The sequence below is a fragment of the Streptococcus sp. CL5.50 genome, from assembly GCF_049738015.1.
In the GTDB taxonomy this organism is placed as follows: Bacteria; Bacillota; Bacilli; order Lactobacillales; family Streptococcaceae; genus Streptococcus; species Streptococcus mitis_CA.
Genome location: NZ_JBKOTR010000001.1, coordinates 1 through 57,671, shown reverse-complemented (window position 1 = coordinate 57,671; position 57,671 = coordinate 1). Strand labels below are relative to the sequence as shown.

Genomic DNA, 57,671 nt, shown 5'->3' with positions numbered 1-57,671 from the left:
GTTATTTTTAAGAGAAGAGAAAGGGGAACAATGGAGAAAATCAGTTTAGAATCTCCTAAGACGGGGTCGGACCTAGTTTTGGAAACACTTCGTGATTTAGGAATTGATACCATCTTTGGTTATCCTGGTGGTGCGGTCTTGCCTTTTTATGATGCGATATATAATTTTAAAGGCATTCGCCACATTCTAGGACGCCATGAGCAAGGCTGTCTGCATGAAGCTGAAGGTTATGCTAAATCAACTGGAAAGTTGGGTGTTGCCGTCGTCACTAGCGGACCGGGAGCAACAAATGCCATTACAGGAATTGCAGATGCCATGAGCGATAGTGTTCCCCTTTTGGTCTTTACAGGTCAAGTGGCGCGAGCGGGGATTGGGAAGGATGCCTTTCAGGAGGCAGACATCGTGGGAATTACCATGCCAATCACTAAGTACAATTATCAAGTTCGTGAGACAGCTGATATTCCGCGTATCATTACGGAAGCTGTCCATATCGCAACTACAGGTCGACCAGGGCCAGTTGTAATTGACCTACCTAAAGACGTATCTGCTTTAGAAACGGACTTCATCTATTCACCAGAAGTGAACCTACCAAGTTATCAACCGACTCTTGAGCCAAATGATATGCAAATCAAGAAAATCTTGAAGCAATTATCCAAGGCTAAAAAGCCAGTCTTGCTAGCTGGCGGTGGGATTAGTTATGCTGAAGCAGCTGCAGAATTAAATGAATTTGCAGAACGCTATCAAATTCCAGTGGTAACCAGTCTTTTGGGACAAGGAACGATTGCAACGAGTCATCCACTCTTCCTTGGAATGGGAGGCATGCACGGGTCATTCGCAGCTAATATTGCCATGACGGAAGCGGACTTTATGATTAGTATTGGTTGCCGTTTCGATGACCGCTTGACGGGGAATCCTAAGACCTTCGCTAAGAATGCCAAGGTTGCCCACATTGATATTGACCCAGCCGAGATTGGCAAGATTATCAGTGCAGATATTCCTGTAGTTGGAGATGCTAAGAAAGCCTTGCAAATGTTGCTGGCCGAACCAACAGTTCATAACAATACTGAAAAATGGATTGAAAAAGTCACTAAAGACAAGAACCGCGTTCGTTCTTATGATAAGAAAGAGCGTGTAGTTCAACCGCAAGCTGTTATTGAACGAATTGGTGAATTAACTAACGGAGATGCCATTGTGGTAACAGACGTTGGTCAACACCAAATGTGGACAGCTCAGTATTATCCCTACCAAAATGAACGTCAGTTAGTGACTTCAGGTGGTTTGGGAACCATGGGATTTGGAATTCCAGCAGCAATTGGAGCTAAAATTGCTAACCCATATAAGGAAGTAGTCTTGTTTGTTGGGGATGGCGGTTTCCAAATGACTAACCAGGAATTGGCTATTTTGAACATTTACAAGGTGCCAATCAAGGTGGTTATGCTGAACAACCACTCACTTGGAATGGTTCGCCAATGGCAGGAATCCTTCTATGAAGGTAGAACGTCAGAGTCAGTCTTTGATACCCTTCCTGATTTCCAATTGATGGCACAAGCTTATGGCATTAAAAACTATAAGTTTGACAATCCTGAGACCTTGGCTCAAGACCTTGAAGTCATCACTGAGAATGTTCCTATGCTAATCGAGGTAGATATTTCTCGTAAGGAACAGGTGTTACCAATGGTACCAGCTGGTAAGAGTAATCATGAGATGTTGGGGGTGAAGTTCCATGCGTAGAATGTTAACAGCAAAACTACAAAATCGTTCAGGAGTCCTCAATCGCTTTACTGGCGTTCTGTCTCGTCGTCAGGTTAATATCGAAAGTATCTCTGTTGGAGCAACAGAAGATCCGAATGTATCGCGGATCACCATTATTATTGATGTTGCTTCACATGATGAGGTGGAGCAAATTATCAAACAGCTCAATCGTCAGATTGATGTGATTCGCATTCGTGATATTACAGACAAGCCTCATTTGGAGCGCGAGGTGATTTTGGTTAAGATGTCAGCGCCAGCTGAGAAGCGCGCTGAGATTCTAGCGATTATTCAACCTTTCCGTGCAACGGTGGTAGACGTAGCGCCAAGCTCGATTACCATTCAGATGACAGGAAATGCTGAAAAGAGTGAAGCTCTGTTGCGAGTCATTCGACCATACGGTATTCGCAATATTGCTCGAACTGGTGCAACTGGATTTACCCGCGATTAATACTCTTCGAAAATCAAATTCAAATCACGTCAGCTTTGCCTTGCCGTACTCAAGTACAGCCTGCGGCTAGCTTCCTAATTTGCTCTTTGATTTTCATTGAGTATAAAAATATTTTAAATTTGTTAAACCAGCCTAAAAGGCAATAAATAATAGAAAAGAGAGAAAAAATTATGGCAGTTCAAATGGAATACGAAAAAGATGTTAAAGTAGCAGCACTTGACGGTAAAAAAATTGCCGTTATCGGTTATGGTTCACAAGGACATGCGCATGCACAAAACTTGCGTGATTCAGGTCGCGATGTCATCATCGGTGTACGTCCAGGTAAATCTTTTGATAAAGCAAAAGAAGATGGATTTGACACTTATACAGTAGCAGAAGCTACTAAATTGGCTGATGTTATCATGATTTTGGCACCAGACGAAATCCAACAAGAATTGTACGAAGCAGAAATCGCTCCAAACTTGGAAGCTGGAAACGCAGTTGGATTTGCTCACGGTTTCAACATCCACTTTGAATTTATCAAAGTTCCTGCGGATGTAGATGTTTTCATGTGTGCACCTAAAGGACCAGGACACTTAGTACGTCGTACTTATGAAGAAGGATTTGGTGTTCCAGCTCTTTACGCAGTATATCAAGATGCAACAGGAAATGCTAAAAACATTGCTATGGACTGGTGTAAAGGTGTTGGAGCGGCTCGTGTAGGTCTTCTTGAAACAACATACAAAGAAGAAACTGAAGAAGATTTGTTTGGTGAACAAGCTGTACTTTGTGGTGGTTTGACTGCCCTTATCGAAGCAGGTTTCGAAGTCTTGACAGAAGCAGGTTACGCTCCAGAATTGGCTTACTTTGAAGTTCTTCACGAAATGAAATTGATCGTTGACTTGATCTACGAAGGTGGATTCAAGAAAATGCGTCAATCAATTTCAAACACTGCTGAGTACGGTGACTATGTATCAGGTCCACGTGTGATTACTGAGCAAGTTAAAGAAAATATGAAAGCTGTCTTGGCAGACATCCAAAATGGTAAATTTGCAAATGACTTTGTAAATGACTATAAAGCTGGACGTCCCAAATTGACTGCTTACCGTGAACAAGCAGCTAACCTTGAAATTGAAAAAGTTGGTGCAGAATTGCGTAAAGCAATGCCTTTCGTTGGTAAAAATGACGACGATGCATTCAAAATCTATAACTAATTGATAGAAATTAAGGTGAAGGCGAGTTGGGGGACTAACTCGCTTTTATAATCAATTCATCTCTTTTTAAAAGATGGATTACGATAAGTTTGAAATAGTCTAGGAGAAAATGATGTTAAGTTCAAAAGATATAATCAAGGCTCATAAAGTCTTGAACGGTGTGGTTGTGAATACCCCACTGGATTACGACCATTATTTATCGGAGAAGTATGGTGCTAAGATTTATTTGAAAAAGGAAAATGCTCAACGTGTTCGTTCTTTTAAAATTCGTGGTGCCTATTATGCCATTTCGCAGCTCAGCAAGGAAGAGCGTGAGCGTGGGGTAGTCTGTGCCTCTGCGGGGAATCATGCACAGGGAGTTGCCTATACTTGTAATGAAATGAAGATTCCTGCTACTATCTTTATGCCCATTACTACTCCGCAACAAAAAATTGGTCAAGTTCGCTTTTTTGGTGGGGACTTCGTAACTATTAAACTAGTTGGAGATACTTTTGATGCTTCTGCTAAAGCAGCTCAAGAATTTACAGTTTCTGAAAATCGTACCTTTATTGATCCCTTTGATGATGCCCATGTTCAAGCTGGTCAAGGGACAGTTGCTTATGAGATTTTAGAAGAAGCTCGAAAAGAATCGATTTATTTTGATGCTGTCTTGGTTCCTGTTGGTGGTGGCGGTCTCATTGCTGGGGTTTCTACCTATATCAAGGAAACAAGTCCAGAAATTGAAGTCATTGGGGTAGAGGCTAATGGAGCGCGTTCCATGAAGGCTGCTTTTGAAGCTGGTGGACCTGTTAAACTCAAAGAAATTGACAAATTTGCGGATGGGATTGCTGTGCAAAAGGTAGGTCAGTTGACCTATGAAGCAACTCGTCAACATGTTCAAACTTTGGTAGGTGTCGATGAGGGATTGATTTCTGAAACCTTGATTGACCTTTACTCTAAGCAAGGGATTGTCGCAGAACCTGCTGGAGCGGCTAGTATCGCCTCTTTAGAGGTTTTGGCTGAATATATCAAGGGGAAAACCATTTGTTGTATCATTTCTGGAGGAAATAATGATATCAACCGTATGCCTGAAATGGAAGAACGTGCCTTGATTTATGATGGAATCAAGCATTACTTTGTGGTTAATTTTCCACAGCGTCCGGGGGCTTTGCGTGAATTTGTAAATGATATCTTGGGGCCAGATGATGATATCACACGTTTTGAGTATATCAAACGAGCTAGCAAGGGGACAGGCCCAGTATTGATTGGGATTGCCTTGGCAGATAAGCATGATTATGCAGGCTTGATTCGTCGAATGGAAGGTTTTGATCCAGCTTATATTAACTTAAATGGTAACGAAACGCTCTATAATATGCTTGTCTGAGGACTAATAAAAAAATATCATATTATTTGCACAATTGATGTATAGGTGCTATAATGAAGATGAAGAAAGGGGGCGATTCCTATGGACTTAGGAAATCGGTTACGCTATTTCTATCATAACTCATTATAGTACCTATGTTTTTTGATTCAGTTTATAGTAAGGGAGTAAAATTACTTGTTATATGTAAGGAGTTTTTTGAAATCTACTATTTTATATATAGCTAATCTGAATTTTGGCTAAATATAATAGGAATTAGAAAAAATAATCAATACTAATGAGAAGCCTTATACTGAGGTTACTGAGAAGAGTGACGGGATACTCGGAAGATGAAGACCGTAGAAAAATGAAACATAGAATACTACGGTTTCCTAGCTACTCGCTTTTTAATGGGTAGGAGAAATAAAAAGTAAACTTGATAAAGTAAATAAATAGTACAAGTTGACCAAATGATTGAATGCTGGTGCAGACATGAAAAAGTCTAAAAGGAGAAAAATACTCGTTAGAAATGGTTTAGAGCAGAAGATTATTTTGTCAAATTTTTTTGTTTTACAGTGGAATAAATAATATGAAATAAGATTAGAATATGTCTAGATTATCGAGAATCAGCATCTGTCAAATATGAATATTATTACATAAATAAGATTTAATAATACAATTGTTTTAAAGAACTATAAAAATTGTTTTCGACAGTGAAAAACCTATATATTATAAGCTTTAATAAGATAGCAAGTAAAAATAAGGGCGTTTATTTTATTGAATATATGTTTTTTTATTGACAAAAAGCATAAAAGCGTATACAATTAAATATCGTAAATAAGAAAATAGGAGAAAGACATGGCTAAGTCAAACTTTGAAAAAGTAGAATCAGTTGTTGGCTGGGTTCGTGATAAGAAAATCACAGGCTACCGTATCTCTAAAGAAACGAATGCTCGTGAAATGTCTATCATTGCTCTAGCGCAGGGGCGTGCAAAAGTTAAAAATATTTCGTTTGAAACGGCTCTAGGTTTAATTGATTTCTATGATAAAAATCATGAAAAATTTGAAGATTAATCTTTGGATAATGGTGGATTCTTGAATAGGGTCTGCCTTTTCATTTATAGGATAACAAAAAGACTGCACAAGGATGCAGCCTTTTCTTTTTATTTGAGATAGCGTTGAAGGAACTCTTTTGTACGATCTTCTTTAGGATTGGTAAAGAGGTCTTCTGGTTTGCCTTCTTCAGCAATCACACCCTTATCCATAAAGATAACACGGTGAGAGACGTCACGGGCGAATTCCATTTCGTGGGTTACGACAATCATAGTCAAGCCTTCCTGAGCCAGATCTTGCATGATTTTGAGGACTTCTCCAACCATTTCTGGATCGAGAGCTGATGTTGGTTCATCAAAGAGAATGGCGTCAGGATTCATTGAAAGGGCACGAGCGATGGCCACACGTTGTTTTTGACCACCTGAGAGTTGTTTTGGTTTGGCTTGCCAGTAGCGTTCCCCCATGCCGACCTTTTCTAGGTTTTCTTTGGCAATCTTTTCAGCTTCTGTACGTTCGCGTTTAAGGACAGTTGTCTGAGCGACAATTGTGTTTTCAAGCACGTTGAGATTTTCAAAGAGGTTAAAGGATTGGAAAACCATTCCCAACTTTTCACGGTATTGCGTGAGGTCATAGCCTTTTTCGAGGACGTTTTGTCCATGATAAAGGATTTGTCCATCAGTTGGCGTTTCAAGGAGGTTAATGGAGCGTAGGAAGGTTGATTTTCCGCTTCCAGAGCTTCCGATGATAGAGATGACCTCTCCCTTGTGGACAGTCAGAGAAATGTCTTTTAGCACTTCGTTTTGTCCATAGGATTTTTTGAGGTGTTTAATTTCAAGGATTGCTTGTGTCATTATTTCAAATCCTCCGTTTGCATTTGGTTAGCACCTGTAGTATAGGTATCCATGTCCATGCGGCGTTCGATGAAGCGTAGGATACGTGTTACGGTAAAGGTGAGGACAAAGTAAATCACGGCGATGATTGTAAATGTCTGGAAGTATTGATAGGTTTGCGTTGCCACGGTATTTCCTGAGAAATAAAGTTCGACAACAGAGATAACGTTCAATACAGATGTATCTTTGATATTGATGACAAATTCATTACCAGTTGCTGGTAGGATATTGCGGACAACCTGAGGTAGGACAATCTTACGCATGGTTTGGTTATGAGTCATACCGAGTGCAGTTGCGGCTTCAAATTGTCCCTTGTCAACTGCTAGGATACCACCACGAACGATTTCGGTCATGTAGGCACCGGTGTTGATCGAAACGATGAAGATAGCAGCTAGTGTGCGGTCAAGGTTGATCCCGAAAGCTTGGGCAGTTCCATAGTAGATAACCATCGATTGAACGATCATAGGTGTACCACGGAAAATTTCAATGTAGACATTGAGAATCCAGCCGACTAGTTTTTGTAGGCCGTAAATGGCTTTGTTTTCAGAGAGAGGAGCAGTACGGAAGACACCAATGGCAAGTCCAATAATGAGACCTATGATGGTTCCGACGATAGAGATTAAAAGAGTGATACCAGCACCACGCAAGAGTTGTTGCCAGTTTTCAGAAAGAATTTTAGCGACTTGGCTAAAGAAACTACTGCTAGTCTCTTCAGTTGTTGTAGCTTCGGCAGGTTGCTCTTTGATCATACGATCCATCAAGGCAACTTGGTCGTCTTTTGAAATGGTTTCAATGCTGGTATTGATTTGACTAATACGATTGTCATCTTTACGAAGTCCAATGGCAATAGCCGTATCTTCTTCCCCAGTTTTGAAACCTGGTTCTACTTGAACCATCTTGAACTTAGAGTTAGCAGCTTCAGCAGTCAGAGCTTCTGGTCGTTCAGAAACATAAGCATCGATAACACCAGCTTCAAGTGCTTGGCGCATTTGAGCGAAGTCTCCCATGGCAGTTTCTTTTTTAGCGCCTGGGATTTGACCAATCAAGTCATAAAGGTAGACACCTTGTTGAGAAGTGATTTTCGCACCGTTAAAGTCATCCAAAGATTTAGCACTTGCGTAGGCAGAATCTTTTTTGACAAGCAAAACTGGTTCGCTAGTGTAGTAGCTGCTTGAAAAGGCAATTTCTTGTTTGCGTTCGGCAGTTGGACTCATACCTGCGATAATCATGTCAATCTTACCAGAAGTAAGGGCAGGGACTAGACCTTCCCACTTGGTTTTAACAACTAAAGGTTCTTTACCTAAGTCCTTAGCGATTTTCTTGGCGATTTGAACATCGTATCCGTTAGCATACTGGTTAGTCCCATCGATTTTGACAGCTCCATTGCTATCATCGTCCTGAGTCCAGTTAAAGGGAGCATATGCTGCTTCCATCCCGATGCGTAAATATTCATCGGCTTGGGCAACATTGACAAGTCCCAGCATCAGCAAGAGACTTGTGAAAATAGATAAGTATATTTTTCTCATGATTTCTCCTATTTCTAATCTATTAAAAAATAACTGTCTCCTATTTTATCGAAAAAAAATCTATTTTTCAATATAGGTAAGCCCTTACTTGTGAAAAAATGATATAATGATAGCAAAGATAAAAAGGGGGCTTAGTTGATGAAAAAAACTTTTTTCTTACTGGTGTTAGGCTTGTTTTGTCTTCTGCCATTCTCTGTTTTTGCCATTGATTTCAAGATAAACTCTTATCAAGGTGATTTGTATATTCATGCAGACAATACAGCAGAATTTAGACAGAAGATAGTTTACCAGTTTGAGGAGGACTTTAAGGGTCAAATCGTGGGACTTGGACGTGCAGGCAAGATGCCTAGTGGATTTGAGATAGATCCTCAACCAAAGGTTCAGGCTGCGAAAAATGGTGCTGAACTAGCAGACGTTACTAGCGAAGTGATAGAAGGAGCAGATGGTTATACTGTTAAAGTCTATAATCCAGGCCAGGAAGGCGACACAGTTGAAATTGACCTTATCTGGAACTTAAAGAATTTGCTTTTCCTTTATGATGATATCGCTGAATTAAATTGGCAACCTCTGACAGATAGTTCAGGGGCTATTGGGAAGTTTGAATTTCATGTAAGGGGAGACAAGGGGGCTGAAAAACTCTTTTTCCATACAGGGAAACTTTTTAGAGAGGGAACGGTTGAAAAGAGTAACCTTGATTATACTATCCGTTTAGACAATCTTCCGGCTAAACGTGGAGTTGAGTTACATGCCTATTGGCCTCGGACCGATTTTGCTAGCGCTAGGGATCAGGGATTGAAAGGGAATCGTTTAGAAGAGTTTAATAAGATAGAAGACTCGATTTTTAAAGAAAAAGAGCAAAGTAAACAACTCGTTAATTGGGTCTTCCCTTCGATACTTTCTATCTCCTTGTTATTGAGTATTTGCTTTTATTTTATTTATAGAAGAAAGACCACTCCTTCGGTCAAATATGCCAAAAATCATCGTATCTATGAACCACCAATGGAATTAGAGCCTATGGTTTTATCAGAGGCAGTCTACTCGACCTCCTTGGAGGAAGTGAGTCCCTTGGTCAAGGGAGCTGGAAAATTCACCTTTGACCAACTTATTCAAGCTACCTTGCTAGATGTGATAGACCGTGGGAATGTCTCTATCATTTCAGAAGGAGATGCAGTTGGTTTGAGGCTAGTAAAAGAAGATGGTTTGTCAAGTTTTGAGAAAGACTGTCTAAATCTGGCTTTTTCAGGCAAAAAAGAAGAAACTCTTTCCAATTTGTTTGCGGATTACAAGGTATCTGATAGTCTTTATCGTAGAGCCAAAGCTTCTGATGAAAAACGGATTCAAGCAAAGGGGCGTCAGCTCAAATCTTCTTTTGAAGAAGTATTGAACCAGATGCAAGAAGGAGTGAGAAAACGAATTTCCTTCTGGGGGCTCCCAGATTATTATCGTCCTTTAACTGGTGGGGAAAAGGCCTTGCAAGTGGGTATGGGGGTCTTGACTATCTTGCCCCTATTTATCGGATTTGGTTTGTTCTTGTACAGTTTGGATGTTTATGGATATCTTTACATCCCCTTGCCAATACTTGGTTTTTTAGGTTTGGTGTTGGCTGTTTTCTATTATTGGAAGCTTCGATTAGATAATCGTGATGGTGTCCTAAATGAAGCAGGAGCAGAAGTATACTATCTCTGGACCAGTTTTGAAAATATGTTGCGTGAGATTGCAAGATTGGATCAGGCTGAATTGGAAAGTATTGTGGTCTGGAATCGCCTCTTGGTCTATGCGACCTTATTTGGCTATGCGGACAAGGTCAGCCATTTGATGAAGGTTCATCAGATTAAAGTGGAAAATCCAGATATCAATCTATATGTAGCTTATGGTTGGAATAGTATGTTTTATCATTCAAGCGCGCAAATGAGCCATTATGCCAGTGTCGCAAATACAGCAAGTACCTACTCCGTATCTTCTGGAAGTGGAAGTTCTGGCGGAGGCTTCTCTGGAGGCGGAGGCGGAGGCAGTATCGGCGCCTTTTAAAGAGAGCTATCACTGGCTGAAAAAATATGCTATAATGGAAGATAGAAAAAGGAGTAATCTATGTATCTTATTGAAATTTTAAAATCTATCTTCTTCGGGATTGTTGAAGGAATTACGGAATGGTTGCCGATTTCCAGTACAGGTCACTTGATTTTAGCAGAGGAATTTATCCAATACCAAAATCAGAATGAAGCTTTTATGTCCATGTTTAATGTTGTGATTCAGCTTGGCGCTATTTTAGCGGTTATGGTCATTTACTTTAACAAGCTCAATCCTTTCAAATCGACTAAGGATAAGCAGGAAGTTCGTAAGACTTGGAGACTGTGGTTGAAGGTCTTGGTTGCCACTTTGCCTTTACTTGCCGTCTTTAAATTTGATGATTGGTTTGATACCCACTTCCATAACATGGTTTCTGTTGCTCTCATGTTGATTATCTATGGGATTGCCTTTATCTATTTGGAAAAGCGCAATGAAGCGCGTGCTATAGAGCCAAGTGTAACAGAGTTGGACAAACTTCCTTATACGACAGCATTCTATATCGGACTCTTCCAAGTTCTTGCCCTTTTACCAGGAACTAGCCGTTCAGGAGCGACTATTGTCGGTGGTTTGTTAAATGGAACCAGTCGTTCTGTTGTGACGGAATTTACCTTCTATCTTGGAATTCCTGTTATGTTTGGAGCCAGTGCCTTAAAGATTTTCAAATTTATAAAAGTAGGACAGTTCTTGAGTTTTGGGCAATTGTTCTTGCTCTTGGTTGCGATGGGAGTCGCTTTTGCAGTCAGCATGGTCGCTATTCGCTTTTTGACCAGCTATGTGAAAAAACACGACTTTACCCTTTTCGGTAAATACCGCATCGTGCTTGGTAGTGTTTTGCTACTTTACAGTTTTGTCCGTTTATTTGTATAAGAAAAACCTTGAAGGGTTCAGACTCTTCAAGGTTTTAAAATCCAGTCACGGTAACTCCTAGCAAGCGGACACCTCTTTCTTTCTCGCTTAATTCTTCATAGAGTTGCAGGGCTATTTGGCTTATATGACTAGCATCTTGTGTTTTTTGAGCCAGACTTTTTCGTTTGGTAAGAGTTGAAAAGTCCTCGTAGCGGATTTTCAAAATGACAATTTTACCAGCTTTTTCTTGCTGATTGAGATTGAGAGCGACTCTTTCTGATAGGAGAGCCAGCTCTTTTTTGATATCTTCCTCGGCACGGAGAATCTTCCCATAGGTTTTCTCCTTCCCGATTGATTTACGGATGCGATTGGATTTGACGGGGGAATTGTGGATACCACGAGCCTTTCGATAAAGATCATAGCCTAGTCTGCCAAAACGGTCTATGAGGGTTACTTCAGGAACTTCAAGTAGATCAGCGCCGGTAAAAACGCCCATTTGATGAAGTCTTTCCACCGTCTTTTTTCCTACTCCATGAAACTTGGAAATATCCATTTGTTTGAGGAAATCCTCAGCCTGGTCAGGCAGAATCACCGTCAGACCATGTGGCTTTTGATAATCACTAGCCATTTTAGCTAAGAATTTGTTGTAAGAAACGCCAGCGGAAGCAGTTAGATGGAGTTCTTGCCAGATATCTTTTTGAATAAGGCGGGCAATTTTGACCGCTGACTTGATGCCGAGTTTATTTTCTGTTACATCCAAATAGGCTTCGTCAATGCTCATTGGTTCAATCAAATCTGTATAACGCTTAAAGATAGCTCGAATCTGGAGTCCCACAGCTTTGTATTTTTCATAATTCCCTGAGATAAAGACGGCTTGGGGACAACGTTCATAGGCTTCCTTGGAACTCATAGCAGAATGAACACCAAAAGCTCGCGCCTCATAGCTACAAGTGGAAACGACACCACGCCCACCTGTTTGCCGAGGGTCGCTTCCGATAATGACAGGTTTTCCTCTGAGTTTAGGATTATCTCTGATTTCGACCGCAGCAAAAAAGGCATCCATGTCAATATGGATGATTTTTCTTGACAAATCATTTAATAAAGGGAAAATCAACATGCCTAGCACCTTTTTACTGCTTATTTTCTTTCATTATACCCTTTTTTCTGAAAAAAAGGAAAAAGGACTTCGTTTTTTCAAAAATATAATACAGTTTAGAACAAAATATAGACTGTTTTAGAAAAGAAAGTGTAAAAATAGGGATTTTCCACTTGCTGAAATCGGTTACTGTGTGGTATACTTGTCTCATGAATGTAACAGATGGTTGTTACTAGAAAGAAAAAAGAGGACATTAACATGGTTGTTAAGACAGTTGTTGAAGCACAAGATATTTTTGATAAAGCTTGGGAAGGCTTCAAAGGCGTAGATTGGAAAGAAAAAGCAAGTGTATCACGCTTCGTACAAGCTAACTACACACCTTACGATGGAGACGAAAGCTTCCTTGCAGGACCAACAGAACGTTCACTTCACATCAAAAAAATTGTAGAAGAAACTAAAGCACACTACGAAGAAACTCGTTTCCCAATGGACACTCGTCCAACATCTATCGCTGATATCCCAGCAGGATTTATCGATAAAGAAAACGAAGTTATCTTCGGTATCCAAAACGATGAACTCTTCAAATTGAACTTCATGCCAAAAGGTGGTATCCGTATGGCTGAAACTACTTTGAAAGAAAATGGATACGAACCAGATCCAGCTGTTCACGAAATCTTTACTAAATATGTAACAACAGTTAACGACGGTATCTTCCGTGCTTACACTTCAAACATCCGTCGCGCTCGTCACGCTCACACTGTAACTGGTCTTCCAGATGCATACTCACGCGGACGTATCATCGGTGTTTACGCACGTCTTGCTCTTTACGGTGCAGACTACTTGATGCAAGAAAAAGTAAACGACTGGAATGCAATTGAAGAAATCGATGAAGAAACAATCCGTCTTCGTGAAGAAATCAATCTTCAATACCAAGCATTGCAACAAGTTGTTCGCTTGGGTGACCTTTACGGAGTTGATGTTCGCAAACCAGCGATGAACGTTAAAGAAGCTATCCAATGGGTTAACATCGCCTTCATGTCTGTCTGCCGTGTTATCAACGGTGCTGCTACATCTCTAGGACGTGTGCCAATCGTATTGGACATCTTTGCAGAACGTGACCTTGCTCGTGGTACATTTACTGAATCAGAAATCCAAGAATTCGTTGATGATTTCGTTATGAAACTTCGTACAGTTAAATTTGCTCGTACAAAAGCTTATGACCAATTGTACTCAGGTGACCCAACTTTCATCACAACTTCTATGGCTGGTATGGGTAACGACGGTCGTCACCGTGTTACTAAGATGGACTACCGTTTCTTGAACACTCTTGACAATATCGGTAACTCTCCAGAACCAAACTTGACAGTTCTTTGGACTGACAAATTGCCATACAACTTCCGTCGCTACTGTATGCACATGAGCCACAAACACTCTTCTATCCAATACGAAGGTGTTACAACAATGGCCAAAGACGGATACGGTGAAATGAGCTGTATCTCATGTTGTGTGTCTCCACTTGACCCAGAAAATGAAGAACAACGTCACAACATCCAGTACTTCGGTGCACGTGTAAACGTATTGAAAGCTCTTCTTACTGGTTTGAACGGTGGTTACGACGATGTTCACAAAGACTACAAAGTATTTGACATCGAACCAATTCGTGACGAAGTTCTTGAATTCGAATCAGTTAAAGAAAACTTTGAAAAATCTCTTGACTGGTTGACTGACACTTACGTAGATGCTTTGAACATCATCCACTACATGACTGATAAGTACAACTACGAAGCTGTTCAAATGGCATTCTTGCCAACTAAACAACGTGCAAACATGGGATTCGGTATCTGTGGATTTGCTAACACTGTTGATACATTGTCAGCTATCAAATACGCTACAGTTAAACCAATCCGTGACGAAAATGGCTATATCTACGATTACGAAACAATCGGTGAATACCCACGTTGGGGTGAAGATGATCCTCGTTCAAACGAATTGGCAGAATGGTTGATCGAAGCTTACACAACTCGTCTACGTAGCCACAAACTTTACAAAGACGCTGAAGCTACAGTATCACTTTTGACAATCACATCTAACGTTGCTTACTCTAAACAAACTGGTAACTCACCAGTTCACAAAGGTGTATACCTCAACGAAGATGGTTCTGTGAACTTGTCTAAACTTGAATTCTTCTCACCAGGTGCTAACCCATCTAACAAAGCTAAAGGTGGATGGTTGCAAAACTTGAACTCACTTTCTAGCCTTGACTTTAGTTATGCAGCTGATGGTATCTCATTGACTACACAAGTATCACCTCGCGCTCTTGGTAAGACTCGTGACGAACAAGTTGATAACTTGGTAACAATCCTTGATGGTTACTTTGAAAACGGTGGACAACACGTTAACTTGAACGTTATGGACTTGAACGATGTTTACGAAAAGATCATGTCAGGTGAAGACGTTATCGTACGTATCTCTGGATACTGTGTAAACACTAAATACCTCACTCCAGAACAAAAAACTGAATTGACACAACGTGTCTTCCACGAAGTTCTTTCAATGGATGATGCATTGAGCTAATCAATTAACTTGAATAATGAAAAGGAACCCTCGGTCAAACGACTGAGGGTTATTTTTTGGACTATTAAATTCCTTAAGTCAGGTATTGAAATGTCTGACCGGGATTCAAAGATACTTGTTGAGTTGCGGGAGGTATTTGATACTCAATGAAAATCAAAGAGCAAACTAGGAAGCTAGCCGCAGACTGTACTTGAGTACGGCAAGGCGAAGCTGACGTGGTATTTTTATTTTCGAAGAGTATGAAAATAAAAATACCACACTTTGTAGGTTTACAAGGTGTGGTTGTATTTTATCTCTTAGACCAAGTTCTCTTCATAAAGAGAAGTAGGATTGGATAAATCTCCAAGCGCCCTGCAATCATTGCAAAGGAGAGGAGAATTTTTGAGATAGGACTAAAGATTGAGAAACTAGAAGTGGTTCCTAGAATAGGTCCGATATTATTGAAACAGCTAAAGACAGCACTGGTAACGACTAGAAAATCATTGCTATCTAGGCTGACAATAAAGATAAGGGATAGCAAAATCATAGAATAGATGACAAAGTACTTGAGAATCTTATGCTGGGTATCTTTGTCAATCACCGTTTTATTAACATGGAGGGTCAAAACACGGTGGGGCGATAGAATTGACAAAATTTGGTTTTTGGCAATTTTTGAAAGGATGAGGCCTCGAATAACCTTGAGTCCACCTGCGGTTGAACCAGCAGAACCACCGATTCCCATGAGGAAGAGAAGGATAAACTGGGAGAAGAGGGGCCAGTTGGTAATATCCCCGTAACCAAAACCAGTCGTCGTAATGATATTGGAAACTTGGAAGAAGGCCATTTCAAAACTCTTTGAAAATCCTGGATAGAGATAGAGAGTATTGAGGCTAATCAAGCCTGTAGAAAGCAGAACAATTACCAAGTAAGCTCGGAGTTCTTCATCTCCAAAGAAGGCCTTGACCCGACGGAGCATGAGGTAGTAGTAGAGATTGAAATTTATCCCAAAAACCAAAACTCCGATACTAACTAGATAGGTAATCAGTGAGCTACCATAGTGGGCGATTCCATCGTTATAGACTGTAAAACCTCCTGTACCTGCTGTTCCCATGGCAATGACAAAACTATCAAATAGGGGCATGCCAGCCAGATAATAGATGATGACAAAGAGGGAGAAGAGAGCTAGATAAAGGAGATAGAGAATCTGGGCAGTATTTTTGAGTTTGGATACAACCTTGCCAAAAACAGGGCCAGGAACCTCAGCTTTCATCACTTCTAGGTGGCTATTCTTAGCATTGTCCATAATAGCAAGTGCAAAAACAAGCACTCCCATCCCTCCAATCAAGTGGGTAAAACTTCGCCAGAAGAGGAGGGAACGACTGAGAACCGAAACGTCGTTCAGAATAGTTGCTCCAGTAGTTGTAAAGCCAGAACTGATTTCAAAAAAGGCATCGATAACGCTGGGAATTTGCTTAGCAAAAACAAAGGGGAGACCGCCAAAGAAGGACCAAAGGATCCAACAGAGGGCAACAATCAAGACTCCCTCCTTGGCATAAATCCGTTGATTTTTGGGCTTTTGTAAAATTCCTGAACCGCCTAGTAATACGAGAATCCCTATTGTTGAAAAGAGGGCCGTAAAGACTTGGCTCGATTCACGGTAATAGAGAGCGACAGACACAGGAACCAAAAGAAGAACAGCTTCAATCAAAAGTAATTTTGAAAGGAGGTAACGAATCATACTTTTATTCATTTCTTACCTCGCGATCAAGTCATAAATCTTGGTGATGTTTGGCAACAAGGTTGTTACTAGGAGCTTGTCTCCAACTTCCAACATATCCTCCCCAGTAGGGAAAATAGTCTTGCCCTTTCGAATGATGGCTGCTATAAGAACCCCTTTTTTCAGTTTTAGTTGAGAAAGAGGTTTGGCAGTCATTTTATTAGCTTCCTTGATATGGAATTGCAGGGTTTCGATTTGACCATTGGCTAGATGGTGCATGGCCTGAAGGTCTGAATACTGGGCATTAACCCGACCACGAATAAAGTGCATAATCGTATCTACAGCGATGATTTTAGGTGTGATGATACTTGAAAAATCAGGCGCATTGATAATTTCGAGGAGACTGGTACGATTGACCTTGGTGATATTTTTTTGTACACCTACCCTGTCAAGGAACATAGAGGTAATCAGATTTTCCTCATCGACCCCTGTTAGAGTCGCAACGGCATCATAGTTTTGAGCACTTTCTTCCAGCAGGATATCTTTTGCGGTACCATCTCCTTGAACGATGTAGAGGTTTGGGAATTTCTCGCTAAAGAAGCTAGCGATTTCAGGATTGATTTCAATAACCTTGGTATCGATACGACTGTCTTTGAGGATACCTAGTAGATAATAGGCAATTCTACCAGCTCCAACAATAAGAAGACTCTTCACGGCACGAGACTTGAAATAATTATGGAAGAGCATCATGTCAACACGGTTACCAGTGACAAAGATTCTATCTTTATCCTGTACAGTCATGTCACCGCTTGGAATGATAATTTGATGATCTCTCTCTATCGCACAGACAATGACATTGCCAAATTTTTTCCGAAAATCAGAAATGGGCATTTGGCAAAGACCACTGGAGGATTTAACAGTGAATTCCATCAAGCTGACCCGTCCGCCAAAGAAACGTTCGACAGAGAGGGCGTTGGGGAAGTCAATGATATTCGCGATAGCACGGGCCGCCAAGAGCTCAGGATTAACGATCAGAGAAAAACCGAGAATATTCTTTTCCTTGAAATAAGAGTTAGAATATTCAGGGTTCCGCACCCGAACGATGGTCTCTTTAGCTCCCATTTTTTTGGCTAGAACGGCTGCAATCATGTTCACTTCATCGTATTCAGTCAGGGCGATAAAGATATCACAATCCTGGACGCTGGCTTGCTCAAGGATGGTAAAATCGGCCCCGTTACCAAGGATGCCTATGATATCAAAGCGATTGACAATATGATTGAGGACAGCTTCGTCTTGCTCAATCAGCAAAACATCATGCTTTTCTGCAACCAAGGAGCGACAGAGGGCAGAACCAACTTTTCCCCCTCCGACAAGGATAATTTTCATAATAAAACCTACTTCTTCATGATGTAACTATCATACCTTTTTTCAAGAAAAAATGCACCTACTAGCTAATCACCAGAGTTTTTAGTAGGAAATTTGCTATAAGGTAAAACTATACCCTAATCAATTGAAATAGCTATTAGCACCTTTCTCTGAAATATGGTATGATAAAGGATATACAAGGAGATAAAATGAATAATAATTTACTGGTATTACAATCAGACTTTGGTCTGGTTGATGGTGCGGTATCGGCTATGATTGGAGTGGCTTTAGAAGAATCTCCAACCTTAAAAATTCATCACTTGACGCACGATATCACGCCTTATAATATTTTTGAGGGGAGTTACCGTCTCTTTCAGACGGTGGATTACTGGCCTGAGGGAACGACATTTGTATCGGTGGTCGATCCAGGTGTCGGCTCGAAACGTAAGAGTGTGGTTGCCAAGACTGCAAAAAATCAATACATTGTCACGCCAGATAATGGGACGCTTTCTTTTATCAAGAAACACGTTGGCATTGTAGCTATTCGTGAGATTTCTGAAGTGGCCAATAGACGTCAAAATACAGAGCATTCTTATACCTTCCACGGTCGTGATGTCTATGCCTATACTGGTGCTAAACTGGCCAGTGGTCACATTTCTTTTGAGGAAGTGGGACCAGAGCTCAGTGTGGATCAGATTGTGGAGCTTCCAGTCGTAGAGACCATCATTGAAGACCATTTGGTGAAGGGAGCTATTGATATTCTGGATGTGCGTTTCGGCTCTCTTTGGACCTCTATCACGCGAGAAGAATTTTACAAGCTGGAACCAGAATTTGGTGATCGTTTTGAAGTGACTATCTATCACGCTGATATGCTGGTCTATCAAAATCAGGTTGTTTATGGCAAATCATTTGCAGATGTGAGAATTGGGCAACCAATCCTTTACATCAACTCTCTCTATCGTTTAGGTCTGGCTATCAACCAAGGTTCCTTTGCCAAGGCCTATAATGTGGGTGTCGGTTCATCTTGGACCATTGAAATAAAGAAAATAGAATCATAAAATAGGAGAATATAGATGAAAAATCAATCAATTAAACAAGTTGTTGCTATCGGTGTTGGAGCTGCGCTCTTTGTTGTCATCGGGATGATCAGCATTCCGACACCCGTTCCAAATACAAGCATCCAGCTTCAGTATGCGGTACAGAGCCTCTTATCTATCATTTTTGGCCCTCTAGTGGGACTACTTGTTGGTTTAATTGGGCATGCAGTGAAGGACTCTCTTGCTGGCTACGGTCTGTGGTGGACTTGGATTATTGCTAGTGGTCTCTTTGGTCTAGTCGTCGGACTCTTTAGAAAATACATTCGAGTAACACAGGGTGTTTTTGAGTTGAAGGATATTGTCTTCTTTAACCTCATTCAGATTGTTGCAAATGCTCTTGTTTGGGGTGTCTTGGCACCACTTGGAGATGTTGTGATTTATCAAGAAGCAGCAGAAAAAGTATTTGCCCAAGGGATTGTTGCGGGAATTGCTAATGCTGTAACTGTAGCTATCGCAGGTACTCTTCTCTTGCTAGCTTATTCACGTACGCAGACTCGTTCAGGAAGTTTGAAAAAGGATTAACATAAAGGAAAAGGCTGGGCAACCAGTCTTTTTGCTGTTTATAGGCTAGTCGGGTAAGCAATTTAGGCTAGGAATCTTGTTGGCGCTAAGTTTTTAAGAGAAGAGACTGCAAGAAGGGTTCGATTTATGATAAAATAGAAGTCTAAGAAGCGAATGAAGAGAGTAAGATGAAAGAAGCTATAATTGAGTGGAAGGATTTCTCTTTCCAGTATGAAACGCAACAAGAACCGACCTTGCAAGGAGTGGACTTAACTATTTATAAGGGAGAGAAAGTTTTAATTGTTGGGCCATCTGGGTCAGGCAAGTCTACCTTGGGTCAGTGTTTGAATGGGATTATTCCAAATATTTACAAGGGTCAGACATCTGGAGAATTTTTGATCAAAGGACAAGCAGCCTTTGATATGAGCATCTATGATAAATCTCATCTGGTCAGTACAGTTTTGCAGGATACAGATGGGCAGTTTATCGGTCTGTCCGTGGCAGAAGATTTGGCTTTTGCTCTGGAAAATGATGTGACAGCTCTAGATGAGATGAAAAATCGTGTTCATAAATGGGCAGAAAAGTTGGACCTTATTTCTTTACTGAATCAGCGTCCTCAGGATTTGTCAGGTGGACAAAAGCAACGGGTTAGTCTGGCTGGTGTTTTGATTGATGAAAGTCCGATTCTCTTGTTTGATGAGCCACTCGCCAATCTGGATCCCAAGTCAGGTCAGGATATTATCGAATTGATTGACCAGATTCATAAGGAAGAGGGGACGACGACCCTTATTATTGAGCACCGTTTGGAGGATGTTCTGCATCGCCCTGTCGATCGGATTGTCTTGATAAACGATGGTCGTATCCTCTTTAATGGGGGTCCTGATCAGTTACTAGCGACTGATTTATTGACACAAAATGGAATTCGAGAACCCCTTTATCTGACCACTCTCCGTCAATTGGGTGTGGATTTAGTCAAGGAAGAACAATTAGCAGATCTGGATAACTTGTCTATCTCAAAAGGTCAGGTTCAGTTGCGGACGGAACTGGTAAAAGAAACCCCAGAATTGCAGTCACTCTTTAGACTAGAGGATGTATCTTTTTCTTATGATGATAGACCGATTTTGAAATCCATTCATCTGGATATTAAAAAAGGTGAAAAGATTGCCATTGTTGGAAAAAATGGTGCAGGGAAGTCAACTCTAGCCAAGGCTTTAAGTAGCTTTATCCAGACTGAAGGTCGCTATCTTTGGGAAGGACAGGATATAAAAGGAGATTCTGTTGCAGAGCGGGCGGGACGAGTAGGCTATGTGCTACAAAATCCCAATCAAATGATTTCGACCAGCATGATTTTTGATGAGGTAGCTCTGGGACTTCGTTTGCGAGGTGTGGACGAGAAGGAAATTGAAACGAGAGTCTATGAAACCTTGAAAATCTGTGGTCTCTATGAATTCCGTAATTGGCCCATTTCTGCCCTGTCATTTGGTCAGAAAAAACGTGTGACTATTGCATCGATTTTGGTCTTAGGGGCTGAAATTATCCTCCTAGATGAACCGACAGCAGGTCAAGACCAGAAGAACTATACTGAGATTATGGAATTTCTCGAAGAGTTACATCAAAAAGGGCATACCATTGTCATGATTACTCATGATATGCAATTGATGCTGGATTATTCAGACCGAGCTCTTGTCATGGTGGATGGAGAATTGATTGCCGATACTGATCCAGCTAGTCTGTTGAGCAATCCTGAGCTGTTAGTAAAAGCCAATCTAAAAGAAACTTCAATCTTCAACTTGGCCAAGAAACTAGACGTGGATCCACTTGCTTTAACGGCATTTTACAAAGAAAGGAGAGAAGGATGCAAGCTAAATTAATCGGTTACCAGCATAGAGATACTGTGATTCATCGCTTGTCAGGAGCTGGGAAACTCCTCTTTTTCATTCTCGTGTCATTGGCGGCCATGATTAGCTATGATACCAGACTGCTTGTTCTGATTGCCATCTTTTCGGTATTTCTCCTCTATTTGTCAGAAATCCGTTTTAAAGATGTTTCCTTTGTAGCAGTTTTTGCGACGGTATTTGCCGTTTTAAACGTTTTGATGGTCTATCTCTTTTCTCCCGAGTATGGGGTTGGACTTTACGGAGAGAGAAGTGTGATTTGGCAGGGAATCGGTGCCTACACTCTGACCAGTCAAGAGCTCTTTTATCTGCTAAATCTGGCCATTAAGTACCTTTGCACCATTCCTCTGGCTATTATCTTTTTGATGACAACCCACCCTAGTCAGTTTGCTTCCAGTTTAAATCAAATCGGTGTGCCTTATAAGATTACCTATTCTGTCAGTCTGACCTTGCGCTATATTCCAGATTTGCAGGAAGAATTCTTTACTATCAAGATGTCTCAGGAGGCGCGTGGGATGGAATTATCCAAGAAAGCTTCTCTTATGCAACGAATCAAAGGCAATCTGCGCATTATCACTCCCTTGATTTTTAGCTCGCTAGAACGCATTGATACCATTGCGACCGCCATGGAACTTCGCCGCTTTGGAAAAGAGAAAAAGCGCACTTGGTATAGTTATCAGGCCTTGAAAAAAGGAGATTATCTTACCTTGCTCTTGGCAGCATTGTTTTTAGTAGCTAGTTTACTACTTATCTTGCAGAATCACGGACGATTTTACAACCCTTGGAAATAGCTTGAAAAAATTGAAAAAATCAAGTCGTTTCTATTGACAATGATTCTGAAAGTGTTATACTAAGAAAGTAGTTTCGCTGATTTACTTCAAACCTGTTGTGAGGTAAGTTAACGATGCCTTAACCACGCTGTTTGCTGAGCTTGACTCCGGGCAGTGTGGCTATTTTTTTGCAATGGTAAAAGGAAGCAAGTCATGACAAATCACATTGTATTATTTGAACCACAAATTCCACAAAATACAGGCAATATCGCGCGTACTTGCGCTGCGACTAATTCTTTCCTCCACATCATCAAGCCCATGGGCTTTCCTATCGATGACCGCAAGATGAAGCGAGCTGGGTTGGATTATTGGGATAAGCTAGAGATTTATTTTTACGACAGTTTAGAAGATTTCATGTCTCAGATGAAGGGAAAACTCTATCTGATTTCGAAATTCGCTGAGAAAGTGTATTCTGATGTGGATTTATCGACTAACGAAGACCATTATTTTCTCTTTGGACGCGAAGACAAGGGTTTACCTGAGGACTTTATGCGAGAACATCCTGAGAAGGCTCTCCGTATTCCTATGAATGATGAACATGTTCGCAGTCTCAATGTGTCTAATACCGTCTGTATGATTGTCTATGAGGCTCTTCGCCAGCAGAACTTTGCAGGTCTTGAGCTTGTTCATACCTATGAAGTGGATAAATTGAAATAAAAAATGAAAATGAAAATGAACAAAATGCTTGCGCTTGCAAGCGTTTTTTGTTATGATAAAAGAGTCTTCAGGGCAGGGTGTGATTCCCGACCGGCGGTGACTTTAACTAGGAAATGATCTTTTCCTTTTATACTTTGTTGACAAGCTTTGCCTAACCAGAAGTTATGCCTACAGCTTGTCGCCTAGTCTAAAAGAAAAATCTCTATTTCCTTCTCTTTAAAGAAGTCCGCGAGCGCAAGCTGATGTGGTGAGATTCCACAACCGACAGTATAGTCTGGATGGGAGAAGACGAAAGAATAGCTTTGTCTGTTCTGATAGATTTATAGCTAGATTGTAACCGCTTGCTTTTATTTTCTTTGATAGAGTGAGAGGGAACTTTTGGGATATAAAAAGTGAGAATAGATAGAGGAATCCTTTCTAACTTCTTCTGATTTTATAGAAAATTGGAGGAACCTGTTATGACAAACACACGTCGACTTTCGACCATTGCAATTTTATCAGCCATCTCATTTGTGCTGATGTACTTTGACTTTCCGCTTTTACCAGCGGCGTCCTTCCTCAAGATCGAATTTAGTATCTTGCCAGTCCTTGTGGGTCTGGTGGTCATGGATTTGCCTGCTGCTCTAGGAATTCTCTTGCTTCGCTCACTCTTGAAATTGCTTCTTAATAGTCAAGGAGTGAATACTTACATTGGTTTGCCGATGAATATCGTAGCTTTGGGAGTTTTTGTCATCGTATTTGCTTTGATTTGGAAAAAGGAACGGACAACCCTTCGTTTCCTACTAGGCTCTCTAGCTGGGACTATTGGTTTAACCGTGGCTATGTTGGTTCTCAACTATGTTTACGCTGTTCCTTTGTACGCTAAGTTTGCTAACTTTGATATTGGAAAAATTTTGGGACTTTCCAACTACCTAATGACCATGGTATTACCTTTTAACTTGATTGAGGGTGTAATCTTTTCCGTTTCATTCTGGTTGTTGTACGTCCTTTTGAAACCAACCTTAAAACATTATGAGAGATAAACAAACATTTTTAATGAAGGGCAGTTTTGCCCTTTTACTTTTCGTTATTCTTGGCTACATGGTCAAATTTTACCCTGAAACGCTGGTCGGTTTTGACCAACCGATACAGACTGCCGTTCGAGGAGACTTACCAGATTATTTGACTATTCTTTTCCGCGCCATCACACGCTTGATTGATATTCCAGTGATTATCACTTGGGTTGTCATTACAGCTTTTGTCTTTTATCGTAATCGGTGGAAGATAGAAAGTTTCTTCATGCTGGGAAATCTGGCTTTGGCAGGACTTTTAATCGTGACCTTTAAAAATATCTACCAGCGCCCGCGACCAGCTATTTTACACTTGGTTGAGGAGAAGGGATTTTCTTTCCCAAGTGGCCATTCTCTGGCTGTAACCTTGATGGTAGGCACTCTGATTGTCATTCTCAGTCAACGGATGAAAGACCCAGTCTGGAGAAAAATCGTACAAATCGTCCTTGGCCTCTACCTAGTCAGTGTGTTGGTATCAAGGGTCTATCTGGGAGTTCATTATCCATCAGACGTTCTTGCCAGTCTCTGTGTGGGCTTGGGAGTCTTGTTTATCGAGTTTCCCTTCTATGACAAGCTACGCTTCCAATGGCGATTTAAAGGCAAGCAGAAGTGAGTATCAAATTCCCTTGAGGAGAAAGAAATGAAAGTCAATATAGCAGATCTTCATCCGACTCAACTATACTTATCAGAAAAGAAGTTGCAAGATATTCAGATGCTTTACCAGTCGGCAGAAACAATCCAAGTCGATCCAATCAGTATTCTTGCCTTTGGAGATTGCTTGTTGATTACAGATGGGCATCACAGGGCTTATCAGGCTTTATTGGCAGGTCGGGATACGATTTCTGCTGAGTGGGATAGAGATGGTGGTGATGAACTATATCATCTCTATGCGCAAGCCTGCGAAGAAAGAAAAATTTACTCTGTTCTGGATTTAAAAAATCATATCTTAGCTCAAGATGAGTATGAAGCAAAATGGTATAACTGGTGTGATGGTTTTAATCAAGCAGCAACTCTTTTGTTGAAAAGGAAAGCAGATGAAACAGACCCTACAAATAGATAATTCACTGCGTCTTGTTCCTTATTATAAGGTCAATCATTGTGAAGAAGCTCTTGCTTGGTATCAGGATGTGAACTTGGTTCACCTCGTAGATGGGGTGAAGCTTCCTTATAGTCAAGAAACTTTGGAAGCCATGTATTCCTATTTGGATCAGCATGGTGAGCTTTTTTGGATTGAAGTCAAGGAGAAGGGTGAATGGTTTCCAATTGGGGATGTTACACTATCTCAGGACAATCTCCCCATTGTGATTGGAAATCCCGCTTACCAACATCGAGGACTTGGAAAAAAGATCCTAAGTACTTTGATTGAATTGGCTCGAATAAAAGGATGGAAAGAATTGAGAGTCAAGGAAATCTACACTTACAATCATGTATCTAGGCGCTGTTTCAAGTCGCTTGGATTTGTGGAAAATGGAGCAACAGAAAAAGGAACGAGTTTTGTATTGAAATTAGTCTAATCTAACTTGTTTTTTAACTCAAAATCTGATAAACTATGTAGTAATTGAATAGAAATCTGCAAGACTAGTAACTCAAGGGAAGTATATCAGGGAGGAGAGCCGTGACTGCAAGCTCTTTATATGAAAGCTGGGTGAATTCACTTGCGCATGGATTTAGAAATGAAGGTCTGACTTGTCAGATGAAAACGGATGGTACCGCGTGTCAACGCTCCGAGTGGAGTTTTTGGCATGTGGTTTTCTTTTTATCTGATAAGCGACTGATGGAGGAATTATGTCAACTATTGAAGAACAATTAAAAGCGCTTCGTGAAGAAACGCTGGCTAGCTTGAAGCAGATTACTGCTGAAAATAAAAAAGAGATGCAAGATTTGCGTGTCTCTGTCCTTGGTAAAAAGGGTTCGCTCACTGAAATCCTCAAAGGGATGAAAGATGTTTCTGCTGAGATGCGTCCAATCATTGGGAAACACGTCAATGAAGCTCGTGATGTCTTGACAGCAGCCTTTGAAGAAACAGCTAAGCTCTTGGAAGAAAAGAAAGTCGCAGCTCAACTGGCTAGCGAGAGTATCGATGTGACGCTTCCAGGTCGCCCAGTTGCTACTGGTCACCGTCACGTTTTGACACAAACCAGTGAAGAAATCGAAGATATTTTCATTGGGATGGGTTACCAAGTCGTGGATGGTTTTGAAGTGGAGCAAGACTACTATAACTTTGAACGTATGAACCTTCCAAAAGACCACCCAGCTCGTGATATGCAGGACACATTCTATATCACAGAAGAAATCTTGCTACGTACTCACACGTCTCCAGTTCAGGCGCGTGCTATGGATGCCCATGATTTCTCTAAAGGTCCTTTGAAAATGATCTCACCAGGGCGTGTGTTCCGTCGTGACACAGACGATGCGACCCACAGTCACCAGTTCCACCAAATTGAAGGCTTGGTTGTTGGGAAAAATATCTCTATGGCTGATCTTCAAGGAACCCTTCAGTTGATTGTGCAAAAAATGTTCGGTGAAGAGCGTCAGATCCGTCTGCGTCCATCTTACTTCCCATTCACAGAGCCATCTGTTGAGGTGGATGTTTCTTGCTTCAAGTGTGGTGGAGAAGGCTGTAACGTATGTAAGAAAACAGGTTGGATCGAAATTATGGGTGCCGGTATGGTTCACCCACGTGTCCTTGAAATGAGTGGTATCGATGCGACTGTTTACTCTGGATTTGCCTTTGGTCTTGGACAAGAGCGTGTAGCTATGCTCCGTTACGGAATCAACGATATCCGTGGATTCTACCAAGGAGATGTCCGCTTCTCAGAACAGTTTAAATAATGATTAGAAAAGTAGAAATGGCAGATGTTGAGGTGTTGGCTAAAATTGCCAAACAAACCTTTCGTGAAACATTTGCTCATGATAATACGGAAGAGCAGTTACAGGAATACTTTGAAGAGGCTTATAGTCTGAGAGTTTTGTCAACTGAGTTGGAAAATCCAGAATCCGAAACCTATTTCATTATGCATGAAGAGGAGATAGCTGGTTTTCTCAAAGTCAACTGGGGAAGTGCTCAGACTGAGAGAGAATTAGAGGATGCTTTTGAAATTCAACGTCTCTATGTGCTACAAAAATTCCAAGGATTTGGACTCGGTAAGCAACTGTTTGAATTTGCTCTTGAACTTGCTACCAAAAATAGTTTTTCCTGGGCTTGGTTAGGTGTTTGGGAGCATAATACAAAAGCTCAAGCGTTTTATAATCGATATGGTTTTGAAAAATTTAGCCAACATCATTTTATGGTTGGTCAAAAAGTAGATACGGATTGGTTACTGAGAAAGAAATTAAGGTAAGAAGATGATTCTTCTATTGAAATGATAGGAAAGGAAAAGAACTAGAGTGGCAACTGTCATTCTGGAGAACTAAATTATGCTTGTATCTTATAAATGGTTAAAAGAATTGGTGGACATTGATGTTCCATCACAAGAGTTGGCTGAAAAAATGTCAACTACAGGGATCGAGGTAGAAGGTGTCGAATCACCGGCCGCTGGTCTCTCAAAAATTGTCGTCGGTGAGGTCTTGTCTTGCGAAGATGTGCCAGAAACTCACCTCCATGTTTGTCAGGTTAACGTTGGCGAAGAAGAAGCCCGTCAAATCGTCTGTGGTGCACCGAATGTGCGTGCTGGTATCAAGGTTATGGTGGCTCTTCCAGGAGCTCGCATCGCTGACAATTACAAGATCAAAAAAGGGAAAATCCGCGGTCTTGAGTCACTTGGAATGATCTGTTCACTTGGTGAATTGGGAATTTCTGACTCAGTTGTGCCAAAGGAATTCGCAGATGGCATCCAAATCTTGCCAGAAAATGCCGTTCCAGGTGAGGAAGTCTTCTCATATCTAGACTTGGATGATGAAATCATCGAACTTTCTATTACACCCAACCGTGCAGATGCCCTTTCTATGCGTGGAGTGGCTCACGAAGTGGCAGCTATTTATGATAAGGCAGTCAACTTTAAAGAATTTACTCTAACAGAAACTAATGAAGCTGCGGCAGATGCCCTTTCTGTCAGCATTGAGACAGACAAAGCGCCTTACTATGCCGCTCGTATCTTGGATAATGTGACTATCGCACCAAGTCCACAATGGTTGCAAAACCTTCTCATGAACGAAGGAATCCGTCCAATCAATAACGTAGTGGACGTGACCAACTACATCCTTCTCTACTTTGGTCAACCAATGCACGCCTTTGACTTGGATACCTTTGAAGGGAGTGACATCCGTGTGCGTGAAGCGCACGCTGGTGAAAAATTGGTGACCTTGGATGGCGAAGAACGTGACTTGGACGTGAATGACTTAGTTATCACTGTCGCAGACAAGCCAGTAGCCCTTGCAGGTGTCATGGGCGGTCAAGCAACAGAAATCTCTGATAAATCTAGTCGTGTCGTCCTTGAAGCTGCAGTCTTCAACGGAAAATCTATCCGCAAGACCAGTGGTCGCCTCAACCTTCGTTCTGAGTCATCTTCTCGCTTTGAAAAAGGCATCAATGTGGCAACAGTCAATGAAGCCCTTGATGCGGCAGCTAGCATGATTGCAGAACTTACAGGTGCGACGGTGCGTAAAGGTATCGTTTCAGCGGGTGAGCTTGATACCTCTGATGTGAAAGTTTCTTCAACTCTTGCTGATGTTAACCGTGTCCTCGGAACTGAGCTTTCTTATGCTGATGTAGAAGACGTCTTCCGTCGTCTTGGCTTTGGTCTTTCTGGAAATGCAGACAGCTTTACAGTCAGCGTACCACGTCGTCGTTGGGATATCACAATAGAAGCAGATCTCTTTGAAGAAATCGCTCGTATCTATGGATATGACCGCTTGCCAACCAGTCTTCCAAAAGATGATGGTACAGCTGGTGAATTGACTGCGACACAAAAACTTCGCCGTCAGGTTCGTACCATTGCTGAAGGAGCAGGTTTGACAGAAATCATCACCTATGCTCTAACAACTCCTGAAAAAGCAGTTGAGTTTACGGCTCAACCAAGTAACCTTACTGAACTCATGTGGCCAATGACAGTGGACCGTTCTGTCCTCCGTCAAAATATGATTTCTGGTATCCTTGATACGGTGGCTTATAACGTAGCTCGTAAGAATAAAAACTTGGCCCTTTACGAGATTGGGAAAGTCTTTGAACAAACAGGTAATCCAAAAGAAGAACTTCCAAATGAAATCAACAGCTTTGCCTTTGCCTTGACAGGCTTGGTTGCTGAAAAAGATTTCCAAACAGCAGCAGTTCCAGTTGATTTCTTCTATGCTAAAGGAATCCTTGAGGCCCTCTTTGCTCGTTTGGGACTCCAAGTAACCTATACGGCAACATCTGAAATCGCTAGCCTTCACCCAGGACGTACAGCCGTGATTTCACTCGGTGACCAAGTTCTTGGTTTCCTTGGCCAAGTGCATCCAGTCACTGCTAAGGCTTACGATATTCCAGAAACGTATGTAGCTGAGCTTAACCTTTCAGCCATCGAAGCTGCCCTTCAACCAGCTACTCCATTTGTGGAAATTACTAAATTCCCAGCAGTTAGCCGTGACGTTGCCCTCCTTCTCAAGGCAGAAGTGACTCACCAAGAAGTTGTGGACGCTATCCAAGCTGCAGGAGTGAAACGTTTGACAGATATCAAACTCTTTGACGTCTTCTCAGGTGAAAAATTGGGACTTGGTATGAAGTCAATGGCCTATAGCTTGACCTTCCAAAATCCAGAAGACAGCTTAACGGACGAAGAAGTCGCACGCTACATGGAAAAAATCCAAGCGTCTCTTGAAGAAAAAGTCAATGCAGAAGTGCGTTAACTTATCAATCCATCCTTCGGGGTGGATTTTTGCTTTTCAAATAACAATTCAGGATCAAAAATAGACAGTTGAGGAACAGAGAAGATAAATTGGAGTTTACCAGTGTATAATATACTCATAACTCAAAGTACTCTAAGATTTTTTACTAAAATGAGGATGAAAAAAATGGACAGAAATCATTGTAAATGCTATCAAAAAGGAGTATAATGAGTGCAAGACATTTCGGAGGTGAAAGATGCTAGAAGTAAGAAGTCTAGAGAAAAGTTTTGGACCCAAGCAAGTTTTGTTTGGTATTGACTTTCAAGCGCGACCAGGTCGTATTTTGGGATTAGTCGGGAAAAATGGTGCTGGGAAGACAACGATTTTCCACAGTATTTTGAAGTTTTTAGAATATCAAGGAGAAATCAGTCTGGATGGTCAGGATATTCGTCAGGAAACCTACGCTCGGATTGGCTATCTGCCTGAAGAACGCAGTCTCATGCCTAAATTGACAGTCCTTGAACAAGTTCGCTACTTGGCGACTCTAAAAGGTATGGATGCCAAGGAGGTCAAGGAAAAACTCCCTCAATGGATGAAGAGGTTGGAAGTGAAAGGAAAGCTGACAGATAAAATCAAGAGCCTGTCAAAAGGAAATCAGCAGAAGATTCAGCTCATCATTACTCTGATTCATGAGCCAGACTTGATTATCTTGGATGAGCCTTTCAGTGGATTGGACCCAGTCAATACAGAATTGCTCAAGCAAGTCATTTTTCAAGAAAAAGAACGTGGGGCAACCATTATCTTTTCTGACCATGTTATGACTAATGTCGAGGAGCTTTGTGATGATATTTTGATGATTCGAGATGGTCGTGTGGTCTTGCATGGACCAGTTCAGGATGTCCGCAATCAATACGGGAAAACGCGTCTCTTTGTTTCAAGTGAACGAAGCAAGGAAGAATTGGAAAATCTTCCTCATGTCAAACAGGTGAGCTTGACCAAACAAGGCAGTTGGAAATTGATCTTAGAGGATGAGAGCGCTGGAAGGGAACTCTTCCCAATCTTGACTCAGGGGCAGTATATCGCAACCTTTGACCAGCAAGCGCCAACAATTGATGAAATCTTTAAACTAGAATCAGGGGTGGAAGTATGAGAAATATGTGGGTTGTAATGAAGGAAACCTATCTTCGACATGTCAAATCGTGGAGTTTCTTCTTTATGGTGATTTCGCCGTTCCTCTTTTTAGCCTTATCTGTAGGAATTGGCTATCTCCAAGGGTCTTCTATGGCCAAGAATAGTAAGATAGCAGTAGTAACAACTGTGCCATCTGTGGAAGATGGGCTCAAGGGTACCAATGGTATCAACTTTGATTATAAGGATGAAGCCAGTGCCCAAGCTGCTATCAAAGATGAGAAAATCAAGGGTTACCTAACCATTGACCAAGAGGACAGCGTCCTCAAGGCCGTCTATCATGGTGAAACTTCTCTTGAAACAGGCATCAAGCTAGCAGTAACCAATAAGCTCAACGAACTGCAATACCAACTCAATCGCTCGGCGGCTAATTTGTCCCAAGAACAGGAAAAACGCTTGGAACAAACAGTTAACTTTACGGAGAAAATTGATGAATCCAAGGAAAATAAAAAAATGATTCAAACCTTTGCGGCCGCAGGGCTTGGTTTCTTCCTTTATATGATTTTGATTACCTATGCTAGTGTCACTGCTCAGGAAGTGGCTAGCGAGAAAGGAACCAAAATTATGGAGGTGGTCTTCTCTAGTATCCGAGCTAGTCATTATTTCTACGCTCGCATGCTGGCTCTGCTTCTTGTTATTTTGACCCATATTGGCATTTACGTCGTGGGTGGACTTGCTGCCATTCTTCTCTTTAAGGACCTACCAATCTTGGCACAATCTGGTATTTTAAACCATATAGGAGAGGCTTTCTCGCTCAACACCTTATTGTTTGTCTTGGTTAGCCTCTTTATGTACGTTGTTTTAGCAGCCTTCCTAGGTTCTATGGTTTCTCGTCCTGAGGATTCAGGAAAAGCCTTGTCGCCTTTGATGATTTTGATTATAGGTGGTTTTTTTGGAGTGACAGCTCTAGGTGCAGCTGGTGACAATCTCATCTTGAAGATTGGTTCATATATTCCCTTTATTTCGACTTTCTTCATGCCGTTTAGAGCTATTAATGGTTATGCAAATGGGTTAGAAGCTTGGATTTCGCTTGCTATTACGATTGCTTTTGCAGTAACGGCAACAGTCTTTATCGGACGTATGTATGCTAGTCTCGTTCTGCAAACAGATGATTTAGGTCCTTGGAAAACCTTTAAACGTGCCTTATCTTATAAATAGAAGAGCCTCGCGAAAGCGAGGTTTTTTAGAGATAAAAAGAGTGGAATTCAGAAAAATATTTTTCATATCTATTGACTTTTAGGGGTGAAATTTGGTATTATAGTAGGCGGTATTGTTTACCCCATTTGAAAGGCCCCGGAACCTTCCAAATACTTTTCGATGGGAAGGAACACCCATCACCGTAAACAAAAATCGAACTATATATAGGAGAAATCATGAACAAAACAACATTTATGGCTAAACCAGGCCAAGTTGAACGTAAATGGTACGTAGTTGACGCAACTGATGTACCACTTGGACGTCTTTCTGCAGTAGTTGCTAGCGTACTTCGCGGAAAAAACAAACCAACATTTACACCACACACTGATACAGGTGACTTTGTGATTGTTATCAATGCTGAAAAAGTTAAATTGACTGGTAAAAAAGCAACTGATAAAATCTACTACACTCACTCAAACCACCCAGGTGGATTGAAACAAATCTCTGCAGGTGAACTTCGTTCTAAAAATGCAGTACGTTTGATTGAGAAATCAGTTAAAGGTATGCTTCCACACAATACTCTTGGACGCGCTCAAGGTATGAAGTTGAAAGTGTTTGTTGGAGCTGAGCACACTCACGCTGCACAACAACCAGAAGTTCTTGATATTTCAGGACTTATCTAAGGAAAGGAACAATAAAGTATGTCACAAGCACAATATGCAGGTACTGGACGTCGTAAAAACGCTGTTGCACGCGTTCGCCTTGTTCCAGGAACTGGTAAAATCACTGTTAACAAAAAAGATGTTGAAGAGTACATCCCACACGCTGACCTTCGTCTTGTAATCAACCAACCATTCGCAGTTACTTCAACTGCAGGTTCATACGACGTTTTCGTTAACGTTGTAGGTGGTGGATACGCTGGTCAATCAGGAGCTATCCGTCACGGTATCGCTCGTGCCCTTCTTCAAGTAGACCCAGACTTCCGCGATTCATTGAAACGCGCAGGACTTCTTACACGTGACTCACGTAAAGTTGAACGTAAGAAACCAGGTCTTAAGAAAGCTCGTAAAGCATCACAATTCTCAAAACGTTAATCAATACGATTATATCAACGTTTCAAAGCACTTTGCAAAGATTTTGCAAAGTGCTTTTTTGTCGATTTTTGAGCTCGAATAGCTTTGTGATAACCTTCTGATAACCTCTTTTAGATTTTAAACATCATGATTTTACTTTGCTTTATTGAGATAATCTGCAAATTTGTCAATAGAGTTTTTCTCACCAGTTTTTGTAGTGTGAGTATAGACATCTAATGTCATCTGACTGCTTGCGTGACCGAGTCGTTTTGATGTATTAGAAGGATCGATTCCAATTTCAGACATAAGTGTTGCATGTGTGTGTCTGAACCCATGTGGGCTAATTGGTTTTAATTTATGCTTTTTAATAATTCGATTCAGTACATTGTTAATGTAGTCAGCATGCAGGGGTTCAATTTTGTCATTGCTTGATATGTAAGAGAACATATATTCGTTACTAATATTCAGCTTTGTAAGAGGCAACTGAGATTGTTCTTTCAGATAGAAATTTCTCCATTGCTTAATGATATCGATTGTCTCATCATCAAGATAGATTGTTCGAACTGAAGATTCATTCTTTGTGCTCTTTTCAATCGCTTTACCGTCAATTCTTCCTAGACTTTTGTCTATGTTCAAGAGATTGCTATCAAAGTCAATATCAGCCCATTTTAAAGCGTATAACTCTCCTTTTCGTAGCCCACTAAATGCAAGCAGTCTAAATAGAGCAAAATATTTAAATGGCTCAGTTTCTTTCACGATATCTAGGAAATGATGTAATTCCTCCAGTGACCAAAAATTATTTGATCTTGTCTTTTTGATTTTAGGCATGATAACATTCTTCATTGGATTTCGATCAATATAGTTCATATTAATTGCAAAATCAAAAATTTTTGAGGTGTAGGATTTTATCTGTTTGATATTTTTGAAAGTCTGAGATTTTTGTGTAATAAAATTTTGACAGTCTAAAGGACTGATTTGGTCAACGAATTTATCGCCAAATACTGGTAGAATATGTATTCGATAGATATTCTTTGTTTGGGAAGAAGTTGTTTCTTCAACGGTACCAACATAGGCCTTAAACCATTCTTGATAAAGTTCTTTATAAGTGACTTTTGGATTATGTTTATCAGCATTTACTGTAGGGACGACGACACCAGCTTCTAAACGAGCTTCGTACAATTTTGCCTCTTTTTTGGTTCTGAATCCTCTCTTTAAGTGCCTTTTTTTCTTTCCATAAGCATCTAAGCCAATGTAAAAGCTGACATAGTAAAGGATTCCTTTTTTTGTTTTGTATTTGTGTATAGACATTTTTTCTCCGTATCTAAGTTTTCGGAGCTTATGTAATTGAGAAATGACTGTCTATCTATTTTTTCTATCTTCTTGGCGGATAGCGTATTCGTCTGTTTTAATCCAGCTCTTCCAAACTTTAGAATCTTTATTTTGGTGATTCATATAGTCTATAAACTCAGACATAAAACGTTTGTTTTTCTCTGCTAGGTATTCTGAGAATATATGACGAAATTCATCTGAAAAAGTATCATCAAGTGGCAGTGTTAATGACCTTTCACCGAATTCGATACTTTTCTTTAATTTCTCCATATCGCTTTTAAAAGGTGTTACAGAACCAATTTTAGATGTTTTGAAACTATCTGTAACGATTTTAAGATTTGATGGAGCGTGTGGGTTGCTATCAAGTCCCATAATGTAAGCGACGGAAACATTAAAGTATTTTGCCAATTTTTCAGCATTATCTTTTTTAGGTTTGCGGATTCCTTGATTGTATCCAGAAAGTGTAGGATAGGCTATATTTGTAGCTTCGCTAATTTCTGTCAATTTTTTTCCGCTATTTTCTATCAGTTTAGTAATATGATTCGTCATGAGAACCTCCTTTTTATCATTATAACACATTTTATTCTTTTTGAATAAAAAAGCTTGACAAAAATTCAAAAAGGATATATAATTCAAAATGAATAATAAATTAAATGGTTTCGGAGCTTATTTAATTTAGAAATGAGGTGTTAATTTATGTCGGAAACTACTTTAGTTGTCCAGCTTCCTAAAGAATTAGAGAAGCAATTACGTGCTCACTATGATGAGATGATTTCAAGTGCTGTAGCAAGAGTATTTGAAGATAAAGAACTTTATAAACCTATGGTTCGTATGTCAGGTTTGTCTAGGTGGTTAGATGTATCTACGACAACAATCCAAAAATGGACGAAAGAAGGAATGCCAACCATGGTGATTGATGGAGTGACTTTATACGATAAAAGAGCAGTAACACGATGGTTGAAGCAATATGAAAGATAGGTACTCGTATGAATGGTGTTCAGTGGATCAAGATAACGACAGATATATTTGATGATGAAAAAATTCAGCTAATAGAATCGATGCCAGAAGGAGATACTCTTATTGTAATATGGTTTAAAATTCTGGTGCTTGCAGGAAAGCAAAATAATAGTGGCATATTAAGTCTAGGGAACAAGGTTTATTACACAGAAGAGATGCTTTCAACAGTGTTTAGACGAAAGGCTACATCTGTAAAATTAGCTCTCAGCATGTTTGAAGAATTTGGCATGATAGAAATCATAGATGGCGCTATTACCATTCCAAAATGGGAGAAACATCAGAATATAGATGGACTAGAAAAGATTAGAAAACAAACTAGGGAACGTGTTGCTCGTCATAGACAAAAACAAAAAGCACTAATTACAGGCGAGCCACAACTCGTTTTAGACTGTAACGTTACAGTAACGGATGAAAATGATAATGTAACGCAAGAGATTAAGAACAAGAGTAAGAATAAGAAAGAGATTGAGAATATACTGGATAATAGTTCTAGAAAGCCTGAAACTTATATTCCACCCAAATATTATTCTTTGTTAGAATCCATTTCTTATAAGTACAATGATAGATTTTTGTATCCTAACAATTACACTTTAACACATGCTCAGAAGATGAAGATAGGCGAGTATTTGGCTAGTGGGTATGTAACAAGTGATGAAGTCATTAGCATGATTGAACGGATTCCTGAGGATGCGACTTCTCCTTTAGCGTATTTATTTAAGTCTATGGAGAATTTAAAGCAGGAACGTATGCTGGAGTGCAAAGCTATTGCCCATGAAAATGCCCGAAAGAAGTATATGATAAATGAGTAGATATAGGACTGTTCTAAAGAAATGTTATATCACTGAAGAGCAGAATGAAATAGTGAATAACTTGATTGAAATGACAAACCATCTAAATTTTTCCTCTTATGCTAGGAAAATGTTGTTTAAGAGTTCGCCTATTTATCTTCAATTTGATTTTGAATTTTATCATGACTTTATATTTCAAGTTAGAAGAATTATCAATAACTTACGTCAGTTAGAAAGAATAGCAGAACAAAGTGAAGATTTGGATAATGTAAGGATATTTCACTACTGCGTTGAGCTGATGATAGAATATGAAAAGAAGACAAGTAAACAAGTGAAAGAACTTGTAAAACGACTAAATAAGAAAACGAGGTGATAGGACCATGAGAATAAAATCTGTGTTGAAACAGGTGTTTTTGACGGAAGAAGAAAATAAAAAATTAAATGATTGTATGAGGAAGGAAAATATTCGTAATTTTTCTGAGTTTGCTAGACAAAAATTAATACGAACAGATTTGAACATCCAAAAAGTCTCTTTTGAAGGTTTAGTTCCTTTAACAGAAGAATTGGAACAAGTCGGAAAGAATATCAATTCTATAGCCCGTCTTGCAACTGTAGTTGGGAGAATAAGCTATGAAAACAAAATGGATATGTCTATTTTGATGCAAAAAATAGTTGATGTGATGGAGGAAAAAGATGTTTATTTTCAAAAGTAATATGGATAAGGATTTTGATCAGATATGCGAATACATATTGAAATTAAAGAGAGCAGAATTATTTCTTCATGGGATTAAACAACAAGATAAAACGAAGGCTCGTTTGTATCATGCGATGCTGGAATACTACGATGCTAACCATAAAAAAGAAAGACATATGAGAATTTTAAAATAAAGAAACGCTGTTAAAAATTTTGCAGCGTTTTTTATATATCTTCTTAAAATATTTGTACACACAAATGACAGTCAAATTGATTTTTTGGATTATTTTGTCGAGAAGGAAAAATTTTTCATAATATGACTTTGCGAGCTCAGAGTCTGTATACACACACTCCTAAAATCATTCCCAAAATTTGTATACACATAGTGTATGTACTTTTTGGGTGATTTAATTTTTGGGGGAATCCCCAACCCCCTTTAGAAATAGTTAGATATAAGATTAAAAAATGGTATAATCTTAAAAGATAAACGTTTTTAAGGAGTAGACTTTGAAAGAGAATTTAATCAAATCAAAAAAGCGTGTTCAAAAGCATGGAGAGGTTTTTATACCATTCTGGATGGTACAGAAAATATTAGATACTCCAGGTATTAAAGAGACTTGTGAAGATATTTCTGCAACATTTTTAGAACCTTCTGCAGGAGATGGGAAATTTTTGCAAGCTATTTTAGAAAGAAAATTATCTGCTGTTATCATGTAATATGCAATATGATGAAAGAAGTTGGAAGACAAAATCATTGATTGCATTATCATCTATATATGGGATAGAATTTCTCGAAGATAATTTAGAAGTAGCACGTTCACGTATGTTTCTTTATTATTTAGATTGGTACGAACAAATTTTTAGTACTAAGCTAACTAGTAGAAGTGACATCTATAAATCTGCATATTATCTTATTCATAAAAATATAGTTAGAGGAAATACCTTAACTCAACGTCATCCTGTTACAGATGAACCTATTTGGTTTAATGAATGGCAACTTTTCAAAGGCCATTCTAGTTTGGTAAGACTGGGCAAAAAGTCTTTAAAATTAGAAAACGCATAGTATCAAGTGTTAAATCCTTGATATTATGCGTTTTATTGTTAGAAAATTTGCTTTATTTTCTCCTTAAGTTGAGTTTTTGCCCAGCCTCTATCAGAGCTTTTAGGTAAAAAGTTGAGGATAATACAGTTGTAGAAGGACGAACCCACTGAAAAAATAAGGAGCTTACTTTTAATGAAAGGAAAATCGAGGAATCTTTCATCAATTTGAGCGAATTCCTCGGTTATTTTGTATTTATTAAGGTCATAATTCGTTTTATATTGACCACGAAGATGGTTGTGGCTGCCTGTAACTCCATGCTGAAAAGACCCGATGCTCTCGCGACATCAAAGCCATGTCTCTGTTTTAGTTCGGCATTCTTCGCTTCGATTTTATAGCGATGTCTGGCCATTTCTTTAAAATAAGGTGTTTCCTGAAATTTCTTCTGGAAAAGATGGTCGTTACTCTTAATAGCCAATGAATAAGTTTTAAACTTTGCTCCCTCCTGATAACACCCTTCCTTGGAAAGACAATTCTTGCACTTTTCAATGTCAAAGTAATGAGTGACAACTTGATTCTTATTTTGATATTTTTTCCCTGTCCTTGCTTTGCGAACAGCCAAGTGTCCTTCTGGACAGACAAATAGCCCTGCGTCTTTATTAAATTCAAACGCATCCTCTTCTTTACGGTAACTTTTTGAAAAACAGAAGGGTTCAGTTTTGACACCAAATGAATCTTTTCTTTGCGAGTTAGTTGAATGTTGTTCTTTCCCGAATAAGCTGCATGACCAATAATAGTCTCGATGTCCAGACTATTTTCCTTTGTTTTGGCATATAACTCAGGTAAATATTTCCCATCGCTTTGTTCACCAGAAGTGACCACGCAAGCAGTAATAATCCGTTCATCCGTCATAGCGATATGACTTTTATATCCATAGAAAGAGGTGTCGGCTGTCTTATGTCCGAGCCTAGCCTCCTCCTTAACAGAAGCTTCCAAATGTTCTAAGTCGTCCTCGACAGCCTCTTTTAGGTAATTGAACTTTTGAGAAACAGCCGGTAGGGCTAAGAGTTCCTCGTGTTTTTCAACCACAGCCATTAACTCCTCTGTATAGGTCAACTCTGCTTCGAGGTTATCTTCTTGAGGTTTCTTTGGAAATTCTATTTTGATATCTTCTGAATGTTGATAAATTGTTTTACGTAAAGCTTTTGAACGCTCTCTAAGGATTTCTTGGGGTTTCTTATGATTATAATGAGATTTGGTGTGAGTGGCATCCACAATGAGGATTTTACTCTTAATCAAGTTATGTTCGAGTGCAATTTGAACAGACTTCTGAATCAATACATCAAGCAGTTTGTCATCTTTAATTCTTAGCTTTCTAAATTTCGTCAGAGAGGATGGCTCGATAACAGAATCTTCAGGAGCTAGACCAAGAAAAAATTTAAAGGCCATATCTGACAAGGAACGTCCTACCACATCTACATCTGATAACTTATAAATATCTTTTAACAAGAGATATTTGAACATCATAATCGGTGAATAAGCTTTACGCCCAAAATCGGGACGATAATTCTTTTCTAGTTCATCATAAATAAAGCTAAAATCACAGAGTTCAATTAGCTGACGTAAAAAGTGGGTTTTAGGAACCACGATATCATACAAACTAGAATAAGGACTGACATCCATAGTTAACTGATTATCAAGCATTATTTCACCTCATCTCTAGTATAACAAAAAAGCCATCAATTTGATGACTTTTTCAGTGGGCTCATGAAACGCTATGAGTTTTTTTGTTGTACTATATTTTACAATTTATCATTATAAAATAAATGCTGAACTTTTTGAAAGCTTCTAATTTGGAAAAATTAGAATTGCTGAAAAGTAAGAGTACATTAATGATATTTTATGAATATATGTACACACACTAATTAGTTATAAATATGAGAAACGAAAATTATATTAGTGTTGTTGAACTGGGCTAAAGGAAAAGGGGAGAAAAAGTTATCAATTGAACGATACTTCAGTACCAATAAAATTGAGTACTAAAGTATACAAAAATTACTAATGGATTGAGACTTTTGTATTTGATTATACCGTAGAGAATATTAGTCAAATAAAATTGTTTTGTTTTCACTAATGCATTTCTTATTATTATCCCAGTAGTTAATACTTTCAAAGCTTCCTTTTCTTAAATAAAGCGGTATCCTTTTTCTTATATCATCTTGCATTGGTATTTTATCAATATCTTTTAGATTCCACCATTTTGGCTCACCTTCATCAGATGTGCTTAGTTCACCAGTAAACTGAGTACATAAAAAGTCATAGAAGACAAATCTCTCATTACCAATTGAATTAGTAAAGCCTGAAATTCCCTTTAATTCAAGATTTAATGCAGTGAGTCCAGTTTCTTCCTTAAGCTCCCGTAGTGCAGCTTCAAAAAAACTTTCAGGGAATTCAACTTTTCCCCCTGGTGGAATCCAGCCAGGAAAATTATCGTGCTGTCTATTAAGTAATAAAATTTCTTGATTTTTCAAAACGCAAATATTAACCCAGTTTTTGATTTTTTCAGTCATATTATCAACCTCCAGTAAGTATTTTTTCATATATTATACTATATGTCAAGAACTATATGCTATTTATGATTGTGACAAATGTGTCTCAGCCAAAGATTGATGATTTTTATGAAATAGCTGATTAATTCTCAGATATGACGATAAAATAATTTTTACAAGACTAGTTAACCTTATTATACTGTGGCAAAAAATAGAATTTCATTGATTTTCTGTATATATTTTCTATTGATTAAAATGGGATATATGTGGGTCTTGTTTTACCTTTAAGAAAAGTTAATAATAAAATCAAGATATCTGAAGGATTTTAAGAAATGGATGGTATAGGTTATGTATTGAGGAATTTAAGACTTAATAAAGGATTAACTCAAAAATATATTTATAAGAATTTGTGTAGCCGGAAGCAATTATCTAGAATAGAGAATAATACTTCTTATCCCTCAGTATATCTTTTGTATTATATTTGTCAAAGATTAGAAGTTACTACAGACTATGTTATTAGTCTAACGTTAGAAAGAGGAAATCATGCTAAATGACACAAATAAATTGAAATATGAATTACCGGTTGAATTAGCTGCTCGGGAGCCAGTAGAACTTATGTCAGGGAGTCGAGATAGTTCAAGATTGATTATTGGATTTAAAAATTCAGATAAAATTATTGATGACTATATCTTGAATTTTCATAATTACATTAATCCAGGAGATTTGATTATTCTAAATAATAGTAAGACAGTCTCTCCTATATTTTATGCGTACTCTGAAAAATATGGGGAAGTAAAGTTTCATATAAAAACAAAAAATGAAGAAGGTTATGTAATTTATATCAGAATTAGGTCAGATTTACAGGATGGAATCATATCAGAAAAATTTTTTCTTAGCGATAAAATAAATGTTACAGTAGATAAAAATATTAATGGTGAGGAATTTTTGTGCAGTTTTAATTGTTCACAAGAAGACTTATATGATTATCTCCTAGTACATGGTGAAGCTGTAAGGTCTATTTATACGAGAAAAAAGTGGTCCATTGCTTATTATCAAAATGGAATTGCTAATAAATTAGGTTCATTTGAAAATCCTGCTGCTAACCGACATTTTTCTAATAGAATTTTAAGAGCTTTAAGAAAAAAAGGCGTAAAAATTGGATATATTACTTTAAATTGTGCATCAGTTGATACAAAAATTTTTGAAGAATTTATTGAAGAACATAGCGTTTTCAAAGAATACTACGAAATACCAGAAGAAACTGCAGAATTAATTCGAGATACTAAATTAAATGGAAACAAAATATTTGCCGTGGGTACGACTGTTATAAGGACTTTGGAAAGCTGTGAGTATGATAATTTTAAAATTGTATCTCCATTAAAAAATTATACTGATTTATATATATATCCAGGTTACAACTTCAAAATCACGGATGCATTAATTACAAATTTTCACGGTTCAATGACTAGTCGCCTTGCGTTATCAGCAGCAGTAATTGGCACGGAAAATATTATGAATTTATATCGACATGCAATAGATGAGCAGTATTTATTCTATGAGTTTGGAGATGCTAATTTATTATTTATGTAATCCAATAATTATAGTTCATGGAAAGGAGGTGATCAAATGAAAAAATTAACTTTGAAAGAATTGGTTAATAAAGCAAGTGATTTGCTTGCCTGTTGCAATGCAACTAAATAATTAACCGAATTCAAATTTTTAACTTCAATGAAAAAAATATCAAATTTTTTCATTGAAGTTGTTTATGGAGGAATTTATGGCATATAAAATTAGTCACGATATAGATATTACAGAAGATAATGGATATCAAGTATTGCATCGATACTCAGATGATACGTATTTTTCATTGCAGAAAGACTATTTATTTATTCTGTTAAGTTATAATGGTCTGAATAATTTAAATGATATTGCTAAAGTCTTTTCAAATCATAAAGGAATTTCAATTAACTGTTCATTAGAGTATGTAGAAAAAGTTCAAAATTATTTTATTTCAGAAAGAATTATATTCAAAGATGAAAACAAAAACCATTCTTACTAATAATCTATGTGAAAATAATATTGATTCGCTATATGTTAAGTTATGTAAATTGCTTGAAGATAATGGGCAACATATTGTTTCAAGAGGGATGGCAGTAAAAGAATTAATTGGCGTTAGTATTGTTCTAACGGAGCCCAAAAGACGATTTTTAGAGAACTCTGCTAGGAATCTTAAACTTTATTATGCCATAGGAGAATTTTTATGGTATTTACGAGGGAGCAATGATTTATCCGAAATCGAGTATTATGCTCCGAGTATGGCAAAGTTTTCAGATGATGGTTCAATACTTCAAGGGGCATACGGTCCCAAAATAGTACCCCTAATTGATGACTTAATCCAGCTTTTAAAGAATGATACAGGAACTCGGCGTGCTGTAATACCCTTATATAGTGCAGATGATCTTGGTAAGGAAAGTAAAGATATCCCATGTACTCTTTCTTTAGAATTTTTAATTCGAAATAATAAGCTACACCTTATTACAAATATGAGATCAAACGATATCTTTTTAGGTCTACCATATGATATTTTTTCTTTTACAATGCTTCAAGAGTATATAGCGTATCAACTTGGAGTAGACTTGGGATGCTATTATCATTATGTAGGAAGTTTACATGTATACCAGCGTAATTTTAAAAAAATAGAAGAGATATCTCAAATGAGTCCTCATGAGACGGCAATATTTAACAAATCAGATTCAATATTTAAAAATTTTAGTGAGATAATTGATTTAGAAGAATCTATAAGAAAAAATAAAACTTTTAATCATAATTTAAATTTATTAATGGACTCAGATTTTCAAAAAATTAAGACAGAGCTAGAAAATTATAGGTATAGTAGGGAAAAGAATGTCGAACGGAAAACTGATATATATATGCGGTATTGATGGGTCTGGTAAGACTACATTATCCAAAAATCTTTCCAAAAATTTAGGAAGTAATTCTATTTTTTTGCCTTTGAATCAATCTAAGATATTTTTTAAAGAACTAGATTCTATTTGTCGTAAATACAATACAAATAGATGGGCAGAGTTTTCCGAAATTTTTAGAGGCTGTTTATGGGCATTAGAAATGGTTTATTTTTCTGAAAAAATTTTAAAACCAGCATTGGAACAGTATGATTATGTAATTATTGATAGGTACATGACTTGCAATAAAGTTTATTCTAATTTATCAATTACAAACACCTTGGTAGATAGATTACATGAGCTCCTTATACAGCCTAAAATCACAATGTATATCGATATAGAGCCAAAGATAGCTTTTAGTAGAGTTATTAAAAGGAATGAGCAACAAACGCCTAAAGAAACTTTAGAAAATTTAAAAATTGCCAAAGAATTATATGCTAGATACTTAAATAATTTAGAATATTATCGATTAGATGGTAGAGAATCTGAGGAAAGATTATTACAATCTGCACTAGGAATATTAGGAGATAAAAATGAAATTTGAAACTATATTAGATTTTTACATATTTTATTTAGAGGAGTTACTTAATGGATCTCAAAAGCAGAAAGTACCCTATTCAGCTATTTCTGATAAAATTGAAATTTTCAATAATAGTGTAGAGATATCTCATGGAAATCTCATTAATATGATGTTTAGTAAATCAGAATTAAATTATAATATTGTGCACACATTATTTTCTTTAAGCGGCAGGACAGATGCGTATATTTTAAAAAAATATAAAAGTGCGTACCTGAGATATTCAGATGATGGGTTTTATCAAAATACTGTAGGTGAACGCTTGTATACTTTATACGGTAATCAAATAAAAAGAAGTTATGGTTTTTTAAAGGATGATATTTTTTCACCAGATGCTATTTGCTTTATGAAGGCAAATGATAATAATAATATTGATTGTACTTTTTACGTACATTTTTATTATAGAGAGGAGCGTTTAAATGTAGAGCTTACATATAAAGGCTCTCACTTATTGGAGTATACGAATTCTGATTTATTTATTTACTCTTCATTACTGTCATTAATGAGTCATTGGCTAGGTGTTAAAGCAGGTAGTTTAATATTAAAAACTCACTCAATCTTTATTTCGGAACGTGATAAAGAACGAACTGAAAAATTATTAGATAGCTGTAGATTATTAAAAAAAGTTGATTTATCTCTAAATCATGATTTCTCTTCAAGTTTAAAAAGCTATCGAGAAGAATTTTCTGATGCAATTAATCGTGTTATTACTTGGGATATTGTAGAAGTATCAAAAAGATTAAACAATGAGATTGAATATATAAACAATAATTTCACTCCATATACTCAGGATTTATTGTTTATACTCCTTGCAGATAGATTTCATAGTAATACTGAGGAGTACAAAACTATACTTGATAAAATAAATAATGACTCTATTAGGTGTTTTAAAGAAACAGTTGATAGAACAGAATTCAATTCCATTTTAGAGGTGGTTTAATTTTGAACTATAAAAAAAGTTTATCCGCAGTACTGCATTCGTCGTCAGATAAGGATTTTCTACTAAATTTATTGAGTGATCGAACATTCTTGCTTAACGATGTTTCATTATATATTTGGAATAGTATTGAAAAATACAGTTTGGAAGATATTGCTATTAACTTATCGAATTTATATAATGAGAATTTAGATATAGTTAGACAAGACTTACATGAAATGATTGAAATACTGGTTTCTGAGGGTCTTATAGAGATAAAAAATTAAAAGATAGGGAGAATTTATATGTGTAATAATGACTACACTTTAATTACTAAAGAAATATCAAATTTAGTATCAGAAAAAAATATAGTAATTTGGAAATCTGAAATGGATGGCTTAGGTACATCTTTATCTGATATTGATGCATATTGTATTTGCGATGAAGAAAAAAATTTTAAAAATTTTTCTTTCAATGGCATCCCTGTAGATATTGAATATATTGGATTAAATAATCTAAAAGAAAAATTAGAAAATATTGATAAGTTTGCAAAGCATGGATTAGCGTATAAAGGACTAGATGAAGATTTAAAATTGTTTTACAGGCTAGAACGAGGTCACAAGAGTCAGCAATTCAATCTCAATGATATAGAATTACCTACAATTGATGTTATTTCTAAAATTGCAGCTCAATATTATAATGAACTTTTTCTAGCATTGTATGAAGATGCATTTAAAATGTTTCATGGGAAAAATTTTTTAGATGCCTTTATACTCTCATTAGAGGCATTACAAATGTCAGTTGCAACATATTTAGCCAGAATAGGAAAACCTCAGTTCAAGAAAAAGTGGTTATTCAAATATTTTGATAATCTGACGGATTGCTCTTACTATGAAGAATTAAGGATTGAATTGGAGTCAGATACAATTTTACCTGAACGCATAAGTAAAATATTATCTGATTCAAAAAAAATCCTAGAATTTTAAATTTTCATATTGAAAGGAGGTGAGGATTATGGCTTATAAAAAACCTATCGTAAAAGATATTAAATTGAGTGCTTCTACAATTCTTCGTTAATATCTTGACTCTTAAAGTAGAGATTTGAACAGGATTACGGATGGTTAAAGCTAATAAAAATCAATATGAAATATATTCTTGATGCTAGACTATTAGTATTGAATTAACAATGTATTTATGGCTCTAAAGTTTTATAATCTACAGTTCACCTCTCTGCTTTTTTTGTGATATTGAATATTAATAATGAAATTTAAGATACTATGTGTGAAATTCTTATTAAATATATATTATGGTCTAAGCGATATCAAATTTATTGAGCGACTTGAAAATATGAATGTCGTCTATATTTTCAAAAATAGTAAAACAGGAAACAAAATTTTGCTAAAAATTTTCTCATCTTCGAAGGTTGACACTATAGTATTTCAAAATGAACTTGCAAAATATAAGTTATCTCCGAATTTGATAAAAACTAACAAGGGTAATATATATATAAGAGTGTTTAAATATCTAATTTTTGTACAATACTTCGTTGAGGCAAGTAGTCGGAGAATCGAGTATAGTGAAATGGTTATATTTTTCAAAGATTTTTATGCAAAGCTTGATTATTATAAGAATTTTTTTTTAGAAACAAGTATTGGTTTTCCTAATTATAAAACCAACGCAATCAGTCAACATTTTAGCATGATACATGGTGATTTACGACCACCGAATGTAATTATAACTGCGAATAATTTTAGTGTAATTGATTTTGAATATTTAAGACTCGGAGTAAGAGAAGTAGAAGTGATTAAATATATAGTTCTGTACACTAATTTTAATAATTGTGAAGTTGAAATTTTATATAGTAAGTTTCTGGAAGCTGGTATAGTAGAGATAAGTTTACAAGAATCAATTAGGTTTTTACTTTTTGAATTACTAAAATCAGATTTTCCAGAGAAATACATCGTGAGAATTACTCTAGATTATTATAATGAAATTATATCCGAGAGAATAAAATTAATTGAATTTTGTGATAATTATTTAAATAAAAAGAAAGGGGGGGACTTAAGTGTCAGTAGAAGTTGAGAAGAAATATTTGCTTACAAGTGATGAGTATTACGCTCTTAGTAAAAGTCACTTTGAAGGTGCAATAATTCAAGAACAGCTTAATTACTATTTTGATAGTTTAGATTTTTCACTTTTAAAAAGGGGGATAACTCTTAGAATCAGAGAAAAGGCGAATAATCTGATTCTAACTATAAAGAGAAAAATTTCAATTAATGACGTAATTGAGTCAGAAGAAAATGATTTTTTAATAAGTCGAATAGAATTTATGGAAGCAGTATTGCGTGGAGAATTCCCTAAAAAGGTAGAGCAAAAGTTAAATGTTTTAATCCCCAAAAAGAAAATCTTTTATTTGGGATTGCTAAAGACACAGAGACTAATTAAAGAAAAAGATTCAATTTTATATTGTTTGGATAGGAATACTTACTTTGATAAACAAGATTTTGAATTAGAAATTGAGGGAACACGAGAATCATTACAGAAAGTTAGCGTTGATATTCCAGAAAAAAAGTTTAATAGAGTTGGGAAATATTCTAGGTTTATAAGTGAATTATTGAAAGGGAATGGTAATTCATTAATTAAGATTCAAGTATCTGCCATTATTTTAAATGAAGATAAAGATGAAGTATGTCTTATTAAGAAAAATGCACCTACATCAAGTGTGCATAATATCTGGATTCCTCCAGGTGGTCATGTAGATATTGGGGAAGACCTCTTGAAAGCTGTAAAGCGTGAAACAATTGAAGAAACAGGATTAGAAGTTGAAATATTAGCTTTGTCAAGTGTCGTTTCTTTTCAAATTCAACAAACTAGTCAAGCCATATGTTTCTTTTATCTGGTTGAGGCTAAAAATTGTGGTGAGATAACAATGTTAGAACCAGGAATAGATTGTAAGTGGTTTAATTTAGCAGATGTGATAAGTGGAAATATTACAAATTTAACAGACTACCATAAGTTGATTATTTCTAATTCAAAAAATACAAATACTTTATATTTAGATTTAGAAAAAAAAGGCCTTGATTACAAAATTTTAAATTCAAAGATCCTCTAAAATGTTTTAGTGTACTATAATTAAAATTATAGTTTTGGTAAAAATATAAGGAGTGAATATGCTGACTGCTATTATAAGAAGAAATTGGCAAATGTATGTAAGATATTTTCCTATAACTTTATTTTTTAATCGTATTTTAGATATTGGATTTAAACTTCTAGGACTCTGGTTAGTGTCTAATTTTTTATTTGATAATAAAATACAGGTAAATAACGTAATAGAGTATAGAGATTACTTTAGTTATGCTGCAATTGGGTTAATTTTTTATAATGTATCAATAGCTATTTTAATGAATGTAGGTCGAGCATTAATAACAGAAGTTAGAGAAGGTACTTTAGAAAGCACGTTAGTGTCACCGTATAGTATAGTGAAGTACTATTTTGGAATCTTTTTTGAACAATTAGGAAGGACTTTTCTTGAATTTCTTTCTTCGTATTCAATAGCGTTTTTTTTAGGTGCCAATTTGCAAAGTATTTCATTATTAAATTTAATTATTTGTTTTTTATATGTATCGTTGATTTCTTTCTCAATGGGAACGCTTTTATCAAATATCATGTTATGGTTTCGTGATACTTTCATAACCCAAAATACATTGTTTTTAATTATTTTTTTAGTCTCAGGGATTACCTTTCCAAAAGAATTGCTACCTAGTTTTTTGCAAAAAATTAGTAAAATGATTCCTTTATCTCATTCGCTTGATGCTATTAGAAACTTATTTTTCAATACTTCTCATTTTAATATATATAATTTTGATTTTTTACAAGGTATTTTAATTTCGGTAGTATATTTTATTGTAGGGCTTTTGGTGTATAAAAAAATTGAACAAAAGATAGTAAGTTATATTTCATATTGAGTTTAGGAGATAATTATGTTAAAAGCAATTAATATATCAAAAAATTATACTTTTAAAAAAAGAACAGGCTTATTTCAGTATGAAAAGCAAATAAAAAAAGCTATAGTAAATGTAAACTTATCTTTACCAAAAGGAAAAATTATTGGAGTACTGGGAGAAAATGGTGCTGGTAAAACGACACTTATAAAAATGCTGACAACACTTTTAACGAATGATACGGGTATAATTTTAATTGATGGAGTAGATATCAATGAAAACTTAAAAAATACAAGGAAAAAAATTAATATTATTAGTGGGGGAGAGAAAAATTTATACTGGAGATTGACTGCAGTTGAAAATTTGATATATTTTGCATCCTTGTACGGAATTTCAAAGAGGGAAGCATTACCTAAAATAGAAAAACTGTTGATAGAATTAGGATTATGGAACAGTAAAGATATTCCTGTAGAAAAATACTCAAAGGGAATGAAACAGCGTTTACAGATTGCAAAGGGTCTAATAAATGATCCAGAGTATTTATTCCTAGATGAACCAACTCTTGGTTTAGACGTGAGTGTCGCTCATGAATTACGTAGAAAATTAAAGGAAATAGCGATTAAGCGGAATACGGGTATTTTATTAACTACACATTATATGGCTGAGGCAGAAGAACTCTGTGATTATATCTATTTTTTAAAGAAAGGTAAAATCATCATTTCTGGTACTAAAGACGAAGTTTTTGACAAATTAGAATTAGCCCCAGAGATACATATTACACTTGCACCTCAATTTCAATGGAATTCAATGGAGATTAAACGGTTGAGAGATTTATTTCCAGAATTAGAGTATAGGAAAGAAGAAAATCTTACATTGATAAAATTTTCGTTACTAAAATATAAAGTTCAAAGTGTAATAAAGACTATATACGAAAGTAATATAGATATTATTGAAATAAAACACACGGAGCCTTCACTAGAAGATGTAGTTCTGCATTTAGAGAGGAGATGAGTTGCTTTGTTTTTTTAACATATTTAGGAGTGAAATGAGAAGAACCCTCTTCAATGATAGTACCAATATTTTTTATTTTTTTTCAATGATATTATGGCCAATTTTTTCGCTACTCCAGGTTTATTATAATATAGGAGCATTTCCGATTTCAGATTTAAAAATTTTGGACTTAAGTAATGAGGAGCAGCTATTTTATTTTATTTTTATAGGATACTGTACCTATATTATTTTTTCTAATGCTTTTCAGAGTGCTTGGAGACTGGGGGGAGAACGTTATCAGGGGACTCTCAGTCAGATTTTTATTGCTCCACTGAAAAAAATTCTATGGCTTTACGCCCGGACATTTTCATCGATTTTTAGTCAGTCATGGTTTTTTATGGTTATTTTTGTAATTGGTAATTTTGCTTATATAGATTTTTCATTAAAATCGATCTTTCATATTTTATTAGCAACCATTATTTTAATTACTTCATCATGGATTTGGACTAGCTTTTTGAGTAGTATTTGCATTGTTATGAGAGATGCTACTATAGTTTATGTATTATTAGAAGGCTCACAAGATACGTTTAGCGGTGCTAAAGTCCCTTTATCTATTTCTCCAAAATTGGTAAAATTTATTGGAAGTTTATTTCCAGTTAGCTATACTATTATTTATTTACGAGATATGCTTCTTTTCAATAAATTTTATAGTTTAAATTTTTATTTGCTCATCGGTATAAATATTGTTTGTTTTTTACTGACTAATATCATTTTAAGAATTGGTGAATCTCACATGAAGAAGCATGGAAGTTTTGATGTGGTTTAATTTGGTGTTAATAATGTTAGATATTGCAGAAGGGACATTACAATAGTGAGTAAATTATGGGGTAGATGTAGGTACAGGAAGTGAATTTAATGTTATTAAGGAAGTAACGTTTGATGATGCATTGCCTAAATTAATTGTTAAAGTTAGAGATTTTATTCGAACCCAGCTACGAGAGTTTCAGTATCTAGATAGTGATGGTAGATTTCAGATACTTCCAGAATATCCTGAATTTGCCTGGTTTGAAGGAATTGTAAATGCAGTAACCCACAGGAATTATTCAGTATACGGAGATCATATCAGGGTATTGATGTTTGATAATCGTTTAGAGATTCATAGCCCAGGAAAACTACCGAATATTGTAACTGTTGAGAATATAAGACATGAACGTTTTTCTAGAAATCCGCGTATCGCTCGTACCTTAACTGAATTTGGATGGGTCCGAGAAATGAATGAGGGAGTAAAACGAATCTATTCTGAAATGGAATCTGCTTTTCTCCATGAACCGTGTTACTCTGAACCAGGTAACAAAGTAGTTTTAACATTAGAAAACAGTATTACAAGTAGAACATTGAGAACGCGTGATTCTTTGGAAAGTAAACTTAGAGATTATAGTGATTTAAGTGTTGATGAAAAACTATTGATACAGTATATGTACAATACAGCAGAACCTATGACAACTAAAAAAGTAGCAGAGTTCTTAGGTAGGAGTGTTTCTTACTCGTCCAAATTATTGAAAACAAAAGGCATTTTAACATGGTATGGGACAAGTACGAAAGATCGCAGTCAATACTATAAATTAGAAATGAAATAAAAAAGAAGAAAAACGAAGAAAACATAGTTACTAATTAGTGAATTTAAAAGTAAGCTTACTTTTAAATTCATAAAATTTATTTGCTTTATAGTTTTGCAATTCAATTGTTTGTATGGGAATGTGATTTTTATTATACATCATTTTACAACAAGTAACGAAACGAAGAAAAACGAAGAAAAACGAAGAAAAATAAATCGTTGTTTCTCAACTACATAAGCTCCGAAAACTAAAAGTGATAACCCTTTGATAACCTCTCAATTTTTAAAAGGGTTATATATGTAAAGATTGAGGATTTATCTCTTAAAATTACTTGATTTTAGTGATAATTTACCATAAATATCATGATGTAGAAAAAACCAGGTCTTAAGAAAGCTCGTAAAGCATCACAATTTAGTAAACGTTAATTCGAAAGAATTACTATACTTACAAAGAGCACCTTTCGGGGTGTTCTTTTTTGTACTTTCTTGATAAATTGGTGCAATTGACACAGTTGTGGTGACTTTAGTCGCTTACAAATGTGGCTGCAACCTGACGAGGTCAGTTGCCTCAAAACGTTAATCAATACGATTATATCAATATTTCAAAGAGTCTGGGACAAAAGTCTAACCTTAAATATAAAAAGCGAACAAAACGAGGTATCTGACACTCAGAATTTTGTCTTGTTCGCTTTTTTTGTCTAATCTATCGATTTTTAAAACTTATAATAAAGAATTCCTGAAATAAAAATCTTTTTGTCCCAAACTCTTTTTTGTCGATTTTTAAGCTCGAATAGCTTTGTGATAACCTTCTGATAACCTCTGAAAGTTTAGTTCCTTTAACAGAAGAGTTGGAACAAGTCGGAAAGAATATCAATTCTATAGCCCGTCTTGCAACTGTAGTTGGGAGAATAAGCTATGAGAATAAAATGGATATGTCTATTTTGATGCAAAAAATAGTTGATGTGATGGAGGAAAAAGATGTTTATTTTCAAAAGTAATATGGACAAGGATTTTGATCAGATATGCGAATACATACTGAAATTAAAGCGAGCAGAATTATTTCTTCATGGAATTAAACAACAAGATAAAACGAAGGCTCGTTTGTATCATGCGATGCTGGAATACTACGATGCTGGAATACTACGATGCTAATCATAAAAAAGAAAGACATATGAGGATTTTAAAATAAGGAAACGCGGTTAAATTGAACTGCACCCTAAAAGTTAGACAGAAAAATCTAACTTTTGGGATGATTTGAATTTTGGGGAATCCCCAAACCCCGAGTTGTTAATTTGAATGCCATAACAACAAGTCAATAATTGATTTTAATAAATTGTACTCGTGGTGCTATTTATTTTCAAAATACAATAAAAAGCTCAAAAGGACTACACTGTAAGTGTTGAAACAAACAGGAGGTTAGCCCCAATGAGCGACTTACAATATACAGGTAAATCTCATCACTTGCAATGGACTTTGAAATAATTATCAAAATTTGTCTTCAGCTATATAGTGAACAATGTCCCGAATCTTACAAACATCGTAACAATATCAGCTTGTCTAAGGTTTCAGATCAGTCTCTATTAGTTTTGCTTATTTTACAGACTGAACTAGGCATTAAATCACAACGTCATTTCTATCGGATATGCCAACTCTTTCCCTGTGGGTGTCTCCCTGAAAGAAGTCGATTTAATCGACGGTTAAGACAGCTGATTTGGTTAGTTTAAATCATTCGGCAAGCCATGAATACTCAACTTTCTCAAAATAGTATTGTCATCATCGATAGTTTTCCATTATCACTTTGTCAACCTATTCGTAATCATTGAGCATGTATTTTCCATGAACTAGGCGACATTGGTTACAATTTCTCTAAGTACCGTTGGTTTTGAGGATTCAAAGTACATCTGTTGGTCACTCTATCAGGCTATATTCTGAATGACGTTGTGACACTTGTCTTAGCACATGACATTGATATTTTCATTGCGTATCTAGGATGTCCTAGTCAACGAGGTCTCAATGAACATTCTAATGGATTATTAAGACGAAATAGACTACCGAAACAAATGGATTTTACTGATATTTCTCAAAATTATTTATCAGCTAAACTGATAAAAGAAATAGAATTCCTAAAAAGTCTTTGAATTATCAAATACCATACCAAGTTTTTCTGAGTTACATGAAAAATCTAACTTAATTTGACAATCTAGGTTCTGAATATTTCATAAAGTATTAAATCGATAAATAGTATAGAATTTTTCAATAATTATGCTAAGCGGTATACGTAAAAAGGTGTTTCTTTAGAGGAGAGATTTGGGAGTGGGGGCCTAGTTTACATTTTATAAATTTAATGTATTCATAGTGGGTTTGAGTAATGTTAAGTTATACTTAAAAATATATTTAATTAATACTTTGTGACTCTGCTTCGGTATCAATACTAGATACTCTACAGAATTATAGTGGAATGAAGTAAAATATGAATAAACTGATTGGGAAATTCAAATAAATTTCTAGCAATATTTTAGAAGTTGCAGTTTACCACTCTAGATTCAATCCATTAAAATAAAATATGGAAGAAAAGGGTAGAGTAATTTTGAATAATTTGATATAATGAACTGTATTAATTAATGCTTTATTAAGGGGTTTCTATTATGTTATTTAATCGTAAAGGAATAAATCAAAAGAATTGGAGAATGGTAAAAAAAGGGAAGCATTTTCTTTTTGGCTGTACTCTTTTTTTAGCAACTGGTGCAATAGGATTGCAGCAAACACAAGTTGTCAGAGCAGATGAAGTGGCATCTTCAGTTGTTACATCAATGAACTCGGCAGAAGATGGAGATGATAGGGATAAAGGTAAAAAACCTAAAGAGGAAGTAATTAAGCAGGAAGATAATGAGATTAATTTGGGAGTCACTTCTCCATTATCAAAAAAATCTGATGAGCTCGATAAAAAAGAGGATGTAGCTAAAACAGAGGTTAATAGACAATCTTTAATCGAATTAATAGAAAAAATTAAGAATATAGACTTAAGCAAAAAAACTATAGATTCAGTAGAGAAATTGAATCTTTCTTTGTCGCGCGCACAACAACTGATGGAAAGTCCGACAGTAAGTCAAGAAGAGGTAGATAAAGAAGAGAAAGCTCTTAAAGAATCTTTTGAAAAATTAGAGGATAAACCTGAAAAAGAAAAAGCCTCAGAGTCTAGAGAAAAAGCTGAGCCTCAAAAAGAAGAGAAATCAGATTTAAGCAAAGAAAAAATAACAAAAGTTACAGAAACTGTAAATGAAATTCACAGTTTAGCTAATCAAATAAATTATGAGTTCAGTGATGCTGAGAAAGAATTAGTTAAAACAGCTGAAAAACTTTCTGAGGATAGTAACAGGGAGGACGAGGTAGAGTCGCTCCTAAAAGAAGTCACACGCCTTCGAAATAAAGTAGCCAACCGAATGACAAGAGCTCATTCTGGTAAACGTGACCCACGAAATGGACAACCGATTAATGGGAATGGTGAGAGTAGATTTAGAGCGGTATACTTTTTACCTACGCAAAATCAGCATGGACGAGGAGAAGCTGGGTTAGTTACTGAAGCAAGAACAGACTTGACATATTATAATTCTGATGAAATATACTCATTTATGAGAGTGTTAGGTCAAAGAGGTCCAGGAGAACCTTTATATAGGTATACATATGGAGAAAATAGAGGTAAAGAAGATAAAACACCATATTATTTAAAAACTGTAGGTGTTATTAGTGGTTTAGATAAGCTTAAAGGTATAACACTGAGAGTTGCTTACATAAATCCTCGTACTGGAAAAGAAGACTTTCAGGATATCACAAGTGGTCTATGGAACGTTAATAATCCTGAAGTTAAAGCGGTAATAAGAGGGTGGCTTGGACGTTATGATAAAACGGGAGAAGCTGTAGAGCCTGGTGATTATAGAGTAACTATTGCGGCAGGAAGAAGGAACCCAGAAAATAGTATTACTTATACATTTCATGTAAAAGCTCAAAGTGAGCGTAATACGGTTAATGATTTGGCAACACCAACTTATGTAGATGATGTCCGTCACTTAACGGAAGCTGAAAAAATTGATTTAATTAAAAAGTTTGAGGCTGCACACCCTGGAGTAGTCAATAGACCAGTGCATGTAGACTATGATCATGCCGAAGTTTCAGCTGATGGTGAAACAATGACGATTCACTTTAAAGATGGATTTGCACCTAAGACAATACAAACAAATGCAACGAATGATGCAATAGCAAAACATCAAAGCATCACGGCATTATATGGAGATCCACAAGACTTCTACAAAAATCCTAGAAATCTTGTGAAGTCAAAAACAGGAAATGAACTTCCATCAACTGTTGATGTAACATGGAAAACGCCATTTAATCTACAACAACCGGGAACACGAAATGCAGTTGTTACGGTAACTTATCAAAACAAAACCGTTAGAGATGTATCGACACCTTATACAGTATTAGATTTTATAGGGAAACAAGATAAACGTATTAATCAACATCAAAGTGGTGAACTAGGAGATGCTAGAAGTTATATTACTCTTTCAGATGGAACTGCTCCTGCGACTGATTTAACGATTCGTTGGAAAGGTGGCTCTACTGTAGACACTTCAAGACCAACGGTTCATCATAAACAAATCGAAATTCTTCGTGGAAATACGACGATGAAAACAGTAGATATTCCTGTTGAGATTGTTGATAATATTAGACCGACAGTAGAAATTCCTTATGATAATCCAGGTAATCAAGAAATTTATGTATATTCACATGAAAATAATAATATTACTTTAAAAGCAAAAGATAATAATGGGAAAGTCTCAAAAGTCTACTTAGCATTTGCAGCAGATAATAGACAGGGATTAGGACAAGAAGATACTAGCTATTTAGGTGGAGGAAGCCCAGAAGGTTTATATTTAACGGCCACTAAAATTAAGTCAGAAACAACAGGTTCAAATGCTCAACCAGCGACAATTACTGTAAGTGGGAATATTAATAATCAACCATTTACCGGTGAAAAATCAATTACTCGTTATTTATATACAGAAGATCCGGCTGGAAATGCAAACTATGAACATGTAGGGCATGCGAATGATAATGGAGCACCAGGGCGTGTTCGTTTTGTATGGAAACCACAAACTTTCAAATATACAGCAACTGCAAATTCTCAAACACAAACAGTTAGCTATAAAGATGAACCAAGCGCAGAAGCAAATATCAATAAAACAGGATTACCATCAGGGACAACATATGCTTGGAAAACAAAACCAGATACATCAAGCCCTGGTAACAAATCTGGGGTAGTAGAAGTCACTTATCCAGATACTTCAAAAGATACTGTGAATGTAACTGTAAGTGTTCGTAAGTTAAGCGATGAATATGCTCCTACAGGAAATAAAATCGTTAGAAATCAAAATGTTCCGATTACAAATAATGACTTAAAAGCAGCAGTTGCTATTAGTAATAACGGTAATAGTAAGGTGAAATCCGTTACTGCTGGAACGATTAGTACAGCAAATGCAGGAACTCAAACGATTAAAGCGACTGTTACTTATTTAGATAATACGACAGATCCAGTTGACATACCTTTAGAAGTAAAAGACATAACAGCTCCAACGATCACAACACCAAGTGATAGACAAAATTGGGATTTAATTGCATTGGATAGAACATTACCTTCTATAAAAGTTGCAGCTACTGATAATACAGGAGGAACTGGTGTTAAATCAACAACGGTAACGGGCTTACCAGATTTCTTAGTATATGACAATGCGACTAAGACAATTAAATTTAAAAATGGAGTTCAAGAAGTAACAAAATTACCTGTTGGACAAGATAGTAAAACTTATACTGCAACTATTCAAGTAACAGATAATGCAGACAATCCTAGTCAAAGACAATTTACGATTACCGTCAAATCAATGACAACGAAATATACTGCAACTCCTAATGTGCAAAAACAAACGGTGAGTTATGATGTAAAACCAGATGCAGGAACAAGTGTTAATAAAAATGGATTACCAGCAGGAACAACCTATACATGGGCAACAACTCCAAGTACAACAACAGGACCTGGAGATAAAGCAGGTAGCGTAACTGTAACATATCCTGATGACTCAAAAGATACCGTGAATGTAACTGTAAATGTTCGTGCACAAAAAGATGAA

51 protein-coding genes, 5 pseudogenes and 1 riboswitch are annotated in these 57,671 nt (G+C 36.9%); of the genes and pseudogenes, 47 read left to right on the top strand and 9 right to left on the bottom strand.

The window, feature by feature from the left end:
* The first annotated feature begins 30 nt into the window (after positions 1–30).
* From ACLNCV_RS00280 to ACLNCV_RS00260, 5 genes are all read left to right on the top strand, one after another.
* The gene (locus ACLNCV_RS00280) at positions 31–1,731 is read left to right on the top strand and encodes an acetolactate synthase large subunit (protein WP_084888210.1); all 1,701 of its coding nucleotides are present in this window, start codon (positions 31–33) and stop codon (positions 1,729–1,731) included.
* On the top strand, positions 1,724–2,200 hold the full coding sequence (gene ilvN / locus ACLNCV_RS00275; RefSeq protein WP_001253803.1) for an acetolactate synthase small subunit: 477 nt from the start codon (positions 1,724–1,726) through the stop codon (positions 2,198–2,200). Before ACLNCV_RS00280 ends, ilvN begins: the two co-directional genes overlap by 8 nt.
* Before the next feature lie 170 nt (positions 2,201–2,370).
* Positions 2,371–3,393, top strand: coding sequence for a ketol-acid reductoisomerase (gene ilvC, locus ACLNCV_RS00270; RefSeq protein ID WP_000290683.1), 1,023 nt, complete (start codon positions 2,371–2,373; stop codon positions 3,391–3,393).
* Between the two features lie 112 nt (positions 3,394–3,505).
* Complete coding sequence (gene ilvA, locus ACLNCV_RS00265) at positions 3,506–4,756, top strand: threonine ammonia-lyase IlvA (protein ID WP_125392904.1); 1,251 nt, start codon at positions 3,506–3,508, stop codon at positions 4,754–4,756.
* Between the two features lie 834 nt (positions 4,757–5,590).
* A complete protein-coding gene (locus ACLNCV_RS00260; RefSeq protein ID WP_001130035.1) occupies positions 5,591–5,806 on the top strand; it encodes a hypothetical protein in 216 nt (71 codons plus the stop codon).
* A gap of 89 nt (positions 5,807–5,895) precedes the next feature.
* Here the strand turns inward: ACLNCV_RS00260 and ACLNCV_RS00255 are convergent, their stop codons facing one another.
* Together ACLNCV_RS00255 and ACLNCV_RS00250 are read right to left on the bottom strand one after the other, a co-directional pair.
* The gene (locus ACLNCV_RS00255) at positions 5,896–6,636 is read right to left on the bottom strand and encodes an amino acid ABC transporter ATP-binding protein (protein WP_000189477.1); all 741 of its coding nucleotides are present in this window, start codon (positions 6,634–6,636) and stop codon (positions 5,896–5,898) included.
* Entirely contained in the window at positions 6,636–8,201 is a 1,566-nt protein-coding gene (locus tag ACLNCV_RS00250; protein WP_045612303.1) for an ABC transporter substrate-binding protein/permease, read from the bottom strand. Before ACLNCV_RS00250 ends, ACLNCV_RS00255 begins: the two co-directional genes overlap by 1 nt.
* A 138-nt stretch (positions 8,202–8,339) precedes the next feature.
* Here ACLNCV_RS00250 and ACLNCV_RS00245 point away from each other — a divergent pair, with 138 nt between their 5' ends.
* Positions 8,340–10,229: a DUF2207 domain-containing protein gene (locus tag ACLNCV_RS00245; protein ID WP_261011324.1), complete on the top strand. Its 1,890-nt coding sequence runs from the start codon at positions 8,340–8,342 to the stop codon at positions 10,227–10,229.
* 60 nt (positions 10,230–10,289) lie between these two features.
* Positions 10,290–11,135, top strand: coding sequence for an undecaprenyl-diphosphate phosphatase (locus ACLNCV_RS00240; RefSeq protein ID WP_424844768.1), 846 nt, complete (start codon positions 10,290–10,292; stop codon positions 11,133–11,135).
* 34 nt (positions 11,136–11,169) lie between these two features.
* On the opposite strand, the gene dinB is transcribed toward ACLNCV_RS00240, so the two are convergent.
* Complete coding sequence (dinB, locus tag ACLNCV_RS00235; protein ID WP_424844767.1) at positions 11,170–12,231, bottom strand: DNA polymerase IV; 1,062 nt, start codon at positions 12,229–12,231, stop codon at positions 11,170–11,172.
* 237 nt (positions 12,232–12,468) lie between these two features.
* Between dinB and pflB the strand changes: the two genes are divergently transcribed.
* Positions 12,469–14,784 carry a formate C-acetyltransferase gene (pflB, locus tag ACLNCV_RS00230; RefSeq protein WP_000260633.1) on the top strand — a complete coding sequence of 772 codons (2,316 nt, stop codon included), beginning with the start codon at positions 12,469–12,471 and terminating at the stop codon, positions 14,782–14,784.
* 289 nt (positions 14,785–15,073) lie between these two features.
* Here pflB and ACLNCV_RS00225 read toward each other — a convergent pair whose 3' ends face one another.
* Positions 15,074–16,513 (bottom strand): TrkH family potassium uptake protein, encoded by a 1,440-nt coding sequence (locus ACLNCV_RS00225; protein WP_203212639.1) that lies wholly within the window; start codon positions 16,511–16,513, stop codon positions 15,074–15,076.
* Between the two features lie 3 nt (positions 16,514–16,516).
* Positions 16,517–17,866, bottom strand: a complete 1,350-nt coding sequence (gene trkA, locus ACLNCV_RS00220) for a Trk system potassium transporter TrkA (protein WP_424844766.1) — start codon at positions 17,864–17,866, stop codon at positions 16,517–16,519.
* Positions 17,867–18,054: 188 nt separating this feature from the next.
* On the opposite strand from trkA, the gene ACLNCV_RS00215 reads away from it, so the two are divergent.
* From ACLNCV_RS00215 to rpsI, 16 genes are all read left to right on the top strand, one after another.
* Positions 18,055–18,903: an SAM hydrolase/SAM-dependent halogenase family protein gene (locus ACLNCV_RS00215; protein WP_044791862.1), complete on the top strand. Its 849-nt coding sequence runs from the start codon at positions 18,055–18,057 to the stop codon at positions 18,901–18,903.
* A gap of 15 nt (positions 18,904–18,918) precedes the next feature.
* Positions 18,919–19,464: an ECF-type riboflavin transporter substrate-binding protein gene (locus ACLNCV_RS00210; RefSeq protein ID WP_000795929.1), complete on the top strand. Its 546-nt coding sequence runs from the start codon at positions 18,919–18,921 to the stop codon at positions 19,462–19,464.
* Positions 19,465–19,631: 167 nt separating this feature from the next.
* Positions 19,632–21,314, top strand: coding sequence for an ABC transporter ATP-binding protein (locus tag ACLNCV_RS00205; protein WP_261126540.1), 1,683 nt, complete (start codon positions 19,632–19,634; stop codon positions 21,312–21,314).
* Positions 21,299–22,129, top strand: coding sequence for an energy-coupling factor transporter transmembrane component T family protein (locus ACLNCV_RS00200; RefSeq protein WP_261082246.1), 831 nt, complete (start codon positions 21,299–21,301; stop codon positions 22,127–22,129). Before ACLNCV_RS00205 ends, ACLNCV_RS00200 begins: the two co-directional genes overlap by 16 nt.
* A gap of 192 nt (positions 22,130–22,321) precedes the next feature.
* Positions 22,322–22,825: a tRNA (cytidine(34)-2'-O)-methyltransferase gene (locus ACLNCV_RS00195; protein ID WP_125392910.1), complete on the top strand. Its 504-nt coding sequence runs from the start codon at positions 22,322–22,324 to the stop codon at positions 22,823–22,825.
* A 59-nt stretch (positions 22,826–22,884) separates the two neighbouring features.
* A riboswitch (FMN riboswitch) is annotated at positions 22,885–23,119 on the top strand.
* Positions 23,120–23,283: 164 nt separating this feature from the next.
* The gene (locus ACLNCV_RS00190) at positions 23,284–23,847 is read left to right on the top strand and encodes an ECF transporter S component (protein WP_000185823.1); all 564 of its coding nucleotides are present in this window, start codon (positions 23,284–23,286) and stop codon (positions 23,845–23,847) included.
* Positions 23,837–24,487: a phosphatase PAP2 family protein gene (locus tag ACLNCV_RS00185; protein WP_136936916.1), complete on the top strand. Its 651-nt coding sequence runs from the start codon at positions 23,837–23,839 to the stop codon at positions 24,485–24,487. Before ACLNCV_RS00190 ends, ACLNCV_RS00185 begins: the two co-directional genes overlap by 11 nt.
* Positions 24,488–24,514: 27 nt before the next feature.
* Entirely contained in the window at positions 24,515–24,934 is a 420-nt protein-coding gene (locus ACLNCV_RS00180; RefSeq protein WP_000867293.1) for a hypothetical protein, read from the top strand.
* Positions 24,935–24,938: 4 nt separating this feature from the next.
* Positions 24,939–25,388, top strand: coding sequence for a GNAT family N-acetyltransferase (locus ACLNCV_RS00175; protein ID WP_025171197.1), 450 nt, complete (start codon positions 24,939–24,941; stop codon positions 25,386–25,388).
* 271 nt (positions 25,389–25,659) lie between these two features.
* The gene (gene pheS, locus ACLNCV_RS00170; protein WP_031237702.1) at positions 25,660–26,706 is read left to right on the top strand and encodes a phenylalanine--tRNA ligase subunit alpha; all 1,047 of its coding nucleotides are present in this window, start codon (positions 25,660–25,662) and stop codon (positions 26,704–26,706) included.
* Positions 26,706–27,215 carry a GNAT family N-acetyltransferase gene (locus ACLNCV_RS00165; RefSeq protein WP_000619948.1) on the top strand — a complete coding sequence of 170 codons (510 nt, stop codon included), beginning with the start codon at positions 26,706–26,708 and terminating at the stop codon, positions 27,213–27,215. The genes pheS and ACLNCV_RS00165 overlap by 1 nt, the downstream gene beginning before the upstream one ends.
* Positions 27,216–27,291: 76 nt before the next feature.
* On the top strand, positions 27,292–29,697 hold the full coding sequence (gene pheT / locus ACLNCV_RS00160) for a phenylalanine--tRNA ligase subunit beta (protein ID WP_084925864.1): 2,406 nt from the start codon (positions 27,292–27,294) through the stop codon (positions 29,695–29,697).
* 235 nt (positions 29,698–29,932) lie between these two features.
* Positions 29,933–30,826 carry an ABC transporter ATP-binding protein gene (locus ACLNCV_RS00155; protein WP_000895282.1) on the top strand — a complete coding sequence of 298 codons (894 nt, stop codon included), beginning with the start codon at positions 29,933–29,935 and terminating at the stop codon, positions 30,824–30,826.
* Positions 30,823–32,022 (top strand): ABC transporter permease, encoded by a 1,200-nt coding sequence (locus tag ACLNCV_RS00150; protein ID WP_261019126.1) that lies wholly within the window; start codon positions 30,823–30,825, stop codon positions 32,020–32,022. Before ACLNCV_RS00155 ends, ACLNCV_RS00150 begins: the two co-directional genes overlap by 4 nt.
* A gap of 215 nt (positions 32,023–32,237) precedes the next feature.
* A complete protein-coding gene (gene rplM / locus ACLNCV_RS00145) occupies positions 32,238–32,684 on the top strand; it encodes a 50S ribosomal protein L13 (RefSeq protein ID WP_001044624.1) in 447 nt (148 codons plus the stop codon).
* A gap of 18 nt (positions 32,685–32,702) precedes the next feature.
* Positions 32,703–33,095: a 30S ribosomal protein S9 gene (gene rpsI, locus ACLNCV_RS00140; RefSeq protein WP_000075964.1), complete on the top strand. Its 393-nt coding sequence runs from the start codon at positions 32,703–32,705 to the stop codon at positions 33,093–33,095.
* A gap of 132 nt (positions 33,096–33,227) precedes the next feature.
* Here the strand turns inward: rpsI and ACLNCV_RS00135 are convergent, their stop codons facing one another.
* Positions 33,228–34,382, bottom strand: coding sequence for a tyrosine-type recombinase/integrase (locus ACLNCV_RS00135; protein WP_424844765.1), 1,155 nt, complete (start codon positions 34,380–34,382; stop codon positions 33,228–33,230).
* A gap of 51 nt (positions 34,383–34,433) precedes the next feature.
* Positions 34,434–34,952, bottom strand: a complete 519-nt coding sequence (locus tag ACLNCV_RS00130; protein WP_117644784.1) for a helix-turn-helix domain-containing protein — start codon at positions 34,950–34,952, stop codon at positions 34,434–34,436.
* A 147-nt stretch (positions 34,953–35,099) separates the two neighbouring features.
* On the opposite strand from ACLNCV_RS00130, the gene ACLNCV_RS00125 reads away from it, so the two are divergent.
* The 5 genes and pseudogenes from ACLNCV_RS00125 to ACLNCV_RS00105 form a co-directional block, all read left to right on the top strand.
* Positions 35,100–35,381: a DNA-binding protein gene (locus tag ACLNCV_RS00125; protein ID WP_153209587.1), complete on the top strand. Its 282-nt coding sequence runs from the start codon at positions 35,100–35,102 to the stop codon at positions 35,379–35,381.
* A gap of 8 nt (positions 35,382–35,389) precedes the next feature.
* Positions 35,390–36,229, top strand: coding sequence for a phage replisome organizer N-terminal domain-containing protein (locus tag ACLNCV_RS00120; RefSeq protein WP_001014727.1), 840 nt, complete (start codon positions 35,390–35,392; stop codon positions 36,227–36,229).
* A gap of 359 nt (positions 36,230–36,588) precedes the next feature.
* On the top strand, positions 36,589–36,921 hold the full coding sequence (locus ACLNCV_RS00115) for a hypothetical protein (RefSeq protein WP_001220782.1): 333 nt from the start codon (positions 36,589–36,591) through the stop codon (positions 36,919–36,921).
* Positions 36,902–37,096 (top strand): hypothetical protein, encoded by a 195-nt coding sequence (locus ACLNCV_RS00110; RefSeq protein WP_000469564.1) that lies wholly within the window; start codon positions 36,902–36,904, stop codon positions 37,094–37,096. The genes ACLNCV_RS00115 and ACLNCV_RS00110 overlap by 20 nt, the downstream gene beginning before the upstream one ends.
* A 313-nt stretch (positions 37,097–37,409) precedes the next feature.
* A pseudogene (locus ACLNCV_RS00105) lies at positions 37,410–37,929 on the top strand (methylase); the annotation flags it as partial.
* A gap of 256 nt (positions 37,930–38,185) precedes the next feature.
* Here ACLNCV_RS00105 and ACLNCV_RS00100 read toward each other — a convergent pair.
* Together ACLNCV_RS00100 and ACLNCV_RS00095 are read right to left on the bottom strand one after the other, a co-directional pair.
* Positions 38,186–39,645 (bottom strand): annotated as a pseudogene (locus ACLNCV_RS00100) (IS1182 family transposase).
* Between the two features lie 398 nt (positions 39,646–40,043).
* A complete protein-coding gene (locus ACLNCV_RS00095; protein WP_084888180.1) occupies positions 40,044–40,511 on the bottom strand; it encodes an 8-oxo-dGTP diphosphatase in 468 nt (155 codons plus the stop codon).
* A gap of 311 nt (positions 40,512–40,822) precedes the next feature.
* Between ACLNCV_RS00095 and ACLNCV_RS00090 the strand changes: the two genes are divergently transcribed.
* The 18 genes and pseudogenes from ACLNCV_RS00090 to ACLNCV_RS00005 all read left to right on the top strand — a co-directional run.
* Positions 40,823–41,044, top strand: a complete 222-nt coding sequence (locus tag ACLNCV_RS00090; protein WP_368039306.1) for a helix-turn-helix domain-containing protein — start codon at positions 40,823–40,825, stop codon at positions 41,042–41,044.
* Positions 41,034–42,080, top strand: coding sequence for an S-adenosylmethionine:tRNA ribosyltransferase-isomerase (locus ACLNCV_RS00085; protein ID WP_173875783.1), 1,047 nt, complete (start codon positions 41,034–41,036; stop codon positions 42,078–42,080). Before ACLNCV_RS00090 ends, ACLNCV_RS00085 begins: the two co-directional genes overlap by 11 nt.
* Before the next feature lie 187 nt (positions 42,081–42,267).
* Positions 42,268–42,549 (top strand): hypothetical protein, encoded by a 282-nt coding sequence (locus ACLNCV_RS00080; RefSeq protein ID WP_084930088.1) that lies wholly within the window; start codon positions 42,268–42,270, stop codon positions 42,547–42,549.
* Positions 42,524–43,432: a thymidylate synthase gene (locus ACLNCV_RS00075; RefSeq protein WP_084930089.1), complete on the top strand. Its 909-nt coding sequence runs from the start codon at positions 42,524–42,526 to the stop codon at positions 43,430–43,432. The genes ACLNCV_RS00080 and ACLNCV_RS00075 overlap by 26 nt, the downstream gene beginning before the upstream one ends.
* On the top strand, positions 43,395–43,997 hold the full coding sequence (locus ACLNCV_RS00070) for a RuvB-like domain-containing protein (RefSeq protein ID WP_084930090.1): 603 nt from the start codon (positions 43,395–43,397) through the stop codon (positions 43,995–43,997). The genes ACLNCV_RS00075 and ACLNCV_RS00070 overlap by 38 nt, the downstream gene beginning before the upstream one ends.
* A complete protein-coding gene (locus tag ACLNCV_RS00065; RefSeq protein WP_084930091.1) occupies positions 43,987–44,970 on the top strand; it encodes a hypothetical protein in 984 nt (327 codons plus the stop codon). The genes ACLNCV_RS00070 and ACLNCV_RS00065 overlap by 11 nt, the downstream gene beginning before the upstream one ends.
* 2 nt (positions 44,971–44,972) lie before the next feature.
* The gene (locus ACLNCV_RS00060) at positions 44,973–45,233 is read left to right on the top strand and encodes a PqqD family protein (protein WP_158086604.1); all 261 of its coding nucleotides are present in this window, start codon (positions 44,973–44,975) and stop codon (positions 45,231–45,233) included.
* Positions 45,234–45,251: 18 nt separating this feature from the next.
* Entirely contained in the window at positions 45,252–45,932 is a 681-nt protein-coding gene (locus tag ACLNCV_RS00055) for a hypothetical protein (protein WP_084930093.1), read from the top strand.
* Between the two features lie 295 nt (positions 45,933–46,227).
* Complete coding sequence (locus tag ACLNCV_RS00050) at positions 46,228–47,028, top strand: phosphotransferase (protein WP_173875784.1); 801 nt, start codon at positions 46,228–46,230, stop codon at positions 47,026–47,028.
* On the top strand, positions 47,012–48,058 hold the full coding sequence (locus ACLNCV_RS00045; protein WP_261012173.1) for a CYTH domain-containing protein: 1,047 nt from the start codon (positions 47,012–47,014) through the stop codon (positions 48,056–48,058). Before ACLNCV_RS00050 ends, ACLNCV_RS00045 begins: the two co-directional genes overlap by 17 nt.
* A gap of 58 nt (positions 48,059–48,116) precedes the next feature.
* Positions 48,117–48,911: an ABC transporter permease gene (locus ACLNCV_RS00040; protein ID WP_173875786.1), complete on the top strand. Its 795-nt coding sequence runs from the start codon at positions 48,117–48,119 to the stop codon at positions 48,909–48,911.
* 15 nt (positions 48,912–48,926) lie between these two features.
* Positions 48,927–49,898 carry an ABC transporter ATP-binding protein gene (locus tag ACLNCV_RS00035; RefSeq protein WP_261012174.1) on the top strand — a complete coding sequence of 324 codons (972 nt, stop codon included), beginning with the start codon at positions 48,927–48,929 and terminating at the stop codon, positions 49,896–49,898.
* Between the two features lie 34 nt (positions 49,899–49,932).
* Positions 49,933–50,703 carry an ABC transporter permease gene (locus ACLNCV_RS00030; RefSeq protein WP_173875788.1) on the top strand — a complete coding sequence of 257 codons (771 nt, stop codon included), beginning with the start codon at positions 49,933–49,935 and terminating at the stop codon, positions 50,701–50,703.
* Positions 50,704–50,761: 58 nt separating this feature from the next.
* Positions 50,762–51,514, top strand: a pseudogene (locus tag ACLNCV_RS00025) (ATP-binding protein); the annotation flags it as partial.
* A gap of 826 nt (positions 51,515–52,340) precedes the next feature.
* Positions 52,341–52,490, top strand: coding sequence for a hypothetical protein (locus ACLNCV_RS00020; protein ID WP_236564374.1), 150 nt, complete (start codon positions 52,341–52,343; stop codon positions 52,488–52,490).
* Positions 52,471–52,681, top strand: a pseudogene (locus ACLNCV_RS00015) (hypothetical protein). Before ACLNCV_RS00020 ends, ACLNCV_RS00015 begins: the two are co-directional and overlap by 20 nt.
* Before the next feature lie 236 nt (positions 52,682–52,917).
* Positions 52,918–53,683 (top strand): annotated as a pseudogene (locus ACLNCV_RS00010) (transposase).
* A gap of 454 nt (positions 53,684–54,137) precedes the next feature.
* A partial coding sequence (locus tag ACLNCV_RS00005; protein WP_424844764.1) for a Rib/alpha-like domain-containing protein occupies positions 54,138–57,671 on the top strand: 3,534 nt, incomplete at its 3' end.

Bases quoted from the DNA above. Each gene is read 5' to 3' on its own strand.
- ACLNCV_RS00280 (WP_084888210.1), top strand. From the start codon at position 31: ATGGAGAAAATCAGTTTAGAATCTCCTAAGACGGGGTCGGACCTAGTT.
- ilvN (WP_001253803.1), top strand. From the start codon at position 1,724: ATGCGTAGAATGTTAACAGCAAAACTACAAAATCGTTCAGGAGTCCTC.
- ilvC (WP_000290683.1), top strand. From the start codon at position 2,371: ATGGCAGTTCAAATGGAATACGAAAAAGATGTTAAAGTAGCAGCACTT.
- ilvA (WP_125392904.1), top strand. From the start codon at position 3,506: ATGTTAAGTTCAAAAGATATAATCAAGGCTCATAAAGTCTTGAACGGT.
- ACLNCV_RS00260 (WP_001130035.1), top strand. From the start codon at position 5,591: ATGGCTAAGTCAAACTTTGAAAAAGTAGAATCAGTTGTTGGCTGGGTT.
- ACLNCV_RS00255 (WP_000189477.1), bottom strand. From the start codon at position 6,636: ATGACACAAGCAATCCTTGAAATTAAACACCTCAAAAAATCCTATGGA.
- ACLNCV_RS00250 (WP_045612303.1), bottom strand. From the start codon at position 8,201: ATGAGAAAAATATACTTATCTATTTTCACAAGTCTCTTGCTGATGCTG.
- ACLNCV_RS00245 (WP_261011324.1), top strand. From the start codon at position 8,340: ATGAAAAAAACTTTTTTCTTACTGGTGTTAGGCTTGTTTTGTCTTCTG.
- ACLNCV_RS00240 (WP_424844768.1), top strand. From the start codon at position 10,290: ATGTATCTTATTGAAATTTTAAAATCTATCTTCTTCGGGATTGTTGAA.
- dinB (WP_424844767.1), bottom strand. From the start codon at position 12,231: ATGTTGATTTTCCCTTTATTAAATGATTTGTCAAGAAAAATCATCCAT.
- pflB (WP_000260633.1), top strand. From the start codon at position 12,469: ATGGTTGTTAAGACAGTTGTTGAAGCACAAGATATTTTTGATAAAGCT.
- ACLNCV_RS00225 (WP_203212639.1), bottom strand. From the start codon at position 16,513: ATGAATAAAAGTATGATTCGTTACCTCCTTTCAAAATTACTTTTGATT.
- trkA (WP_424844766.1), bottom strand. From the start codon at position 17,866: ATGAAAATTATCCTTGTCGGAGGGGGAAAAGTTGGTTCTGCCCTCTGT.
- ACLNCV_RS00215 (WP_044791862.1), top strand. From the start codon at position 18,055: ATGAATAATAATTTACTGGTATTACAATCAGACTTTGGTCTGGTTGAT.
- ACLNCV_RS00210 (WP_000795929.1), top strand. From the start codon at position 18,919: ATGAAAAATCAATCAATTAAACAAGTTGTTGCTATCGGTGTTGGAGCT.
- ACLNCV_RS00205 (WP_261126540.1), top strand. From the start codon at position 19,632: ATGAAAGAAGCTATAATTGAGTGGAAGGATTTCTCTTTCCAGTATGAA.
- ACLNCV_RS00200 (WP_261082246.1), top strand. From the start codon at position 21,299: ATGCAAGCTAAATTAATCGGTTACCAGCATAGAGATACTGTGATTCAT.
- ACLNCV_RS00195 (WP_125392910.1), top strand. From the start codon at position 22,322: ATGACAAATCACATTGTATTATTTGAACCACAAATTCCACAAAATACA.
- ACLNCV_RS00190 (WP_000185823.1), top strand. From the start codon at position 23,284: ATGACAAACACACGTCGACTTTCGACCATTGCAATTTTATCAGCCATC.
- ACLNCV_RS00185 (WP_136936916.1), top strand. From the start codon at position 23,837: ATGAGAGATAAACAAACATTTTTAATGAAGGGCAGTTTTGCCCTTTTA.
- ACLNCV_RS00180 (WP_000867293.1), top strand. From the start codon at position 24,515: ATGAAAGTCAATATAGCAGATCTTCATCCGACTCAACTATACTTATCA.
- pheS (WP_031237702.1), top strand. From the start codon at position 25,660: ATGTCAACTATTGAAGAACAATTAAAAGCGCTTCGTGAAGAAACGCTG.
- ACLNCV_RS00165 (WP_000619948.1), top strand. From the start codon at position 26,706: ATGATTAGAAAAGTAGAAATGGCAGATGTTGAGGTGTTGGCTAAAATT.
- pheT (WP_084925864.1), top strand. From the start codon at position 27,292: ATGCTTGTATCTTATAAATGGTTAAAAGAATTGGTGGACATTGATGTT.
- ACLNCV_RS00155 (WP_000895282.1), top strand. From the start codon at position 29,933: ATGCTAGAAGTAAGAAGTCTAGAGAAAAGTTTTGGACCCAAGCAAGTT.
- ACLNCV_RS00150 (WP_261019126.1), top strand. From the start codon at position 30,823: ATGAGAAATATGTGGGTTGTAATGAAGGAAACCTATCTTCGACATGTC.
- rplM (WP_001044624.1), top strand. From the start codon at position 32,238: ATGAACAAAACAACATTTATGGCTAAACCAGGCCAAGTTGAACGTAAA.
- rpsI (WP_000075964.1), top strand. From the start codon at position 32,703: ATGTCACAAGCACAATATGCAGGTACTGGACGTCGTAAAAACGCTGTT.
- ACLNCV_RS00135 (WP_424844765.1), bottom strand. From the start codon at position 34,382: ATGTCTATACACAAATACAAAACAAAAAAAGGAATCCTTTACTATGTC.
- ACLNCV_RS00130 (WP_117644784.1), bottom strand. From the start codon at position 34,952: ATGACGAATCATATTACTAAACTGATAGAAAATAGCGGAAAAAAATTG.
- ACLNCV_RS00125 (WP_153209587.1), top strand. From the start codon at position 35,100: ATGTCGGAAACTACTTTAGTTGTCCAGCTTCCTAAAGAATTAGAGAAG.
- ACLNCV_RS00120 (WP_001014727.1), top strand. From the start codon at position 35,390: ATGAATGGTGTTCAGTGGATCAAGATAACGACAGATATATTTGATGAT.
- ACLNCV_RS00115 (WP_001220782.1), top strand. From the start codon at position 36,589: ATGAGAATAAAATCTGTGTTGAAACAGGTGTTTTTGACGGAAGAAGAA.
- ACLNCV_RS00110 (WP_000469564.1), top strand. From the start codon at position 36,902: ATGTTTATTTTCAAAAGTAATATGGATAAGGATTTTGATCAGATATGC.
- ACLNCV_RS00095 (WP_084888180.1), bottom strand. From the start codon at position 40,511: ATGACTGAAAAAATCAAAAACTGGGTTAATATTTGCGTTTTGAAAAAT.
- ACLNCV_RS00090 (WP_368039306.1), top strand. From the start codon at position 40,823: ATGGATGGTATAGGTTATGTATTGAGGAATTTAAGACTTAATAAAGGA.
- ACLNCV_RS00085 (WP_173875783.1), top strand. From the start codon at position 41,034: ATGCTAAATGACACAAATAAATTGAAATATGAATTACCGGTTGAATTA.
- ACLNCV_RS00080 (WP_084930088.1), top strand. From the start codon at position 42,268: ATGGCATATAAAATTAGTCACGATATAGATATTACAGAAGATAATGGA.
- ACLNCV_RS00075 (WP_084930089.1), top strand. From the start codon at position 42,524: ATGAAAACAAAAACCATTCTTACTAATAATCTATGTGAAAATAATATT.
- ACLNCV_RS00070 (WP_084930090.1), top strand. From the start codon at position 43,395: ATGTCGAACGGAAAACTGATATATATATGCGGTATTGATGGGTCTGGT.
- ACLNCV_RS00065 (WP_084930091.1), top strand. From the start codon at position 43,987: ATGAAATTTGAAACTATATTAGATTTTTACATATTTTATTTAGAGGAG.
- ACLNCV_RS00055 (WP_084930093.1), top strand. From the start codon at position 45,252: ATGTGTAATAATGACTACACTTTAATTACTAAAGAAATATCAAATTTA.
- ACLNCV_RS00040 (WP_173875786.1), top strand. From the start codon at position 48,117: ATGCTGACTGCTATTATAAGAAGAAATTGGCAAATGTATGTAAGATAT.
- ACLNCV_RS00035 (WP_261012174.1), top strand. From the start codon at position 48,927: ATGTTAAAAGCAATTAATATATCAAAAAATTATACTTTTAAAAAAAGA.
- ACLNCV_RS00030 (WP_173875788.1), top strand. From the start codon at position 49,933: ATGAGAAGAACCCTCTTCAATGATAGTACCAATATTTTTTATTTTTTT.